This window comes from Shinella sp. SUS2 (assembly GCF_001262505.1).
Taxonomy (GTDB): domain Bacteria; phylum Pseudomonadota; class Alphaproteobacteria; order Rhizobiales; family Rhizobiaceae; genus Shinella.
Map to the genome: position 1 here is coordinate 478,260 of NZ_KQ410732.1, position 56,065 is coordinate 534,324.

The 56,065-nt window shown below is 64.0% G+C and carries 53 protein-coding genes and 1 riboswitch (2 of these 54 only partly in view); of the genes, 37 read left to right on the forward strand and 16 right to left on the reverse strand.

What is annotated here, in order from left to right; translation table 11 throughout:
* The 4 genes in view from AKG11_RS18345 to AKG11_RS18360 are tightly spaced (at most 11 nt apart) and all read right to left on the reverse strand, a layout consistent with a single transcriptional unit that may run on beyond the window.
* A protein-coding gene (locus tag AKG11_RS18345; protein ID WP_050744917.1) for a DmpA family aminopeptidase crosses the window boundary here: on the reverse strand, positions 1-798 show its 5' portion. Its footprint begins 339 nt before the window's first position; 798 of the gene's 1,137 nt are visible here — the first part of the coding sequence; the start codon lies at positions 796-798; its stop codon lies beyond the left edge, outside the window.
* Between the two features lies 1 nt (position 799).
* Entirely contained in the window at positions 800-1,630 is an 831-nt protein-coding gene (locus AKG11_RS18350) for an ABC transporter permease (protein WP_050744918.1), read from the reverse strand.
* An 11-nt stretch (positions 1,631-1,641) separates the two neighbouring features.
* Positions 1,642-2,544 carry an ABC transporter permease gene (locus tag AKG11_RS18355; RefSeq protein ID WP_050744919.1) on the reverse strand — a complete coding sequence of 301 codons (903 nt, stop codon included), beginning with the start codon at positions 2,542-2,544 and terminating at the stop codon, positions 1,642-1,644.
* A gap of 1 nt (position 2,545) precedes the next feature.
* Positions 2,546-3,628 (reverse strand): ABC transporter ATP-binding protein, encoded by a 1,083-nt coding sequence (locus AKG11_RS18360; RefSeq protein ID WP_050744920.1) that lies wholly within the window; start codon positions 3,626-3,628, stop codon positions 2,546-2,548.
* A 164-nt stretch (positions 3,629-3,792) separates the two neighbouring features.
* Between AKG11_RS18360 and AKG11_RS18365 the strand changes: the two genes are divergently transcribed.
* The 7 genes from AKG11_RS18365 to AKG11_RS18395 all read left to right on the forward strand — a co-directional run bounded on the left by AKG11_RS18365 (position 3,793) and on the right by AKG11_RS18395 (position 10,280).
* The gene (locus tag AKG11_RS18365; RefSeq protein ID WP_050744921.1) at positions 3,793-4,863 is read left to right on the forward strand and encodes a polyamine ABC transporter substrate-binding protein; all 1,071 of its coding nucleotides are present in this window, start codon (positions 3,793-3,795) and stop codon (positions 4,861-4,863) included.
* Positions 4,864-4,919: 56 nt separating this feature from the next.
* A complete protein-coding gene (locus AKG11_RS18370; protein WP_050744922.1) occupies positions 4,920-5,774 on the forward strand; it encodes a MurR/RpiR family transcriptional regulator in 855 nt (284 codons plus the stop codon).
* A 26-nt stretch (positions 5,775-5,800) separates the two neighbouring features.
* Positions 5,801-6,034, forward strand: a riboswitch (cobalamin riboswitch).
* 155 nt (positions 6,035-6,189) lie between these two features.
* Positions 6,190-7,233 (forward strand): ABC transporter substrate-binding protein, encoded by a 1,044-nt coding sequence (locus tag AKG11_RS18375; protein WP_023516424.1) that lies wholly within the window; start codon positions 6,190-6,192, stop codon positions 7,231-7,233.
* Positions 7,230-8,258: a FecCD family ABC transporter permease gene (locus tag AKG11_RS18380; protein WP_050744923.1), complete on the forward strand. Its 1,029-nt coding sequence runs from the start codon at positions 7,230-7,232 to the stop codon at positions 8,256-8,258. The genes AKG11_RS18375 and AKG11_RS18380 overlap by 4 nt, the downstream gene beginning before the upstream one ends.
* Positions 8,255-9,058, forward strand: coding sequence for an ABC transporter ATP-binding protein (locus AKG11_RS18385; RefSeq protein WP_023516426.1), 804 nt, complete (start codon positions 8,255-8,257; stop codon positions 9,056-9,058). The genes AKG11_RS18380 and AKG11_RS18385 overlap by 4 nt, the downstream gene beginning before the upstream one ends.
* Positions 9,055-9,504, forward strand: coding sequence for a pseudoazurin (locus AKG11_RS18390; protein WP_050744924.1), 450 nt, complete (start codon positions 9,055-9,057; stop codon positions 9,502-9,504). The genes AKG11_RS18385 and AKG11_RS18390 overlap by 4 nt, the downstream gene beginning before the upstream one ends.
* Positions 9,504-10,280 (forward strand): class I SAM-dependent methyltransferase, encoded by a 777-nt coding sequence (locus AKG11_RS18395; RefSeq protein ID WP_050744925.1) that lies wholly within the window; start codon positions 9,504-9,506, stop codon positions 10,278-10,280. Before AKG11_RS18390 ends, AKG11_RS18395 begins: the two co-directional genes overlap by 1 nt.
* Here AKG11_RS18395 and phnF read toward each other — a convergent pair.
* Entirely contained in the window at positions 10,258-11,013 is a 756-nt protein-coding gene (gene phnF / locus AKG11_RS18400; RefSeq protein ID WP_050744926.1) for a phosphonate metabolism transcriptional regulator PhnF, read from the reverse strand. The two genes, AKG11_RS18395 and phnF, sit on opposite strands and share 23 nt — an antisense overlap.
* A 105-nt stretch (positions 11,014-11,118) precedes the next feature.
* On the opposite strand from phnF, the gene phnG reads away from it, so the two are divergent.
* The 14 genes from phnG (at position 11,119) to phnN (ending at position 23,523) form a co-directional block, all read left to right on the forward strand.
* The gene (gene phnG, locus AKG11_RS18405; protein WP_024271637.1) at positions 11,119-11,586 is read left to right on the forward strand and encodes a phosphonate C-P lyase system protein PhnG; all 468 of its coding nucleotides are present in this window, start codon (positions 11,119-11,121) and stop codon (positions 11,584-11,586) included.
* A complete protein-coding gene (phnH, locus tag AKG11_RS18410) occupies positions 11,586-12,194 on the forward strand; it encodes a phosphonate C-P lyase system protein PhnH (RefSeq protein WP_023514469.1) in 609 nt (202 codons plus the stop codon). The genes phnG and phnH overlap by 1 nt, the downstream gene beginning before the upstream one ends.
* Positions 12,195-12,197: 3 nt before the next feature.
* The gene (locus AKG11_RS18415) at positions 12,198-13,298 is read left to right on the forward strand and encodes a carbon-phosphorus lyase complex subunit (protein WP_023514468.1); all 1,101 of its coding nucleotides are present in this window, start codon (positions 12,198-12,200) and stop codon (positions 13,296-13,298) included.
* Positions 13,295-14,179, forward strand: a complete 885-nt coding sequence (locus AKG11_RS18420) for an alpha-D-ribose 1-methylphosphonate 5-phosphate C-P-lyase PhnJ (RefSeq protein ID WP_023514467.1) — start codon at positions 13,295-13,297, stop codon at positions 14,177-14,179. Before AKG11_RS18415 ends, AKG11_RS18420 begins: the two co-directional genes overlap by 4 nt.
* Positions 14,176-14,952 (forward strand): phosphonate C-P lyase system protein PhnK, encoded by a 777-nt coding sequence (phnK, locus tag AKG11_RS18425; protein WP_023514466.1) that lies wholly within the window; start codon positions 14,176-14,178, stop codon positions 14,950-14,952. The genes AKG11_RS18420 and phnK overlap by 4 nt, the downstream gene beginning before the upstream one ends.
* Positions 14,953-14,954: 2 nt before the next feature.
* Positions 14,955-15,662 (forward strand): phosphonate C-P lyase system protein PhnL, encoded by a 708-nt coding sequence (gene phnL, locus AKG11_RS18430; RefSeq protein ID WP_050744927.1) that lies wholly within the window; start codon positions 14,955-14,957, stop codon positions 15,660-15,662.
* On the forward strand, positions 15,659-16,273 hold the full coding sequence (locus AKG11_RS18435) for a DapH/DapD/GlmU-related protein (RefSeq protein ID WP_023514464.1): 615 nt from the start codon (positions 15,659-15,661) through the stop codon (positions 16,271-16,273). Before phnL ends, AKG11_RS18435 begins: the two co-directional genes overlap by 4 nt.
* A 164-nt stretch (positions 16,274-16,437) precedes the next feature.
* Positions 16,438-17,286, forward strand: coding sequence for a phosphonate ABC transporter ATP-binding protein (gene phnC, locus AKG11_RS18440; RefSeq protein ID WP_023514463.1), 849 nt, complete (start codon positions 16,438-16,440; stop codon positions 17,284-17,286).
* 82 nt (positions 17,287-17,368) lie between these two features.
* Positions 17,369-18,274, forward strand: coding sequence for a phosphonate ABC transporter substrate-binding protein (gene phnD, locus AKG11_RS18445; RefSeq protein ID WP_023514462.1), 906 nt, complete (start codon positions 17,369-17,371; stop codon positions 18,272-18,274).
* A gap of 225 nt (positions 18,275-18,499) precedes the next feature.
* Positions 18,500-19,456, forward strand: coding sequence for a phosphonate ABC transporter, permease protein PhnE (gene phnE, locus AKG11_RS18450; protein ID WP_371260112.1), 957 nt, complete (start codon positions 18,500-18,502; stop codon positions 19,454-19,456).
* Positions 19,457-19,465: 9 nt separating this feature from the next.
* Entirely contained in the window at positions 19,466-20,968 is a 1,503-nt protein-coding gene (gene phnE / locus AKG11_RS18455; protein WP_050744929.1) for a phosphonate ABC transporter, permease protein PhnE, read from the forward strand.
* A 104-nt stretch (positions 20,969-21,072) separates the two neighbouring features.
* The gene (locus AKG11_RS18460; RefSeq protein WP_050744930.1) at positions 21,073-21,780 is read left to right on the forward strand and encodes a DUF1045 domain-containing protein; all 708 of its coding nucleotides are present in this window, start codon (positions 21,073-21,075) and stop codon (positions 21,778-21,780) included.
* A gap of 1 nt (position 21,781) precedes the next feature.
* The gene (locus tag AKG11_RS18465) at positions 21,782-22,921 is read left to right on the forward strand and encodes an alpha-D-ribose 1-methylphosphonate 5-triphosphate diphosphatase (RefSeq protein ID WP_050744931.1); all 1,140 of its coding nucleotides are present in this window, start codon (positions 21,782-21,784) and stop codon (positions 22,919-22,921) included.
* Between the two features lie 2 nt (positions 22,922-22,923).
* A complete protein-coding gene (gene phnN, locus AKG11_RS18470; protein ID WP_023514457.1) occupies positions 22,924-23,523 on the forward strand; it encodes a phosphonate metabolism protein/1,5-bisphosphokinase (PRPP-forming) PhnN in 600 nt (199 codons plus the stop codon).
* 65 nt (positions 23,524-23,588) lie between these two features.
* Here phnN and AKG11_RS18475 read toward each other — a convergent pair whose 3' ends face one another.
* From AKG11_RS18475 to AKG11_RS35850, 3 genes are all read right to left on the reverse strand, one after another.
* A complete protein-coding gene (locus AKG11_RS18475; protein ID WP_050744932.1) occupies positions 23,589-25,028 on the reverse strand; it encodes a cryptochrome/photolyase family protein in 1,440 nt (479 codons plus the stop codon).
* A gap of 7 nt (positions 25,029-25,035) precedes the next feature.
* Positions 25,036-25,401 (reverse strand): YbaN family protein, encoded by a 366-nt coding sequence (locus AKG11_RS18480; protein WP_023514455.1) that lies wholly within the window; start codon positions 25,399-25,401, stop codon positions 25,036-25,038.
* A 261-nt stretch (positions 25,402-25,662) separates the two neighbouring features.
* A complete protein-coding gene (locus tag AKG11_RS35850) occupies positions 25,663-26,310 on the reverse strand; it encodes a DUF2934 domain-containing protein (RefSeq protein WP_371260113.1) in 648 nt (215 codons plus the stop codon).
* A 571-nt stretch (positions 26,311-26,881) separates the two neighbouring features.
* Between AKG11_RS35850 and AKG11_RS18495 the strand changes: the two genes are divergently transcribed.
* From AKG11_RS18495 to AKG11_RS18565, 15 genes are all read left to right on the forward strand, one after another.
* On the forward strand, positions 26,882-29,800 hold the full coding sequence (locus AKG11_RS18495) for a monovalent cation/H+ antiporter subunit A (protein ID WP_050744934.1): 2,919 nt from the start codon (positions 26,882-26,884) through the stop codon (positions 29,798-29,800).
* The gene (locus tag AKG11_RS18500) at positions 29,800-30,138 is read left to right on the forward strand and encodes a Na+/H+ antiporter subunit C (RefSeq protein WP_023514451.1); all 339 of its coding nucleotides are present in this window, start codon (positions 29,800-29,802) and stop codon (positions 30,136-30,138) included. Before AKG11_RS18495 ends, AKG11_RS18500 begins: the two co-directional genes overlap by 1 nt.
* Positions 30,135-31,772 carry a monovalent cation/H+ antiporter subunit D gene (locus AKG11_RS18505; RefSeq protein ID WP_023514450.1) on the forward strand — a complete coding sequence of 546 codons (1,638 nt, stop codon included), beginning with the start codon at positions 30,135-30,137 and terminating at the stop codon, positions 31,770-31,772. The genes AKG11_RS18500 and AKG11_RS18505 overlap by 4 nt, the downstream gene beginning before the upstream one ends.
* Position 31,773: 1 nt before the next feature.
* On the forward strand, positions 31,774-32,250 hold the full coding sequence (locus tag AKG11_RS18510) for a Na+/H+ antiporter subunit E (RefSeq protein ID WP_023514449.1): 477 nt from the start codon (positions 31,774-31,776) through the stop codon (positions 32,248-32,250).
* Positions 32,247-32,528: a K+/H+ antiporter subunit F gene (locus AKG11_RS18515; RefSeq protein WP_050744935.1), complete on the forward strand. Its 282-nt coding sequence runs from the start codon at positions 32,247-32,249 to the stop codon at positions 32,526-32,528. The genes AKG11_RS18510 and AKG11_RS18515 overlap by 4 nt, the downstream gene beginning before the upstream one ends.
* The gene (gene mnhG, locus AKG11_RS18520) at positions 32,525-32,920 is read left to right on the forward strand and encodes a monovalent cation/H(+) antiporter subunit G (RefSeq protein ID WP_023514447.1); all 396 of its coding nucleotides are present in this window, start codon (positions 32,525-32,527) and stop codon (positions 32,918-32,920) included. The genes AKG11_RS18515 and mnhG overlap by 4 nt, the downstream gene beginning before the upstream one ends.
* Before the next feature lie 180 nt (positions 32,921-33,100).
* Positions 33,101-33,823, forward strand: coding sequence for a FadR/GntR family transcriptional regulator (locus AKG11_RS18525; protein WP_050744936.1), 723 nt, complete (start codon positions 33,101-33,103; stop codon positions 33,821-33,823).
* A complete protein-coding gene (locus tag AKG11_RS18530) occupies positions 33,820-34,992 on the forward strand; it encodes a PLP-dependent transferase (RefSeq protein WP_050744937.1) in 1,173 nt (390 codons plus the stop codon). Before AKG11_RS18525 ends, AKG11_RS18530 begins: the two co-directional genes overlap by 4 nt.
* Before the next feature lie 40 nt (positions 34,993-35,032).
* Entirely contained in the window at positions 35,033-36,292 is a 1,260-nt protein-coding gene (locus AKG11_RS18535; RefSeq protein WP_023514444.1) for an ABC transporter substrate-binding protein, read from the forward strand.
* Between the two features lie 86 nt (positions 36,293-36,378).
* A complete protein-coding gene (locus tag AKG11_RS18540; protein ID WP_050744938.1) occupies positions 36,379-37,302 on the forward strand; it encodes a carbohydrate ABC transporter permease in 924 nt (307 codons plus the stop codon).
* Positions 37,303-37,306: 4 nt separating this feature from the next.
* On the forward strand, positions 37,307-38,137 hold the full coding sequence (locus AKG11_RS18545) for a carbohydrate ABC transporter permease (RefSeq protein ID WP_050744939.1): 831 nt from the start codon (positions 37,307-37,309) through the stop codon (positions 38,135-38,137).
* A gap of 11 nt (positions 38,138-38,148) precedes the next feature.
* The gene (locus tag AKG11_RS18550) at positions 38,149-39,216 is read left to right on the forward strand and encodes an ABC transporter ATP-binding protein (RefSeq protein ID WP_050744940.1); all 1,068 of its coding nucleotides are present in this window, start codon (positions 38,149-38,151) and stop codon (positions 39,214-39,216) included.
* A 107-nt stretch (positions 39,217-39,323) separates the two neighbouring features.
* Entirely contained in the window at positions 39,324-42,053 is a 2,730-nt protein-coding gene (locus tag AKG11_RS18555; protein ID WP_082342500.1) for a DNA translocase FtsK, read from the forward strand.
* Between the two features lie 245 nt (positions 42,054-42,298).
* On the forward strand, positions 42,299-43,342 hold the full coding sequence (fba, locus tag AKG11_RS18560) for a class II fructose-bisphosphate aldolase (protein WP_050744941.1): 1,044 nt from the start codon (positions 42,299-42,301) through the stop codon (positions 43,340-43,342).
* Positions 43,343-43,570: 228 nt separating this feature from the next.
* Positions 43,571-44,719 (forward strand): alpha-hydroxy acid oxidase, encoded by a 1,149-nt coding sequence (locus AKG11_RS18565; protein WP_023514806.1) that lies wholly within the window; start codon positions 43,571-43,573, stop codon positions 44,717-44,719.
* Positions 44,720-44,726: 7 nt separating this feature from the next.
* On the opposite strand, the gene AKG11_RS18570 is transcribed toward AKG11_RS18565, so the two are convergent.
* From AKG11_RS18570 to AKG11_RS18585, 4 genes are all read right to left on the reverse strand, one after another.
* Positions 44,727-45,761, reverse strand: coding sequence for a histone deacetylase family protein (locus tag AKG11_RS18570; RefSeq protein ID WP_050744942.1), 1,035 nt, complete (start codon positions 45,759-45,761; stop codon positions 44,727-44,729).
* 2 nt (positions 45,762-45,763) lie between these two features.
* Complete coding sequence (locus tag AKG11_RS18575) at positions 45,764-47,152, reverse strand: glutamine synthetase family protein (protein ID WP_050744943.1); 1,389 nt, start codon at positions 47,150-47,152, stop codon at positions 45,764-45,766.
* Positions 47,149-48,522 carry a transaminase gene (locus tag AKG11_RS18580; protein ID WP_050744944.1) on the reverse strand — a complete coding sequence of 458 codons (1,374 nt, stop codon included), beginning with the start codon at positions 48,520-48,522 and terminating at the stop codon, positions 47,149-47,151. Before AKG11_RS18580 ends, AKG11_RS18575 begins: the two co-directional genes overlap by 4 nt.
* Before the next feature lie 139 nt (positions 48,523-48,661).
* Positions 48,662-49,711 carry a helix-turn-helix domain-containing protein gene (locus AKG11_RS18585; protein WP_050744945.1) on the reverse strand — a complete coding sequence of 350 codons (1,050 nt, stop codon included), beginning with the start codon at positions 49,709-49,711 and terminating at the stop codon, positions 48,662-48,664.
* A 275-nt stretch (positions 49,712-49,986) separates the two neighbouring features.
* Between AKG11_RS18585 and AKG11_RS18590 the strand changes: the two genes are divergently transcribed.
* Positions 49,987-50,901, forward strand: coding sequence for a hypothetical protein (locus tag AKG11_RS18590; protein WP_050744946.1), 915 nt, complete (start codon positions 49,987-49,989; stop codon positions 50,899-50,901).
* Positions 50,902-51,001: 100 nt separating this feature from the next.
* Here AKG11_RS18590 and AKG11_RS18595 read toward each other — a convergent pair whose 3' ends face one another.
* The 4 genes from AKG11_RS18595 to AKG11_RS18610 form a co-directional block, all read right to left on the reverse strand.
* Positions 51,002-52,951 (reverse strand): heparinase II/III family protein, encoded by a 1,950-nt coding sequence (locus AKG11_RS18595; RefSeq protein WP_050744947.1) that lies wholly within the window; start codon positions 52,949-52,951, stop codon positions 51,002-51,004.
* Positions 52,952-53,068: 117 nt separating this feature from the next.
* Entirely contained in the window at positions 53,069-54,319 is a 1,251-nt protein-coding gene (locus tag AKG11_RS18600; RefSeq protein WP_050744948.1) for a glycosyltransferase family 4 protein, read from the reverse strand.
* 11 nt (positions 54,320-54,330) lie between these two features.
* Entirely contained in the window at positions 54,331-55,599 is a 1,269-nt protein-coding gene (locus AKG11_RS18605) for a nucleotide sugar dehydrogenase (RefSeq protein ID WP_023512484.1), read from the reverse strand.
* A 275-nt stretch (positions 55,600-55,874) separates the two neighbouring features.
* Positions 55,875-56,065 carry the end of a DUF3307 domain-containing protein gene (locus tag AKG11_RS18610; RefSeq protein WP_050744949.1) on the reverse strand. 217 nt of this gene lie beyond the right edge of the window, so only the last 191 of its 408 coding nucleotides appear in the window; the start codon falls outside the window, past its right edge; its stop codon occupies positions 55,875-55,877.

A 56,065-nucleotide genomic window follows, 5' to 3' on the forward strand; every position in this document is an offset into this window, starting at 1 on the left:
AAGGCGTTTGAGCTGGTGCGGGGCCAGCGGCAGGTCGGTAGCGATGACGACGATGATCGAGCCGCGCTCCTGGAGCTGGCTTTGCGGCGTGTTGTCTTGGAGATGTTTTCCGACTGGCACGCCGCAGACCGTCAGCCAGTCGCGCTGGCCGTGGTTCGCCTGTACCAGCGTGCCGATGGTGTAATCCCTGTCTCCGAAGGAGACGATACGCGACGCCGTGCCGGTGCCGCCCTTGAAACCGTAGGCGATCATGCCCGTGCCGCCGCCGCAATTTCCTTCCGCGACGGGGCCGAAGGAGAGATTGTCCAGCGCCGCGCGGGCATCGGCTTCCGCCACCGGCATCGCATTGATGTCGCTCAGCACACCGTCATAGGTCTCGGCGACGACGGGCATCAGCCAGAGGAAATCGCCGATCTCGTAGGTCGAGGCGTAGCGCTCCAGCATCCAGCGGATTGTCGCATGATGGGTGATGCCGACGGCGTGGGTGTTGGTGATCATCACCGGACCCAGAAACGTGCCGCCGTCCTCGATCCAATGGGTGCCGGTCATCTCGCCATTGCCGTTGAAGCGGTGAATGCCGGCATAGACCGGGACGGGCGTTTCGCTCTCGGCATGCGGCAGGATGGCGGTAACGCCGGTGCGTACCGGCAGTTTGCGGCCGGGTCGCGGGGTCTCTTCGACAATGGTCTGGAAGCCGACGGCGATGCCTTCGACGTCGGTGATGGCGTTGAAGGGCCCGGTGCGGCCGGTGAAGGGCAGGCCAAGGGCGCGGGCGCGGGGTTTTACGGTCTGGGTCATGTCATTTCTGCCGGGAACGAAGGTAGAGGCCGAGCGAGGCGACGACGAAGGAGAAGGTCAGCATCATCACGGCGATGGCGTTGATCTCCGGCTTGATGCCGCGCCGGAGCATGGCGAAGATGAACATCGGCAGGGTCGTCACATCGACGCCAGCGATGAAATAGGTGATGACGAGGTCATCCATCGAGATGATGAAGGCAAGCAGCGCGCCGCCGACGATGCCGGGCAGGAGCTGCGGGAACACCACCTTGCGGAAGGTCGTCCATTCGTTGGCGCCGAGATCGGCCGAGGCGTTTTCCAGCGTGCGATCCATGCCGGCGAGCCGGGCGGAGACGACGATGAAGACATAGGAGATCAGGAAGGTGCACTGGCCGATGATGATCGTCTTCATGCCGAGATTGACGCCGGCATTGACGAAGAAGATCAGGAGCGCGATGCCGAGCACGATATCCGGCATCAGCATCGGCATGAACATGACGGTGCGGTAGAAGCGCCGGCCGAAGAAATCGAAACGGTAGAGCGCGATCGCGATCGCTGTGCCGAGCACGGTGGCGATGGTCGTCGTCGAAGCGGCAATCATCAGGCTGTTCCAGACGGCCTGCACCAGCTGGTCAGTCGATTCGATGTAGAGCGCGTCTTCGGAGATCGTCGTCTTGAAGCCGAGGACCTGGGCGTACCATTCGGTGGTGAAGCCGGTCCAGGTCATCATGTTGATCGGGTTGGCGTTGAACGAATAGACGGCGATCAGCACCAGCGGGATATAGATGAAGGCGAAGAACAGCGCGGTGTAGGCGATCAGGCTGCCGCGGGCGAGGGAGGCGAAAATCTTCATCGAAAACCTCCTCAGCGGCCGGTAGCAGTGTCGAGGCCGCGGCGGCCGGACACGATGACATAGGCGAAGAGCAGCACGAGCATGACGCACATCACCATCATGGCGAGCGCCGAGCCGAAGGGCCAATTGCGCGCGGCAAGGAACTGCTGCTCGATGAGGTTGCCGAGCATCATTACCTTCGCCCCGCCCAGAATGGCCGGCACGACAAAGTTGCCGAGCGCCGGAATGAAGACGATGACCGCTCCGCCGGCGATGCCGGGCGCCGTCAGCGGCAGGATGATGCGCAGGAAGGTGCGGATCGGCCCGGCGCCGAGATCGAGCGAGGCGCGCACCAGCGTCCAGTCGAGCTTTTCGACGCTGGCATAGACGGGCATGAACATGAAGGGGATGAAGACATAGACCATACCGAGCACGATCGCCCCGTCCGTATAGATCAGCTCCAGCGGGCGGGCGACGACGCCGGTGCTCAGCAGTACGGAATTGACGAGGCCGGTCTGGCGGAGAATCAGCACCCAGATGAACAGCCGCACGATGAGGCTGGTGAAGAAGGGCAGGGTGATGAGGAAGAGGCAAAAGTTCTTCCAGCGCTCGGAAAGCCGGCTGATGCAGAAGGCGGCCGGGTAGCAGACGAGGAGCGTGGCGACCACCGTCAGCGCCGCGATCTTCAGCGAGCGCAGGAAGATGGCGATATAGACCGGATCGAAATCCTCGAACATCGGATCGGCAAAGCCGAGGATGCGGCCGTAATTGTGCGGATACCAGGTCCATTCCACCCCGCCGTAGAGGCCGGGCGCGAGAAAACTCGTCACGATCATGATGGCGAGCGGGCCGAGGAAGAAGACGGCGAGGAACAGCGAGACCGGCCCGAGCAGCAGGCCGAGCTGGGCGCGACGGCGAAAGGCGATCGACGACATGTCAGGCGGCCTCCGCCGGGATGAGGTGCACCGCCGCGGGATCGTAGGCAAGACGGGCGCGGCGCGATTGCTCGATTTCGCCGACGAGGCTGCGGCGTGCCGCCGGGATTTCTGCGATGACGCGCCGGCCGGTCGCCGTGCGGCCGAATAGCTCGAAGGTGGAGCCGACGAAGACGATCTGTTCGAGGTCGACGTCGAGGGCGGGGGCGGCGTCCCCTTGCTGTGCGAGGAAAAACTGTTCGGGGCGGATGAGGGCGGTTGCCGTGCCCGTGGTTTGTGCCGTGGCGTGCGTGATGGAGAGGCCGTCCGTCGTCAGCAATTGCCCGCCGATCGCCTCGCCTTCGAAAAGGTTGCTGGCGCCGACGAAGGTGGCGACAAAGCTGTTCTTCGGCTGGTCGTAGATGGCGCGCGGTGTATCGAGCTGCTGGATGCGCCCGCCCGAGAGCACCGCGACGCGATCCGACATGGTCAGCGCCTCCTGCTGGTCGTGCGTGACGAAGATGAAGGAGATGCCGAGCTCGTGCTGGAGTGTCTTCAACTCGATCTGCATGGCCTGTCGAAGGTTCTTGTCGAGGGCGGAGAGCGGCTCGTCGAGCAGCAGCAGTTTCGGACGCGCGATGATGGCGCGGGCGAGCGCCACGCGCTGCTGCTGGCCGCCGGAGAGCTGGCGCGGCTTGCGGCCCTCCATGCCCTCAAGGCCGACCATGCGGAGCGCCTCGGCGACGCGCTTTGCCCGCTCCGGCCGCGCGACACCGGCCACTTCCAGCGCGTAGCCGGTGTTCTCGCCGACGGTCATATGCGGAAAGAGCGCGTAGTTCTGGAACACCGTGTTGACCGGCCGGCGATAGGGCGGGCGGTCCGTCATGTCCTCGCCGTCGATCAGGATGCGGCCGGAATCGAGTTCCACGAAGCCGCTGATCGCCTGGAGCAGGGTGGTCTTGCCACAGCCGGACGGGCCGAGCAGCGTCAGGAATTCGTTGCGGCGCACATCAAGGTCGATCGCGTCGAGCGCCGTCACCGTCTGTCCCTCGGGCGTGCCGAAGGCTTTCGCCGCCTTCTCCAGGCGGACTATCGAATCTCGCATCGTCGTTCCCCAAAATGTTATTAAAATAACGCTTGTGCGATTTCGATAGTTGGATACCATTTATCCATTCAAGTCAACGGCCGAAAGAAGCCGGGACAGGAACATCCGGCGCAAAGGAAAACGCCGGGGCCGTGACGGGCCAAACCATCAGAGGAGATCATTCGATGACGAAATTTTACCGCGGCGGCCCATTCGGCCTTGGCAAATGGACGCGCCGCACCGCCTTTTCGCTCGCCGCCCTCGCGGCGACGGCCGGTATGGCGAGCGCCGCCGAACTCAACATCTACAACTGGGGCGAATACATCAATCCGGAGGTTTTGAAGAAGTTCGAGGAGGAGACCCAGATCAAGGTCAACCTCTCGACCTATTCCTCCAACGAGGAGATGCTGGCGAAAATCCAGGGCGGCGCGACGGGCTACGACATCGTCTTCCCCTCCGTGCACATGCACGACATCATGGCCAAGCTGGAGCTTCTGGAAAAGACCGACATCAACACCTTCGAGGGCTTCAAGAACATCGATCCGGCCTTCCTGAGGGCGAAAAGCGACCCGAAGGGCGAATATTGCCTGCCCTATGCCTGGGGCTCGGTCGGCATCTTCTATAACCGCACGATCCTCGGCAAGGACGTCACCGGCTGGAAGGACCTGATCGAGACGGTGAAGGCCAAGGGGCTGAAAATCACCCTGCTCGACGACATGCGCGAGGTGCTGGCGGTCGGCCTGATGCTGAACGGCCACAAGATCAACTCCACCGATCCGGCGGAACTACAGCAGGCGGCCGAGACGATCATTGCCATGAAGCCCTATGTCGCGGCCTTCACCTATGACACGCGGCCGATGGTGCAATCCGGCGACGTCGCGGCCGGCCATTTCTTCGTCGGTGCGATGGTCGATGTCTTCGGCGACGAGAAGGACCTTGGCTATGTGATCCCCGAGGAGGGGGCGACGATGTACCAGGAGGATGCCTGCGTCCTGAAGAGCGCGCCGAACAAGGAGAACGCGATCAAATTCCTGCAATTCTACACCCGCCCGGAAATTGCCGCGCTCAACGTCTCGCAGCAGACCAACGGCACGGCCAACGTGCCGGCGCGGCAATTGACCCTGGAAAAGATCAAGAATAGCAAGGAGATCAATCCGCCGGCCGAGACCATGGCGCGGCTCCAGATCTTTGAGGACCTGGGCCCGGCGCTTCGCCAGCTCGACCGTGTCTGGACGCGGGTGAAGACGGCGCAGTGACCATGCGCGATCCCCGTCCGTCTTTTCGGCGGGCGGGATTTTTGGGAGAGGGCGACGTGTCGAAACGCATTCTGAAGCTCGTTCAGTCCGACGACCTCAGGCGGTCCAAATCCGACAAGCTGATCGCCCACTATATCGAGCGCAACATCGCCGAACTCCCCTTCGAGACGGCGCGCTCCATCGCCCAGCGGCTTCAGGTCTCGCCGATGACCATCGGCCGGTATCTGCGCCGCATGGGTTTCGACGGGCTCGACGAGTTGAAGAGCGAGCTGCGCCGCGGCGGTTCCAATCCGGCGTGGGAAGTCAAGGCACAGGTCGCTTCGCTGGAACAGGACCGCAAGGAGGGAAAGCTCCTCGCCGGCCTCATCCAGCAGCAGATCGACAATCTCGGCCAGATCTATGCGATCACCAGCGCACCGGAATGGCAGCAGACGATCGACGCGTTGATCGGCGCAAGCGAGGTCTATGTCGCCGCCTATCAGAATGTACGCGGCATCGCGCAATATTTCGCCAGCCAGCTTTCCTATACGCGCCCGCGCGTTCAGTTCGTCGATGGTCTCAACGGCACCTATGCGGAATTGCTCGATGGTTCCGTCGAGGGAAGGGTGCTGTTCCTGCACGATGTGCGCCGCTTTGCCGCCAAGGCCCGGCCGCTGGCGCTGGAGGCTCGGCGGGCCGGCGTCAAGGTCGTGCTGCTGACCGACGAATTCTGCCCCTGGGGGCCGGATGTTTCCGATATCTGCCTCGTCGTGCCGGGCTCGCACGGGCCGCTCTGGGATGGCGCAGCCACCATGACCGCCGTCATGGACCTCATGCTCAGCAATATCATTGTGGTCATGGGCGAAGCCGTGAGCGAGCGCGTCGATACGCTTACCCGCCTCCAGGACACCTTCGGAGATTTCGAGAGCTGAGCGCCTTGACGCTGCCGAGCGCGGCGGATTAAGGATGGATCGACGGTTTCCCGAGGGATGACTCCCAGGGGATTAATAGGGAACACGGTGCGGACGACCCAACAGGGACCCATTCCGTGGCTGCCCCCGCAACTGTAGGCGGATTGCCGCCTGTCCTCGGACGCGTTTTCGCGTCATGCCACTGCGGTTTTTCCGCGGGAAGGCAGACAGGCAGCAGATATCCGTGAGCCAGGAGACCTGCCGTCGTCGAGAAAAATCCAAGTCACGGGCGGGGATGCCCGGAACAGGAGACCCTATGACGACCCTGGCTGCCGGCAACGGCGGAATTCCAATCGTTTTCTCCCGACCGCAATCGGCGCGCGCCTGTCGGCGCGTCGGCTGAGCCCGCACGCTTTCATTCATTCGGGAGAAACCCATGACCATTCTGCCTGCGGCCGTGCGCGCCGCATCCCTCGTTTCCGCGCTGGCCGGTGCCGCCGTGTTTGCCCTGTCAGCGGGCGCCGCCCAGGCGGCCGCGACGCAGTATCCGCTGACGCTGGAAAATTGCGGCCGCAAGGTCACCTTCGAGAAGGCGCCGGAACGGGCTGTCTCGCTCGGCCAGAGCTCGACCGAAATCCTGTATCTCCTCGGCGTTGGCGAGCGCATGGTCGGCACGGCGGTCTGGATCGGCCCGGTGCTGTCGGGTTACGAGGATGCCAACGCCAAGGTCGAGCGCCTTGCCGACAACGATCCGAGCTTCGAGAGCGTCGTCGCCAAGAAGCCCGACCTCGTGACGGCGCAGTTCCAGTGGCATGTCGGTCCGGAGGGCATCGTCGCGACGCCAGAGCAGTTCGATGAACTGAAGATCCCGGTCTACACCTCGCCGGCCGATTGCATCGGCAAGGACAATTCCGGTGGCGGCGACGGGGTGCGCAAGACGGTCTTCACGATGGAGCTGATCTACAAGGAAATCAGCGAACTGGCGCAGATCTTTGATGTGCAAGATCAGGGCGAGAAAGTCATCGCCGACCTCAAGGCGCGCGAAGACGCGGCGCGCAAGAAGATCGCTTCGGCGGATGGCAAGCTTTCCGCCGTCTTCTGGTTCTCCAGCGCCGAACTCGACATCGACCCCTATGTCGCCGGGCGCAACGGCGCGCCGGGCTACATCATGTCGGCGCTCGGCATCCGCAATGTCATTGAGAGCGACGAGGAATGGCCGACGGTCGGCTGGGAAACCGTTGCCAAGGCCGATCCGAGCATCATCGTCGCCGGCAAGATGGAGCGCCGCCGCTTCCCTGCCGATGACGTCGCGGTCAAGCACACGTTCCTCAAGGAAGATCCCGTCGCCAGCCTGATGCCGGCCGTGAAGAACGGCCATGTCGTCGATATGGACGCCCAGGCGATGAACCCGACGATCCGCACGATCGAGGGCATCGAGGTGCTTGCCGACGCCATCGAGAAGGCTGGCCTCGCGAAGTGACGGCTGATCGCCCCATCCTGCTGCGCACGGGTGTCGCTCTTGCGGCGCTCGTGCTGCTTATCGCCGCGCTCGGGGTGGGCGCGGCGGTGGGCGAGACCGCTATTCCGCTCGACGTCGTGGCAAAGACCGTGGCGAACCGCCTCTGGCAGGCGGGGCACGCCATCGAGCCGATAGACGAGGGCATCGTCTGGAACTACCGGCTGAGCCGCGCCGTGGTTGCGGCCTGCTGCGGGTCGGCGCTCGCGATCTGCGGGGTGATCCTGCAGTCGCTGCTGCGCAACGCGCTGGCAGATCCCTACATTCTCGGCATTTCCGCCGGTGCCTCCACGGGCGCTGTCGCGGTGGCGATCCTCGGCATCGGCGCCGGTATCCTGACGCTGCCGATCGGTGCCTTTATCGGGGCGCTCGTCGCCTTCGGTCTCGTCAGCGCGCTGGCGGTTCGCGCAGGCCGCGGTACGGGGGCGATCATCCTTGCAGGGGTCGCCGGTTCGCAGCTCTTCAATGCGCTAACCTCCTTCATCGTCACCAAGGCGGCCAATGCGGAACAGGCACGCGGCATCATGTTCTGGCTGCTCGGCAATCTCTCGGGCGTGCGCTGGCCGGATGTCTGGCTGGCGCTGCCGGTTGCGCTTCTCGGGCTTGTCGTGTGCCTCTGGCATGCGCGCGCGCTCGATGCCTTCACCTTCGGCACGGAATCGGCGGCCTCGCTCGGCATTCCGGTGCGCCGGGTCTATGTCGTGCTGATTGCCGTCTCGGCACTGATGACCGCCGTCATGGTCTCCATCGTCGGGTCGATCGGTTTCGTCGGCCTCGTCATTCCCCATGCCGCGCGCATGGTCGTCGGTGTCCGCCACGGTTTGCTGCTGCCGGCCTCGGCGCTGATCGGCGCGATCTTCATGATTGCCGCGGACGTGCTGTCGCGGATCATCATTCCCGGCCAGGTGCTGCCCATCGGTGTCATCACTGCGCTGTTCGGCGCGCCGGCCTTCGCGCTCATCCTCAGCCAAAGGAGATCGGCCCTGTGACCCTTTCGGCAAAAGGTCTTTGCTGGTCGGCCGGCGGCGCGACCATCCTGACCGACGTCTCGCTCGACGTGCGTCCCGGCGAATTTCTCGGCATCATCGGACCCAATGGTTCGGGCAAGACCAGCCTGATGGCGTTGATGGCGGGCATCCGCAAGCCGCAGGCGGGTCTGGTAACGCTTGAGGGCTCGCCGCTTTCGGCCCACGGCCGGCAAGCCATAGCCCGCCGCATCGCCTTCGTCGAGCAGCAGGCGGAGACGACCGAGCGTATCACTGCGCGCCAGGCGGTTGAACTCGGCCGCACGCCGCATCTCGGCGCGCTGACGCCCTGGTCGCGGGCGGATGATGCCATCGTCGACAGGGCGCTGGAGGAGGTCGACATGGCGCACTTTGCCGGCCGGCTGTGGCACACGCTTTCCGGCGGCGAGCGGCAGCGGCTGCACATCGCCCGCGCGCTCGCCCAGCAGGCGCCGATCCTCCTGCTCGACGAGCCGACCAACCATCTCGACATCGGCCACCAGATCGGCCTGCTCCAGCTGGTGCGCGAACAGGATCTGACCGTCGTTGCCGCATTGCACGACCTCAATCACGCGGCCATGTTCTGCGACCGCATCGCCGTCATGCAGGGCGGCCGCATCGTCGCGCTCGGTACACCTGCAAAGGTGCTGGAGCCGCAGCGCCTGCACGATGTCTTCGGCGTCACCGTGGATGTCGAGCGCGACAGCGCCGGCGGCTGCTTCATTCGCTATCGCCGGCCAGAGCCCCGGCCTGCCAAACTCAAGCTCGTTGCAGAGGCAAGATGAAAACCCGTTTCCTCCTGGCTGCGGCCATCGCCGTACTTCTCCACGCCGCCCCCGTCGCCGCTGAAACCTTCCGGGTCGAGATGCGCAATCGCGGCGAAAAGGGCTCCATGGTTTTCGAACCGGATTTCCTGGCAATCAAGCCGGGGGACAGCGCCAAGTTCATCGCCACCCACAAGAGCCACAACGCCGCCAGCATCGACGGCATGGTTCCGCAGGGATATGCCGGCTTCAAGGGCAAGATCAACGAGGAGATCGAGGTCACCTTTGATGCCCCCGGTTTCTACGGCATCAAATGCTCGCCGCATTTCGGCATGGGCATGGTCATGCTGGTGAAGGTCGGTGAGGCGGAACTGACGGAGGCGATCCGCACGGTCGAGGTGCCGGCCCGCGCCCGGCCGCGCTTCGACGACATCTTTGCCCGTATCGATGCGGGCGAGGGGCAGTGATGCACGGCACACGCGGCAACAGTCATCTCAAGGAAGACATTCGCGACTACTGGTCGCGCCGCTCCGAGACCTTCGATCTCGCCTTTGGCCACCGCATTCCCGAAGGACCGGAGTTCGAGGCCTGGGCGGCGGCGATCCGCGAAAATCTCGGTCCGGAGCCACGCCGCGTGCTGGAGCTTGCTTGCGGTACAGGTGAGGTGACACGTCTGCTGCTTTCCCTCGGCCATGAGGTGACGGCGCTCGACTTTTCCGAGGCGATGCTGAAGGTCGCACGGAAGAAACACGCCGGTGCCAAGGGCGTGCGTTTCCTGCTCGCGGATGCGGAAAACCCGATGGAGCCGGACGAGAGCTATGACGCGATCGTCTGCCGCCATCTGGTCTGGACGCTGACGACGCCGGTCGAGGCTTTTTCCGAATGGCACCGCATGTTGAAGCCGGGCGGCATCCTTCTGTTCTTCGACGGCGACTGGGCAGCGCCGACCCGGCTCGGCAGGCTGGCGGGCCGGGCCATCGCCCTGCTCGACAAGGTCATCGGCACCGATCCGCACTATGACGGCGCGATGAGCGCGCGCCATGCCGATATCATGGGCCGGCTGCCCTTTGGCGACGGGCTTACCGTTGAACGCGTCCAGCCGCTTCTGGCGGCGGTGGGGTTCCGCGATATCAAGATCGGCTCACATGGCCCGATCGCGAGGGCGCAGCGGCGCACGGCGGACCTGCGCAACAGGCTGCGCACACTGCTTTACCGCCGTTTCATTCTCTGCTGCCGGAAGTAACTCCGTCGGTTTCCGGCTCCACGGTCAGCTTGACGCGGTCGGCGGCAAAACGCGTGCGGGAGAACTGGACCGGAACGCCGTCAAGATCTGTGTTGACGGCCGTCGCCACAAGAATGATCGCCCCCGGTGAGAGCTTCAGGTGGCGGATGTCGTCGCCTTCGGCATGGAGGGCGGATATTTCAGTCGAGCGGCGCACATAGTCGGACACGCCGAGCTCCTGGAACGCAGCGGTGATGGAGCGTGTCCTTTCGTAGACGGTGTCGATCCCGCTGAATCGGTCCGCGGGGAAATAATGCGTGCCGCAGGAGATGGGCCGCCTGTCGGCGCTGTTCACGGTTTCGAGCCGCACGCAGGGCGCGCCGGCTGCAAGGCCGAGCGCCACGGCAACGGCGGCGGTCGCTGGCTCCGTCGCCGCCGCCAGCAACTGGCCTTCCAGATTGCGCGTCTGATTTCCGAGACCCTGCGAAAATCGGGTACGGCGGGAGATCGGGAAGCGCAGCCGGTCGCGCCGCTCGATGCGCGTGCCGATGCCCTGGATGGGGCGCACGATGCCTTCCTCTGCTAGTGCCGCCATGGCGCTGCGCACCGTATGCCGGTTCACGCCGAAGCGGGCGGCGAGCGTGATTTCCGGCGGCATCATGCCGGTTTCGTCGAAATCGCCATTGTTGATCGCAAGACGCATGCGGTCGGCGATTTGCCGCCAGAGCGCCACGCCCGATTGTCGTTCCACCATTTTCGCCCCCGCGAAACCCTCTGTCACACCCTTGTCATCCCGGCCCTTTAAGACGAGACTTAGATGTTCGGTTGTCTAGATTAATAGACATTTGGAGAGAAGGCAATGACATCAGTTCAGAAATCTGCCGCAAGCGCGGGGGACGGCCGGCAGAGGGCCATGGGTCTCTTGGCGAAGGCGAGCCGGGTCGAGTTGCAGGCGGCTTTTGACGCGCTGGCGGAACAGCCCGCCGTTCAACCGGTGCGCGGGCCGGAAACGGGCCTCGTCATGATCCGTGGCCGCATCGGCGGCGGCGGTGCGCCGTTCAATCTCGGCGAGGCGACGGTGAGCCGCGCCAGCATCCGCCTTCAGGACGGCACGGTCGGCCACGGCCAGGCGCTCGGCACGGACGGCGCCAAGGCGCGGCTTGCGGCGATCTTCGATGCGCTCTTCCAGCAGCCGGCCCACCAGGCTGAGGTGGCGGCGCTGCTCGAAACCATCGCCGCGCGCATTGCCGGCGAGGACGCCGAAAAGGCCCGCCAGACGGCCGCCACGCGCGTCGATTTCTTCACCATGGTTCGCGGAGAGGACTGATGACATTGGATACGCTCGCTTTTGCCGGCGGTTTTGAGGAGCCGGTGTTCGAGGCCCAGGCCGTTTTCCGCACGCTGATGGACTGCATGGCTCGCCCGGGCACGATCGGCGATGTCGCGGCCTCGGTCCTGCCGCCCGCGCCGCTGAATGCGACGGCCGGCGCGGTCGCGCTGACGCTGTGCGACCATGACACCGCTGTCTGGCTGACCCCGGCACTCGCCAATTCCGCGCTGCCCGGCTGGCTCGCCTTCAATGCCGGCGCAGCCGTCACCGACGCGCGGCAGGATGCCCGGTTTGCCTTCATCGAAAAGGGCGCCATGCTGCCGAACCTCTGCCTCTTCGCGCAGGGCACGCAGGAATATCCTGATCGTTCGACGACGCTCGTCGTCGAGATCGAGGCCTTCGACGGTGGCCGTCCGCTGACGCTGAAGGGACCGGGCATTCGCACGGAAGAAGAGATCGCGCCCGTCGGCTTGCCGGACATGTTCCCGCATTTCTGGTCCGAGAACCGCCAAAAATTTTCGCGCGGCGTCGATCTGATCCTCGTTGCTGGCTCAAGCATCCTCTGCCTGCCGCGCACCACCGTCGTCAGCGTGAAGGAGGCATAGACCATGTATGTTGCCGTCAAGGGTGGCGAAGCCGCCATCTCCAACGCCCACCGCCTTCTTGCCGATCGCCGCCGCGGCGACCGTTCGCTGCCGGCCATCGGTATCGAGCAGATCGTCGCCCAGCTTGGCCTTGCCGTCGACCGCGTGATGGCAGAAGCCTCGCTCTACGACCGCGCGCTTGCCGCGCTTGCCGTCCGGCAGGCCCGCGGCGACATGATCGAGGCGATTTTTATCCTGCGCGCCTACCGCACGACTTTGCCGCGCTTCGGCTATTCGAAGCCTGTCGAGACGGGCGACATGTGCGTCGAGCGCCGCGTCTCGGCGACCTACAAGGACCTGCCGGGCGGCCAGCTTCTCGGGCCGACCTTCGACTATACGCACCGCCTGCTCGACCCGTCGCTGCTGAACGACGAAGCGGTGGATGTGCCGCTGGAGCGCGAGGAGGCCGGCGAGCCGGTCATGCGCGTTTCCGACATTCTCGCCGGCGAGGGCCTTGTCGAGGATGACGGCAGCCTGCCGGACGGTCATGTCGCTGGCGACCTGACGCGCGAGCCGCTGGAATTCCCGATGGCGCGGGACCTGCGATTGCAGGCGCTCGCCCGCGGCGACGAGGGCTTTTTGCTGGCGCTCGGCTATTCCACGCAGCGCGGCTATGCCCGCACCCATCCCTTTGTCGGCGAGGTGCGCATCGGCGAGGTCGAGGTGGAGCTGGACATGCCTGAACTCGGCTTTGCCGTCTCGCTCGGCCGCATCCAGGTGACGGAGTGCCAGATGATCGCCCAGTTCAAGGGATCGGCGAAGAACCCGCCGCAGTTCACCCGCGGCTATGGCCTCGTCTTCGGCCAGAGCGAGCGCAAGGCTATGGCCATGTCGCTGGTCGACCGGGCGCTGCGCGCGGAGGAATTCGGCGAGGACATCGTCGCGCCGGCGCAGGACGAGGAATTCGTCATCTCCCATTCCGACAACGTGCAGGCGACCGGCTTCGTCGAGCACCTGAAACTCCCGCATTACGTGGATTTCCAGGCCGAACTCGATCTCGTTCGCCGCATGCGGCGCGAATACGAGGCCGCGCAAAACATCGATCTTCCGGAGGCCGCAGAATGAGCACGGCAGACCTCGCAACCTACAATTTCGCCTATCTCGACGAACAGACCAAACGCATGATCCGCCGCGCGATCCTGAAGGCGATCGCCATTCCCGGCTACCAGGTGCCCTTCGCCTCGCGCGAAATGCCGATGCCCTACGGCTGGGGCACCGGCGGCGTGCAGGTGACGGCGGCGATCCTCGGGCCGAAGGACGTGCTGAAAGTCATCGACCAGGGAGCGGATGACACCACCAACGCCGTCTCCATCCGCGCCTTCTTCCAGAAGGTCGCCAATGTGGCGGTCACGACCAAGACGCGCGAAGCGACGATCATCCAGACGCGCCATCGCATTCCCGAGGAGAAGCTGACGGCCGGCCAGACGCTGGTCTACCAGGTGCCGATCCCGGAGCCCCTGCGTTTCCTCGAGCCGCGCGAGACCGAGACGCGGAAAATGCATGCGCTGGAAGAATACGGCCTGATGCATGTCAAACTCTACGAGGACATCGCCCGCAACGGCCATATCGCCACGACCTATGCCTATCCGGTCAAGGTCGAGGGCCGCTACGTGATGGATCCGTCGCCGACCCCGAAATTCGACAATCCGAAGATGCACATGTCGGAGGCGCTCCAGCTTTTTGGCGCGGGCCGCGAAAAGCGCATCTACGCCGTGCCGCCCTATACTGAGGTCGTCAGCCTCGATTTCGAGGACCATCCCTTCGAGATCCAGACCTTCGACAAGCCCTGCGCGCTGTGCGGCGCGGAAAATGTCTATCTCGACGAGGTGGTGCTCGACGACAGGGGCGGGCGGATGTTCGTCTGCTCGGACACCGACCATTGCGAAGAACGCTGCGCAGGCGGCCATCGCGGCCATCTGGCTTACAACAAGGAGGCTGCCGAATGACCGACACGCCGCTTCTCAAAGTCCGCGACATCTCGAAATTCTACGGCGCGCGCATCGGCTGCCAGAATGTCTCCTTCGATCTCTGGCCGGGCGAAGTCCTGGCGATCGTCGGCGAATCCGGCTCCGGCAAGACGACGTTGCTCAACTGCCTCGCCACCCGCCTGATGCCGACATCGGGCGCCGTCGAATACCGCATGCGTGACGGCCAGATGCGCGACCTCTCCCGCATGAGCGAGGCGGAACGCCGCTTCCTGATGCGCACGGACTGGGGTTTCGTGCACCAGAACCCGGCCGATGGCCTGCGCATGGCTGTGTCGGCCGGCGCCAATGTCGGCGAGCGGCTGATGGCCGTCGGCGAACGGCACTACGGCAATATCCGCGAGACGGCGGGCACCTGGCTCGGCCGCGTCGAGATCAGCGTCGACCGTATCGACGACCAGCCGCGCGCCTTCTCCGGCGGCATGCGCCAGCGCTTGCAGATCGCCCGCAACCTCGTCACCTCGCCGCGCCTCATCTTCATGGACGAACCGACCGGCGGTCTCGACGTCTCGGTGCAGGCGCGCCTGCTCGATCTCCTGCGCGGCCTCGTGCAGGACCTCGGCCTCTCGGCGATTATCGTCACGCACGACCTCGCCGTCGCGCGCCTCCTCTCGCACCGCATGATGGTGATGAAGGATGGCGTCGTCATCGAACAGGGGCTGACCGACCGCGTGCTCGACGATCCGCGCGAAGCCTATACGCAGCTCCTCGTCTCCTCGATCCTTCAGGTGTAACCATGGCCACACCCCTCGTTGTTTCCGAAGTCGCGAAGAGCTTTACCATGCATCTTCGCGACGGCATTCGTCTGCCCGTGATGTCGAACGTCGCCTTCTCGGTGAAGGCGGGCGAATGCGTCGTATTGGGCGGCCCGTCCGGCATCGGCAAGAGTTCGCTCCTGAAGATGGTCTACGGCAACTATGCCGTCGACAGCGGCCAGATCCTGATCGAGCACGGCGGCCGCCTGCTCGACCTGGCGATCGCCGATCCGCGCACCATTCTTTCGGTGCGCCGCGCCACGCTCGGCTATGTCAGCCAGTTTCTGCGCACCGTGCCGCGCGTTGCGACCGTCGATGTCGTCGCCGAGCCGCTCACCGCTCGCGGCGTCAATGCCGCCGAGGCGAAGGCGACGGCCGAAGCCATGCTGGCGCGGCTCAACCTGCCGCGCGAACTCTGGCAACTGCCGCCCGCCACCTTTTCCGGCGGCGAACAGCAGCGCGTCAACATCGCGCGCGGCTTCATTACCGATCACCGCATCCTGCTGCTCGACGAGCCGACCGCATCGCTCGATGCGAAGAACCGCGCCGTGGTCGTCGAGATGATCGCTGAGAAGAAGGCGGCCGGTGTCGCGCTCCTCGGTATCTTCCACGACGAAGACGTGCGCGAAAAGGTCGCCGACCGCATCGTCGACGTCTCCGCCTTCTCGCCACGAAAGGCCGCCGCATGACCCGCCTGTCCGAAACGCCGCTGATCCATCCGACTGCAGTCGTGTCCGACACGGTGCTCGGCCGCTACACGGAGATCGACGAGAACTGCCGCGTCAGCGAAGTCGAGATCGGCGATTATTCCTACATCATGAACGGCGGCTCCGTCTGGTGTGCGACGATCGGCAAGTTCGCCAACATCGCCGCCTCAGTGCGCATCAACGCGACGAACCACCCGATGTGGCGGGCGACGCTGCATCATTTCACCTACCGCGCCAACGATTACTGGCCGGATGCCGACCACGAAGCCGACTTCTTCGAATGGCGGCGCGGGCACCGCGTCGTCATCGGCCACGACGTCTGGATCGGTCATGGATCGACCATCCTGCCGGGTGTCACAGTCGGCAACGGTGCTGTCATAGGCTCCGGCGCGGTCGTCACAAAAGACGTCGAACCCTATACGGTCGTCGGCGGCGTCGCGGCGAAAGTCATCCGCGAACGTTTCCCCCGAAGCATTGCCGAACGCATGGAAAAACTCGCCTGGTGGGACTGGGATCATGCCCGGCTGCGCACCGCTCTCGACGACTTTCGTAAACTTGACGCAGAAGCCTTTCTTGCCCGTCACGACGGGTGAGAAAGCGCTTGCCGATGCCGGAAATTCAGGCCTGTGGACTGTTATTTTTCCGACATGAAACTGACATTGCCCCTTCATCAACAGCGTTTAGAGCCAGTCCCGAAAGCGACAGGCCCGGCCTTTGGCCCAGCCTTGATCCGACACAGGACAAAAAGGGATCCACCATGTTTCGACTGAAGAATGTCACCCGCCGCTTTGGCGTGCGCGTAGCGGTCGACGATGTGACCTTCGATATTCCGCAGGGCCAGATGGTCGGCGTCATCGGCCGCTCCGGCGCCGGCAAGTCGACCATGCTGCGCATGATCAACCGCCTTGCCGATCCGAGCGAGGGCACGATCCATTTCAACGATGTGGAAGTCTCCGCGCTGCGCGGCGCGAGCTTGCGCAACTGGCAACGCGACTGCGCGATGATTTTTCAGCAGTTCAATCTCGTGCCGCGTCTCGACGTGCTCACCAACGTGCTGCTCGGTCGCCTCAACCACCGCCCGACGGTCATGAGCGTCCTCAATCTCTTCACCCGTGAGGAGCGCATCATGGCGATCGCAGCGCTCGAGCGCCTCGGCATCGAACAGACGGCGCTTCAGCCGGCCGGCACGCTCTCGGGCGGCCAGCAGCAGCGTGTGGCGATCGCAAGGGCGCTGATGCAGAACCCCAAGATGCTGCTTGCGGACGAACCGATCGCCTCGCTCGATCCGCTGAACGCAAAAATCGTCATGGATGCACTGCGCGACATCAACGAGCGCGAAGGCATCACCGTCATCACCAACCTGCACACGCTGGATACGGCGCGCGCCTATTGCGAACGCATCATCGGCATGTCCGGCGGCCGCGTCGTCTTCGATGGCCCGGCACGCGAGCTTGATGCCGATGCGGTGCGCACGATCTACGGCACCGGCGCCGACGGCGCGGAAATCGACGAAAGCATGACCTCGACGGCGATCCGCAATCCGGCCCGCCAGGACAATGCAAAGGAATCCGCCAGCCCGACACCGCTGGCACTGGCCGGCCTTTAAGCCGGTTGGGATCGAAGGGCCCGCGTGAAGGGCCATCATTTTTAAAGAGCCCCGGCGAAGCCGGTCAAACAGGAGAAAGACCATGCTGAAGAAAGCTCTTCTCGGCGCCGTCGCGCTCATCGCGCTCGCCGGCCACGTACAGGCTGAAGACCTCAAGGAATTCCGCGTCGGCATCATCGGCGGCGAGAACGAAGCCGACCGCCTGCGCAACTACCAGTGCCTCGGCGACCAGCTGAAGGCCGAACTCGGCTTCGAGAAGGTCTCGTTCTTCCCGGCTGCCGACTATGACGGTGTCATCCAGGGCCTGCTCGGCGGCACGCTCGACTATGCCGAACTCGGCGCTTCCGGCTTTGCCAAGATCTACCTTGCCAAGGCCGACGCCGTCGAGCCGATCCTGACGACCGTCCAGACCGACGGCTCGACCGGCTACCACTCGATCATGGTTGCCCGTAAGGACAGCGGCATCACCAAGCTCGAAGACCTGAAGGGCAAGAAGCTCGGCTTCGCCGATCCGGACTCGACCTCCGGCTACCTCGTGCCGCTCGTCACGCTGCCGGAAGCCATCGGCGGCCCGGTCAAGGAGTTTTTTGGTGAGACCGGCTTCGGCGGTGGTCACGAAAACCTCGTCCTCGAAGTCGTGAAGGGCACCTTCGACGCCGGTACGACCTTCGGTTCGGGCGTTGGCGAGTGGAAGGACGGCTACACGTCCGGCAACCTGCACAAGATGGTCGAGAAGGGCATTCTCGACATGAACGACCTCGTCGAACTCTGGAAATCGCCGCTGATCCCGAACGGCCCGATCGTCGTTCGCTCTTCCATGGACGGCGACATGAAGGCGAAGTTCAAGCAATTCATGCTCGACCTGCCGAAGAAGGACGCGGCCTGCTTCGCCGCCGTCATGGGCGGTGACTTCACCTCCTTCACGGAAGTCAATGTCGACTTCTACAAGCCGATCATCGACGCCCGCAAGGCGACGATCGGCGGTTGATAGCCTCGATGTTTCCGGCGCCGGCTGGACAACCGGCCGGCGCTTTTTTGCTGATGCCATTACCCCACTCTCGACGCCATCCTCGGGCTTGACCCGAGGATCCATGCGGCACCTGCGGCCGTGGATGCCCGGGTCAAGCCCGAGGATGACGGAGGGGAGGTTTGCGGCACGTCATCAGCAGCCGGAATTGTGCACAGGGAACCGCAAGGCGGACTGACCATGGCCATGAACACGCTTCACGACGGCTTCAGCGAAAAGGGTGCGCTCATCGAGCGGCACTGGCAGGAGCTGAACGCCCGCCGCCGGCTCTATACCTGGCTCGGCCTTGCCATCCTCGTCACGGCGCTCACCGGCTCGCTCTGGTTCGCCAACGAGACGAATGCCGGAAAATTCTTCGATAGGCTGCCGTATTTCTTTGACTTCGTCGGCGATATGGTGCCGCGCGATGGCCTCGAGGTCTTTCGCGCGCTGTTCGACCTGCCGTCGCCCTACGATGACGGCAGTTTCAAGTACAACTATCCCGAAGGGCGGCTCTACATCACCGAGAGCCTCTATGTGCCGGAATATTTCCACAAGATGCTGGAGACGCTGAACATCGCGATCTTCTCCACCGTGATCGGCATGACCTTCGGCTTCCTGCTCTGCTTTCTGGCGGCAAAGAACCTTGTCGCCAACCGCCTGCTGCGCGGCTTCGTGCGCCGCTTCATGGAAATCCTGCGCGCCTTTCCGGAGGTCGTTCTCGCCGGCTTCTTCCTCGCCATCCTCTCGCTCGGCCCGCTGCCTGCCGTCATTGCCGTGTCGATCCACACGGTCGGGGCGCTTGGAAAACTCTTCTTTGAAGTGGTCGAGAATGCGGACATGAAGGCGGAGGAGGGGCTTCGCGCGGTCGGCGCAAGCTGGGTGGAGCGCGTCTGGTTCGGCATCGTGCCGCAGGTGCTTCCGAATTTCATGAGCTATTTCCTGCTGCGTTTGGAGATCAATGTGCGCGCCTCCACCATCATCGGTGCCGTCGGCGGCGGCGGCATCGGCGAATTGCTGCGCCTGTCCATCGGTCAGGGACATCAGGCCAAGACACTTGCCATCGTGCTGCTGCTGCTCATCACAATCATTGCCGTCGATCAGTTCTCCGCCTGGCTGCGCCGCAAGCTCGTCGGCGACCAGGCCTTCCGGCTGGCTCAATAGGAGAGTGCCATGACGACCCTCAATCCCGCACAGATGGATGAGATCGCGGCACGTCATCCCGCCGTCTTCCACCGCTCGTTCTGGCAGCGTTTTCGCGTCGCCATCATCGCCGGCGGCTTCGTGCTCTATGCGCTTTATTGCTGGTGGTTCTTTGCCATCGGCCATGTGCTCGGCACCGCCAACTGGAACATCGCCGGCACTTATCTCGCAGACTGGGTCTCCTACGAGGTGCGCCCTGAAGTGACCATCGACGCCGATGGCGCGATGAAGCTCACCTATCCACGTTTCTCGCCGCTCGGCCCGAATGCCGAGCCCGACTGGGTCGAGATCGAACGCGGCACGATGATCCGCACCACGCCCGCCGCAGGCGGCGCGACGACGACGGAAAAGAACCCCGCCTCGATGGGCTTCATGGGAAGCGGCGGCGCTGTCGGTGGTTCTGCTGCGGCCGCGGAAGCTCTGGCGACCGCGACGACCCGCGAAGAGGAGGTCGTCAAGCGCGCGAAAATCATGCTGAATTCCTCGACGAGCGTCGAAGTTGTTCCTGATCGCGTGACCGTACAGCATTCCGGCGAGACGATGGTCGTCGATCTCTCGGGTGAGGGCGCCAAGGTCGAAGGTGGGCTGCCGGCCTGGGCGACCCAGAAGGCGCCGGGCGAAAAGATCACGCTCGCCTTCGGTGTTGCCGGCTGGGGCGAGATCGAGGCTGATGATATCTCGATCCGCAAGCGCTTCTTCGGCTGGGCCAATTTCCTGTTCGACACCAACTCGCCGTTCCACGGCAGATCGACCTCCGAGGTCGTCTCGCTGCTGACGTCAGGCGATCGCATCGACCCGAAGCAGTCGAACCTCTCGCTCGCCTGGAACAACATTCTCTACAATGCGGAATGGCAGCACCTCGATGTCTGGACGAAGCTGCTCCAGACCATCGTCATGGCCTTTGTCGGCACGCTTTTCGCCATGCTGCTCGCCTTTCCGCTCGCTTTCCTAGCCGCACGCAACATCACGCGCAGCTGGATTTCCAACCAGGTGACGAAACGCCTCTTCGACTTCCTGCGTTCGGTCGACATGCTTATCTGGGCGCTGTTCTTCACCCGTGCCTTCGGTCCGGGACCGCTTGCCGGCATGTCGGCGATCTTCTTCACGGATACGGGCACGCTGGGCAAACTCTACTCCGAGGCGCTGGAGAACATCGACGACAAGCAGCGCGAGGGCGTCAAATCCGTCGGTGCGGCGCCGGTCGCCGTGCAACGCTATGGCGTGCTGCCGCAGGTCATGCCGCTCTTTGCATCACAGGCGCTTTACTTCTGGGAATCCAACACCCGTTCTGCCACGATCATCGGCGCCGTCGGCGCTGGCGGTATCGGCCTCAAGCTCTGGGAAGCGATGCGCACGAATTCCGATTGGGAGAACGTCGCCTATATGGTGCTGCTGATCCTGATCGTCGTCTTCGTCTTTGACGGCATTTCGAATGCGCTGCGGTCGCGCCTGATGGGCAAGCCGGCGCATTGAGCGTGAAAGAGCCGGTGTGACGGCATGATGCTGCCACACGAATCCCTTCAAGTTCCGACGCCGCCGGACCGGCGGCGTTGAATGACTGAAACAGGAATGAGCCATTGCGTTACGCCCTCTATTTCACCCCGTCCGCAAGCGACCCGCTGACCCTCGCCGCCCAGCGCTGGCTGGGGCGCAATGCGTTTACGGGTACCGCGCTGGAGCAGCCGGTCGTGAACGGCCTCGACGCGGCTGCGCAGGCCGGCCTGACCGCCGATCCGCGCCGTTATGGTTTCCATGCCACCTTGAAGGCACCGTTCGTGCTTGCCGAAGGTCGCAGCGAGGCGGAGCTTCTGGCTGAAATCGGCCGTTTTGCTGCGGAGGTGGAGCCTTTCGAGATTCCGCAGGCCATCGTGGGTCGTCTCGGTTCCTTCTTCGCGCTGGTGCCTGGCGATCATTGCGAACCGCTTCAGGCCTTTGCCGGCGAGGTGGTGCGCCGCTTCGAACGGTTTCGTGCGCCGCTCACCTCCGCCGACATCGCCCGCCGAAAGCCGGACGAACTTACCGCCGAAGAGCGCCAGAACCTCGTACAATGGGGCTATCCCTATGTCTTCGAAACGTTCCGCTTTCACATGACGCTGACGGGGCGTGTTCCCGTGGAGCGCCGCGCTGCCGTCGAGGCTGCGCTGCTGACGCATTTCTCCGATTTCCATGAACGCCCGCTGGCGATCGAGGGCCTTGCGCTCTTCCGGGAGCCTTCGCGCGGCGCCGATTTCACCGTTCATTCGCTCTTCCCGCTTGCCGCGGGAGCCAACAGAAAGACCGCCTGACATGACCCGCGAAACCGTTCTTTCCAATGCCCGTATCGTGCTTGAGGACCGGATCCTCGATGGCACGCTGGTGCTCCGCGATGGCCTGATCGCGGACATTTCCGAAGGTGCCTCCACCGTCGGGGAGGACATGGAAGGCGACTTCCTGCTGCCCGGTCTCGTCGAGCTGCACACCGACCATCTCGAAGCTCATTATTCGCCGCGCCCCGGCGTGCGCTGGGGCCTGACGGCGGCGATCCAGGCGCATGACGCCCAGGTCGTCACCTCGGGCATCACCACCGTCTTCGACTGCCTGCGCATGGGTTCGGACGAGGACGGCGGCTTCGAAAAGGGCGAGATGCGTTCCATGGCGAATGCCATCGCCGAGGCGCAGGACGAGGATCGCCTGCGCGCCCAGCACCTCATCCACCTGCGCTGCGAAGTCTCGACCGACAACGTGCTCGACCACTATGAGGAGTTCGAGGACGATCCGCTCGTCCGCCTTGTCTCGCTGATGGACCACGCGCCCGGCCAGCGCCAGTTCCAGACGATGGAACAGTACATCCTCTACTACAAGAAGAAGCGCGGCCTGACGGACGCCGAGTTCGACGCATTCTGCAAGCGCCAGCAGGACCTGTCCGCCCGCTATGCCAAACCGCACCGCGACGCCATCGCCGCGTCCTGCGCCGCCCGTGACATCTCCGTCGCCAGCCACGACGACGCGACCCTCGAACATGTCGAGGAGGCGGTCGGCTATGGTATTCGCCTTGCCGAATTCCCGACGAGCTTCGATGCCGCCAAGGCCTCGCACGGCGCTGGTATGAGCGTTCTGATGGGTGCCCCGAACATCGTCCGCGGCAAGTCGCATTCCGGCAATATCGCCGCCCGGGACCTTGCCACGATGGGCGTGCTCGACGTGCTCTCCTCCGACTACGTGCCCTTCAGCCTGATGCATGCGCCTTTCATTCTGGCTGACGAGGTCGAGGGCATCGACTTGCCGAGGGCGATCGCCATGGTCTCCACCACGCCGGCCCGCACCGTCGGCCTCGATGATCGCGGCGCTATCGCAAGGGGCCTGCGTGCCGACCTCGTGCGCGTGCGCCGGCCCTCCGGTGTTCCGGTCGTGCGCTCGGTCTGGCGGCAGGGCAGGCGGGTCGCTTGACTATGGAGGCCGAAATCGTCTCGGCCCGGCCGCTGCCCGTTGCGGCCGGCACGATGGTCGTCGTTGTCGGCCCCAGCGGCGCGGGCAAGGACAGTGTCATGTCCTATGCCGCGCGGCATTTTGCTGGTGAACCGCGTCTCGGCTTTGTGCGCCGCGTCATCACACGCCCGCAGGATGCCGGCGGGGAGGCGCATGAGGCGGTCGATGCGGTGGGTTTTGCGGCCCGGGATGCGGCCGGAGATTTTGCGGTCTCCTGGGATGCGCACGGCCTTTCCTATGGCATTCCGCGGGAAACCTTTGGCCAGCTTGCGAGCGGCATGACGCTGATTGCCAATGGCAGTCGTTCGGCACTGCCTGCATTCGCTGAAGTCTACGGGCGACTGAAGGTCGTGCTGATTACCGCGCGTGCGGATGTTCTTGCCGCGCGCCTCGCCACCCGCGGCCGGGAAAGCGCTGAGGCCATCGCCCGGCGGCTCGACCGCGTGGTGCCCGAGATCGTCGTTGCCGCCGATACGGTAATCATCGACAACAGTGGTGCCTTGGAGGACGCGGGGGATACCCTCGTGCGGCTGCTCACCTCCGCCCTGGCGCGAAGTGATTAGAGTTTGCCAGGGAAAAGTGGAATCCGGCTTTCCCGAAAAGACAAACGAAAACAAAGAACGCTGGATCAGTCCGCCTTCAGTGATTTGTAGGCGGCAAGCGTCCGTTCGCGGGCGCGGCCATGATCGACGATGGGCTTCGGATAGGTCTCGCCGAGATCGATGCCGGCCGCTTTCAGCGCGGCCTCGGGCGCGGCAAAGGGCTTGTGGATCCAGGCCGCGTCCAGGGTCTCCAGTTCCGGCACGAAACGGCGCACGTATGTGCCGTCAGGATCGAACTTTTCGCCCTGCAGGATGGGGTTGAAGATGCGGAAGAAGGGCGAAGCATCGGCGCCCGAGCCGGCCACCCATTGCCAGTTCGCCGCATTCGACGCCGCGTCGGCATCGACAAGCGTATCGCGGAACCATTTTTCGCCGCGTCGCCAGTCGATCATCAGGTGCTTGATCAGGAAGGAGGCTGTGATCATGCGCACGCGATTGTGCATCCAGCCGTGCCGCCAGAGTTGGCGCATGCCGGCATCGACGATCGGATAACCCGTGAGGCCGCGTGTCCAGAGCATGAAGGCCTCTTCGCGTTCCTGCCAGGGGAAGGCGTCGAACTTATCGTTCCAGTTCTTTTCCGGGAGTGCGGGGAAGTGGAAGTGCAGGTGGTAGCAGAACTCCCGCCAGGCCAGTTCCTTGCGGAAGTGGACGAGATCGCCCGTCGGTGCGTCGAGGCCGCGGGTTGCGTGCCAGATGCGGGCCGGGGAGATCTCGCCGAGCGCCAGATAGGGCGAGAGCATGGAGGTGGCGTCGAGCGCAGGGCGGTCGCGGTCGGCGCCATAGCCATCGATCGCACCGTCCACGAAAGTTTCGAGGTGCGCGCGCGCGGCTGCTTCGCCGGGTGTCCAGATTTCCCGGAACGGTGTGGCCCAATCGGGTTTTTCCGGTGTGAGATGCCAATCGTCCAGACGCTCTGATGCGACGGCTTCGGGAAGAGCGATCAAGCCGGCCGGAGGCTCGATCGGTTCATGCGGTTCGCCGGACCTCTCGAGAGCCTTCCAGAAGGGTGTGTAGACCCGGAAAGGCTTCTTTTCTCCGGTCAGGAGGCGGGTCGGATCGTGCAGAAGCTGGCCGGCGAAACTCGTGGCCGTAAGGCCGCGCGCCTTCAACGCGGCCTTAATCGCGCGGTCGATCGTCATGCCCGGCGGATCGTGTCGGCGATTCCATTGGATCGTGTCGGCGCCGGTCTCGGCAATCAGCGTATCGAGGACCACGTCGGCCGGTCCGCTGCGCAGGGTGAGCGGCGCACCAAGATCGGCCAGCCTGCCGGCAAGTGCGGCGAGGGAATGGTGCAGCCACCAGCGTTGGGCGGCGCCCAGCGGACCGGTTCCGACCTCGGCGGGCTCCAGGATATAGAGCGGCAGGATGGGGCGTCCGGTTTGCGCCGCGGCGGAAAGTGCCGCATTGTCGTCGATGCGCAGATCCTTGCGGAACCAGACGATGACCGGGGCTTGCTTCGTTGCCATCGGAGCCTCACGTCTTTTTTGGCAGGGGGCGTGTCAGGATGAAAAGGGCGCTTGCCGACAGCACGAGGCCCATGATGGCGGCGAGGAGAAGCGACGGCGCGGTGCGGTAGTAGAAAAAGCCGTAGCTTGCGATGATGAGACAGATGGCAATCGTCTTGGCGCGCGCCGAGATCGCTCCCTCGCGCCGCCAGTTCGCCAGCGGCGGCCCGAGGGTGCGGTGATTCAGCAGCCACTGCTCGAGACGCGGCGAGGAGCGGGAAAAACACCAGACCGCGACAAGCAGGAACGGCGTCGTCGGCAAAAGTGGCAGGAAGACGCCGACGATGCCGATCGCCGTCATCAGCATACCTGCCGCCATGTAGATCGATCGCACCGGGTATCCTCGCTTCAGTCCGCGTCGCCCGTTCACATAGAGCGTCGCGACCGCGTCTCCAAGGGCATTGATGCCGCACGAGGATGAAACGGCCGAAAGGCAGGGTATGCGAAGAAAACGCAGTGTCCTGCGGACCGGGCATAGCTTTGTTATGCCCCCTGCCGGATCAGAAGGAAGAATGGGCCGACGCGGCGAACGGAGAAAGAGCGCCGGCACGTCGCCGGCATTCCCTCAATCCGCCGCCGGATCTTGTCGCGATGATCAGGCTTCCGTCCCGTTCGCCGCGGCCTTGACGGATTTTGCTTTTGCGACGGCCTTGGCAGCAATCGGCTTTTCCGCCGCGGCTTCCGCCTTCTTGCGTGGCTTGGCGGCCTCGGACTTCTTCCCTTGCGCCTTCTTGGATATCTCGATCAGCGGCTTCCGTGTGCCGTCCGGCCTGGCTTCAGGGGCAAGCGCCACGCGTTCGAATTCGTCACGCTCCTGTACCGCCTGTTCCCAATGGTCGCCATCATGGCCATGCGGCCGCCCCGCTTCTTCCCAGAGCGTATAGGCCCGCTTGCTGATCCATTCCCTTCGCGCATCCGTCATCGCTAATCCCCGTTCGAGAGTGAACTGACGCCGCACCGCCGATATGTTGCCGAAAAAGGCTGACAGGATCGGGACACGGAACTCGCTGGATGACCGGAACGACATCGTCCGGCGGGTCCAGGTACCAGGTGCACCATGCGCTCCGGGCATCGTCGCCCCACGGGAGCAGGTCTGCTTCATGCGATTCGCCCAAAAAGAATGCGCCCAAAGCGGCAGGGCATCAAGCGGACAAGGGTGCGGCAGGATGACCGTTTTCCGACGCGAAAAGGAAAAACATGCTGCCGGTTGCGGCAAATCAGCGTAATTTTGGAAAAGTTTCATGCTGGCGGGTGGACAGCGTCAATCCAGCCAACGTATTGTCCGGATGAGAGAATATTCAACGCGGGCGACGGAATCGAGAGGCAGGACGTTTGGCAGCATCAGGGCACCAGCATCGACCTTTTCGTCGGGCTTTTTGCCTCTTCTGCACTGCGCTTACCTGTCTTTTGTTGTTGATATCCACGCTCACAACGCCTTCCGCCGTCAGTGCCAGCTCGAAGATGCTTCGTTATGGCACGCAGAAGACTGCGGGTTACCCTTCGGCGCTTCCCGACATCGAATGCCGAAAGCGTGCCGTCGCCGGAAAGGTGACGTCGCTCGACAGCGCAGGGACCGATTTTACCTGCCTGCCGATCCGGGAAGCTTTCCGCCTGGAGGGCCTGGCCGCGGCGCTTGTCGTGGTCCTCAGGCCCGGTGCCGGCGTAGGGCGTACGGAAATGCGCGGGGCCCGTGCCCCTCCGTTGAATTTCGCCTGACGGCTGCCCGATCGTCCCTTCGGTCGCGTGCGGTCTTCCCGATATCGCCGGCGTTCCGGCGGGAGAAGCTCTGACGTTCGAAAGCGATCGATCAAACGATGACAGGTGAAATGATTCTGGTGCTGCTGCTTTGCCTTCCCTTCGCGGGAAGCCTTGCCGCGACCATTCTGCTGCGGACCGATTCAAGGGTGCTTGCCGCGCGCATGTCCGGCGCGGTGGCCTTTGTCGCCCTGGTGCTGACGGCCGCGCTTTATCCCGCGGTGCGCGATGGCGGCAAGGTCCGGCTCGATCTCGAATGGCTGCCGCAGCTTGGGCTCAACGTCACGCTGCGCATGGACGGCTTTGCCTGGCTCTTTGCGATGCTCATCACCGGCATCGGCTGTCTCGTCGTGCTCTATGCGCGTTACTACATGTCGGAAGAAGACCCGGTTCCGCGCTTCTTCTCCTTCCTGCTCGCCTTCATGGGCTCGATGCTCGGCATCGTGCTGTCGGGCAACATCATCCTGCTCTCGGTGTTCTGGGAGCTGACGAGCATCTTCTCCTTCCTGCTCATCAGCTACTGGCATCACAATGCCGCCGCCCGCGACGGCGCGCGCATGGCGCTGACGATAACGGGCATCGGCGGCTTCTGCCTGCTTGCCGGCCTGCTCGTGCTCGGCCATATCGTCGGCAGCTACGATCTCGACGTGGTGCTGTCGGCGGGCGACAAGATCAAGGCTCACCCGCTCTACCTGACGGCGCTGGTGCTCATCCTCATCGGCGCGCTGACGAAGAGCGCGCAGGTGCCGTTCCATTTCTGGCTGCCCAATGCCATGGCGGCGCCGACACCGGTCTCGGCCTATCTGCATTCCGCCACCATGGTGAAAGCCGGCGTCTTCCTGCTCGTGCGCCTGTGGCCTGCGCTGTCGGGCACCTATGAATGGTTCATGCTGGTCGGTATCGCCGGTATTAGCACGCTGCTCCTCGGCGCCTATTTCGCGATGTTCCAGCAGGACCTGAAGGGCCTGCTCGCCTATTCGACGATCAGCCATCTCGGGCTCATCACCACGCTGCTCAGCCTCGGCAGCCCGCTCGCCGCCGTGGCCGCGATCTTCCACATGATGAACCACGCCACCTTCAAGGCCTCGCTCTTCATGGCCGCCGGCATCATCGACCACGAGACCGGTACGCGTGACATGCGACGATTGAGCGGGCTCTTCAAATACCTGCCGATAACAGGCACGCTTGCCATGGTGGCAAGCGCAGCCATGGCCGGCGTACCCTTGCTCAACGGCTTCATCTCCAAGGAAATGTTCTTCGCCGAGGCGGTGGAGACGCACGCCGATTCCGTACTCGACCGCATCCTGCCCTATGTCGCGACGCTCGCCGGCGCCTTCTCGGTCGCCTATTCGATCCGCTTCATCCACATGGTCTTCTTCGGTCCCGAGCCGACGGACCTGCCCAAGTCCAAGCCGCACGAGCCGCCGCACTGGATGCGCTTCCCCATCGAGTTCCTGGTGCTCGCCTGCCTCGTCGTCGGCATCATCCCATCGCTTTCGATCGGCCCGTTCCTGCATTCGGCCGTCGTCTCTGTGCTGGGTACGCGCACGCCGGAATACAGCCTTGCCGTCTGGCACGGCATCAACACGCCGCTCATCATGAGCATGATCGCGCTCGTCGGCGGTGCCGCACTCTATGCGGTGCTGAAGGACTATCTCGCGCGGTGCGACGACGGCCCGCCGCTCTTCCGTCATCTCGGCGGCCAGCGCATCTTCGAGCGCGTGCTCGTCACCGTGTCGTGGAAATGGGCGCGCTGGCTCGAAAGCCACCTCGGCACCCGCAATCTCCAGCCGCAACTGCGCCTCATCGCGGCGGCAGGCTTGCTGGCGGGCGTCGTCCCGCTCTATATGGCGGGTTTCGCGCCGACGCCGCTGGTCTTCGGCGACATCGATCCCATCTTCGCCGCCATCTGGAGTATCGGCGCCTTCTGCGCATTGGGGGCGGCCTATCAGGCGAAGTACCATCGTCTGGCCGCGCTCGTCCTGCTCGGTGGCGCGGGCATCACGACCTGCATCACCTTCGTCTGGCTTTCCGCGCCGGATCTCGCCATCACGCAGCTCGTCGTGGAAATCGTCACGACCGTCCTCCTGCTGCTTGGCCTGCGCTGGCTGCCCAAGCGTTCGGAGAAGGTCGACAATTCCGTCACGCTCTCCGCTCGCAGCCGCCGCTTCCGCGACTTCCTGCTCGCGATCTCCTGCGGCTTCGGCATGTTCGTCTTCTCCTATGCGATCATGAAGCAGCCGGTGCCGGACGCCATTGCCAGCTACTTCCTCGAAAAGGCCTATACGGAAGGGGGCGGGCGCAATGTCGTCAACGTCATCCTCGTCGATTTCCGCGGCTTCGACACGATGGGCGAGATCGTGGTCCTGGCCATCGTGGCGCTCACGGTCTTCGCGCTGCTGCGCCGTTTCCGCCCGGCGGCCGACAGCATCGAGAAGCCGGAACAGCAGCGCATCCAGAACGCCTATGACGATGAGCGCCCAGAGCGTTCGGCCGGCGATACGGTGCGCGACTATCTGCTGGTGCCATCGGTCATCATGCAGTGGATGTTCCCGGTCATCATCACCTTCTCGATCTATCTCCTCTTGCGCGGGCACGACCTGCCGGGCGGGGGCTTTGCCGGCGGCATCACCATGGCGATCGCCTTCCTGCTGCAATATCTCGGCGGTGGCGTGCGCTGGTCGGAGGATCGGCTGCGTATCCTGCCGCTGCGCTGGATGGGCGTCGGCCTGTTGCTGGCCGCATTGACGGGTATGGGCGCCTGGGTGCTCGGTTATCCGTTCCTCACGAGCCATTCGCAGTATGTCGAGATACCCTTCATCGGCAAGGTGCCGGCGGCAACGGCGCTGTTCTTCGATCTCGGGGTCTTCTCGCTCGTCGTCGGCGCGACGGTGCTGATCCTCATCGCGCTTGCGCACCAGTCCATACGCATGCATCGGGTTCGCAGTCTCGACGCTCCCAAGGCGGAGGAAGCTTGATGGAACTCGTTCTTTCGATCGGTATCGGCATCATGACGGGCTCGGGCGTCTGGCTCATCCTGCGTCCACGCACCTATCAGGTCATCATCGGCCTCTCGCTGCTGTCCTATGCGGTGAATCTCTTCATCTTCGCGGTCGGTGGGGTGAAATCCAACGCCGCGCCGCTGCTGGTTGAGGGCGTTGACATCGGTGCTGTGACCGATCCGGTGCCGCATGCCCTGGTGCTCACCGCCATCGTCATCGGCTTTGCCACGACGGCGCTCTTCCTCGTGGTGCTGCTCGCGGCCCGTGGCCTGACCGGCACGGACCATGTCGACGGCAGGGAGCAGCCGAAATGAGCGGCTGGCAGCAACACCTCATCATCGCGCCCATCGTCATCCCGCTTGTCGCAGGCGCGCTTCTCCTGTTCTTCGACGAGCGTGAGCGCGTCGTAAAGGCGATGATCAGCGTGATGTCGTGCCTGGCACTGGCTGCCGTCGCCATCAGCCTGTTCCGTCTTGCGAGCAATGGCTCGGACGGTTTCGAGGGTGTCTATCTGCTCGGCAACTGGCCGGCGCCGTTCGGCATCGTGCTGGTCGTCGACCGGCTCTCGGCGCTGATGCTCGTCCTTGCCTCGATCCTCGCGATCCCGACGCTGGTCTTCGCGCTTGCCCGCTGGCACACCGCCGGCGCGCATTTCCACTCGCTGTTCCAGTTCCTGCTGATGGGCCTCAACGGGGCCTTCCTGACGGGTGACCTCTTCAATCTCTTCGTCTTCTTCGAGGTGATGCTCGCCGCCTCCTACGGTCTCCTGATGCACGGCTCCGGCTCGATGCGTGTCAAGGCGGGCCTCCATTACATCGCTGTCAACCTTGCCGCCGCGCTCTGCTTCCTGATCGGGGTCAGCGCCATCTACGGCTCGGCAGGCACGCTCAACATGGCGGACCTCGCCGTGCGCATCGGCGAGATCGAGGGTGAGCGGCGCATGCTGCTGGAGGCGGGTGCGGGCATTCTCGGCATCGTCTTCCTCATCAAGGCCGGCATGTGGCCGCTGAACTTCTGGCTGCCGGGTGCCTACAGCGCCGCGACGGCGCCGGTCGCCGGCATCTTCGCCATCATGAGCAAGGTGGGCATTTACGTCATCCTGCGCCTCTCGCTGCTCGTCTTCGGGCAGGGCGATTCGGCGGGGCTCGGCCTCAACGTGTTGCTCTACGGCGGCATGGCGACCATCGCCTTCGGCACGATCGGGGTTCTCGCCTCGCAGGCGCTTGGACGGCTTGCGAGCTATTCCGTGCTCGTATCCTCCGGCACCCTGCTCGCCGTACTCGGTTTGAACAACGGCACGGTGACGTCGGGCGCGCTGTTCTACATGGTCAGTTCCACGCTGACGATCGCCGCCTTCTTCATGCTGATCGAACTCGTCGAACGCGGGCAGGATGCGGGCGCTTCGGTTCTCGCCGTCACCATGGAGGCCTATGGCGATGCGGACGAGGAGGATGAGGAGGTCGAGGTCGGCGTCACCATGCCCGGCACGATCGCCGTGCTCGGCATCTGCTTTGCCGCCTGCGGCATCCTCTTGTCAGGCCTGCCGCCGCTCTCCGGCTTCGTCGCGAAATTCGCCATGCTGTCGGGCATGATCGGCACGAGCGCCAATGGCGCGGCGCCCATCGCGGCCTCCGTCTGGTGGATCGTCGGCCTGCTCATCTTGTCGGGACTGGCGGCGCTGATCTCGATGACCCGCGCCGGCATCCGCACCTTCTGGGCCTCGATGGAGGGCACCGTGCCGCGGGTGCTCGTCATGGAAATGGCCCCGGTCATGCTTCTGATCGCGCTGACGCTGGCGCTCACCATCAAGGCCGGGCCGGCGATGGGCTACATGGAAGAGACGATCCGCAACCTTCAGCAGCCGGCCTCCTACATCGACGCCGTGATCAACGCGCGCCGCGCCGGGGTCGCCGAGCCAAGCGGGCCGGATGGCGGGGGAGGGATCTGAAATGCTGCCCTATCCGCTGCTCAGCGCCTCGCTCGTCATCATGTGGCTTGCCCTCAACGGCTTCACGCTCGGCCATCTCATCCTTGGCTGCATCGTGTCGGTCTTCGCCTCCTGGGGCATGGCGGCCCTGCGCCCGGTGAAGCCACGCCTGCCGAAATGGTATCTGCTGCCCAAGCTCGTCGGCATCGTACTCTACGACATCCTGCGCTCGAACCTTGCCGTTGCCTCCATCCTTCTCACCGGTGGCCGGCGCAAGCACAAGGCCGGCTTCATCACCGTGCCCGTCGCGCTGGAAAACCCGACGGCGCTCGCCGTGCTGGCTGTCGTCATCACGAGCACGCCGGGCACGGCCTGGCTCGAGTACAATTCGCTCAGCAAGACGGTGCTGATCCATGTCCTTGACCTCGTCGACGAGGCGGAGTGGCAGGCGCTGATCAAGAACCGCTACGAGGCGCTGCTGATGGAGATCTTCGAATGAGCCACACGATTCTCATCTGGTCCGTCACCATCGCGCAGGTGTTCCTCGCCATCGCCATGGCGCTTGCGGCCTTCCGCATGTTCCGCGGCCCCCGCGCGCAGGACCGTGTCCTGGCGCTCGACACGCTCTACCTCAACTCCATGCTGCTCCTGATGGTCTTCGGCATCCGTACCGGCAAGGATATCTATTTCGAGGCTTCGCTCGTCATCGGCATGCTCGGTTTCGTCGCGACGGTTGCGCTCGCCAAGTTCCTCATGCGCGGGGAGGTGATCGAATGACGGACATCGAGTTCGCAGGCGACCTGCCGGCCTGGGCGGCGCTTGCCGTTTCCTTCTTCCTGGTGGTCGGCGCCGGCCTGACGCTGATCGGCACGATCGGCTTCGTCCGCCTGCCGACCTTCTACGAGCGCATCCATGCGCCGACGCTCGGTTCGAGCTGGGGTACTGGCGGCATCGTCATGGCCTCGATGATCTTTTTCACCGTGCTCGCCACCCGTCCTGTCGTGCATGAGATCCTGATCGGTATCTTCATCACTGTGACGACGCCCGTCACGCTCATGCTGCTTGCCCGCGCCACGTTGCACCGCGATCGGGCGGAGGGCAATCCGGATGTGCCAGCCGAAGCCCCGGTCGAGCGGGAGCCCGAGGGCCAGCCCATCGCGGGCGAATAGCCGCCCGTCGCACGCTACATTATCGACAGTCCCATGCGGGCCGATCTCTTGATCGGCCCGTTTTTTATTGGCGATGGATCTGCTCACGGATGATTGGCGCTTGACAGTCGAAGCCCGGCGCATAATGCTAAGATGTCAGACCAATTTGAGAAGCTGACACGAAACAGGGGACATGGCGTCATGCCAGGCGAATTGAGCGACAGGCCGCAGATCGCGCCGTTGCCGCCCATTGACCGGGCGCGGCAGGTGACGGAGGCGCTGGCCTCCTATATCGACCGCGCCAATCTTGCAGCGGGTGACCGGCTGCCGGCCGAGCGCGAGCTGATGGCGGCGCTCGTGGTGGGGCGCTCGACGATCCGCGAGGCGATCCGTCATTTCCAGGCGCTCGGCGTCATCGAAAGCCGCAAGGGCAGCGGCACCTATCTCCTGAAGCCGATAACGACGGCGACGGTGCATATGCCGCTCTCCTTCGATGCGGTGCACCTGCGCGACGTGCTGCTTCAGACGCTGGAAGTGCGCCGCGGCATCGAATGCGAGGCCGGCATGGTGGCAGCCCGGCGGCGCACGGAAGAGGATGTCGCGACCATCGAAGCGAGGCTCGACGAGATGGAGCGGGTGCACCTCTCCAAGGGCACGTCCGGACCGGAAGACCTCGCCTTCCACCTTGCCATCTACGATGCCACGCACAATCCCCTGTTCAAACAGCTTCTGGAGCAGATGCGCGGCGCCTTCGAGCGCTTCTGGGAAAAGCCGTTCAACCGGCCGGACTTCGCCCGCCGCTCCTTTCCGTTCCACCGCACGCTCTTCAACGCCATCGCTGCACGGGATCCCGAGGCGGCGCGGGGGGAAACGTTAAAAATCCTCGCCGTCGTCGAGGAAGACATCAAGGACATGTCCCGATGATCAACGGAGCCGATCCGTTCGACTTTGCCGCTCTCACCGTCGCCCATGACGAAGCGAACGCCTTCGATGCGGTCGTGCCGCCCATCGTGCAGACCTCGCTCTTCACCTTCGGCAGCTATGACGAGATGGTGGCCGCCTATCGTGGTGAGATCGTGCGGCCGATCTATACGCGCGGCCTCAACCCGACGGTGCGCGCTTTCGAGGAGATGCTGGCCAAGCTCGAAGGCGGCGAGGATGCCCTCGGCTTTGCCAGCGGCATGGCGGCGATCTCCTCCACCGTGCTCTCCTTCGTCGAGCCGGGCGACCGTATCGTCGCTGTGCGTCACTGCTATCCGGATGCCTTCCGCCTGTTCGGCACGCATCTGAAGCGCATGAAGATCGAGGTGACCTATGTCGACGGACGCGACGAGGAGGCGGTGGCGAAAGCTCTGCCCGGCGCGAAGCTGCTCTATCTCGAAAGCCCGACGAGCTGGGTGATGGAAGCGCACGATGTCGGCGCACTCGCCGCGCTCGCAAAGAAGCACGGCATTGTCAGCGTCATCGACAACAGCTGGGCGAGCCCGGTCTTCCAGCGCCCGCTGACGCTGGGTGTCGATCTCGTGCTGCACTCGGCCTCGAAATATCTCGGTGGGCACAGCGATGTCGTCGCCGGTGTCGTCGCCGGCTCGAAGGAGCTGATCGGCCGTATCCGGTCGGAAGCCTATCCCTATCTCGGCGGAAAGCTTTCGCCCTTCGATGCCTGGCTGCTGGTGCGCGGGCTGCGCACCCTGCCCATCCGCATGAAGGCGCATGAGGCCTCGGCGCTCGAAATCGCAAAGCGCCTGCAAGCGCTCGACATCGTCGACAAGGTCTTTCATCCCGCGCTCGCCAACCGCCTGCCGCCGGGACTGACCGGCACGTCGGGTCTCTTCTCCTTCACCTTCCGTGAAGGCATCGACATCCGCGCCTTCGCCGACCAGCTGAAGCTCTTCAAGCTCGGCGTCTCCTGGGGCGGGCACGAGAGCCTGATCGTGCCCGGGGAAGTTGTCCTTCAGCAGAAGGCTCAGCCGAATTCCGCGCATGCCTTCGGCATCGATGCGCGGTCCGTGCGTCTCCATATCGGCCTGGAGGGAACCGAGGTCCTGTGGAGTGACCTGGATGCGGCGATAGCGGCCGCAACCCAAACCTGACGTCAAACTTCTAAGCAAAACCACAAAAGAGGGAACGACCATGAAGAGACTTTTGACTGCAGCATTCATCACCACCCTGATGGCATCGAGCGCCTTGGCGGATACGACGCTGAAGCTTGTCGAGGTCATCACCAGCCCTGAGCGCACGGAGACGCTGAAATCCATCGTCGGGAAGTTCGAGGCGGCGAACCCCGGCACCAAGGTGGAGATCATCTCGCTTCCCTGGGGCGAGGCCTTCCAGAAATTCGCCACCATGGTCTCGGCCGGTGAAGTGCCTGACGTCATGGAAATGCCCGATACCTGGCTGTCGCTCTATGCCAACAACGGCATGCTGGAGAGCCTGGAACCGTATCTTGCGAAGTGGGAGCACACGCCCGGCCTTACGGCTCGTGCCCTTGAGCTTGGCCGCGACATCAACGACACGGCCTACATGCTGCCCTATGGCTTCTATCTGCGCGCCATGTTCTACAACAAGAAGCTGCTCGCGGAGGCCGGCGTATCCGAGCCGCCGAAGACGCTGGACGAATTCGCCGAAGCCTCCAAGAAGGTCTCGGCATTGCCCGGCAAATACGGCTATTGCCTGCGCGGCGGCCCGGGCGGCCTCAACGGATGGGTGATGTTCGGCGCTTCCATGGCGGGCGACAACAAATTCTTCAACGAGGACGGCACCTCCACCTTCAACAGCGAAGGCTGGGTCAAGGGTCTGACCTTCGTCATCGATCTCTACAAGAACGGCTATGCCCCGAAGGACAGCGTCAACTGGGGTTTTAACGAGATCGTCGCGGGCTTCTATTCGGGCACCTGCGCCTTCCTCGACCAGGACCCGGACGCGCTGATCGCCATCGCCGAACGCATGAAGGCGGAAGACTACGGCATCATGACCATGCCGAAGGGGCCCGCCGGAAAGACCTTCCCGACGATCGGTTTTGCAGGCTGGTCGATGTTCGCCTCCAGCGCCAACAAGGACTTGTCCTGGAAGCTGATCGAGACGCTCGAAGGGCCGGAAGGCAATATCGAGTGGAACAAGCGCACCGGTGCGCTGCCGGTGCACACTTCGGCGGAAAAGGACCCGTTCTACGCCAGCGAGCAGTTCAAGGGCTGGTTTGCCGAGCTCGAGGACAAGGATGCCGTGCCGACCGTCATGCCGACGCATCTTGAGGAGTTCGCCTTCTTCAAGGATTCGCTCGTCATCAAGACCTCGCAGGAAGCCCTTCTTGGCGATATCACGCCAGAAGATCTCGCCAACCAGTGGGCGGACTACCTGACCAAGGCACAGCAGAAGTTCCTCGCCAAGAAGTAGGCTGAGGACCCTGCGGGCGGAGACACGAGGCTCCGCCCGCAGACATTCTCCCAGAACGCCCCGCCACCTTGAACGGAAGCGAGACGATGACCCTTGCCGTCCATCCGCAAGCCGTGCGGCCGCTCAGGAAGCGGATCGCCGACGCATCGGAACCCTATCTCTACAGCGCACCGGCGCTGATCCTCATCATATCGGTCATGCTGGTGCCGCTGGTGCTCGGCATTTCCTATGCGTTCCGCGATATCCAGCTTCTGAACCTGCTTTCCGGCGGTTTCATCGGGCTCGATCATTTTCGCGCGCTGTCGGAGGATCAGGCCTTCTTCCGGGCGTTGCGCAACACGCTGTGGTGGACGGGCGCCTCCGTCTTCCTGCAATTCATCTTCGGTCTTATCCTCGCGCTGCTGCTCGACAAACCCTTCGCCGGCCGCGGCCTCGCGCAGGCGCTGGTCTTCCTGCCCTGGGCCGTGCCGAGTTTTCTCGCCGGCCTTAACTGGGCCTGGCTGTTCAATCCGGTGATCGGCCCGCTGCCGCACTGGATGTATGCGCTCGGCATGCTGGACGCGCCGAACAACATCCTCTCCGATCCGCAGCTCGCCATGTGGGGGCCGATCGCCGCCAATGTCTGGTGGGGCATTCCCTTTTTCGCGATCACTCTGCTCGCTGCGCTTCAGGCGATCCCGCGCGATCTCTACGAGGCCGCCAGCATCGACGGGGCAGGGCCGGTGCAGCGTTTCCTCTCTATCACGCTGCCGTTCCTGGCGCCGACCATCGCCATCACCATTCTCCTGCGCACCGTCTGGATCTCCAATTTCGCCGACCTTATCGTCGTCATGACCAATGGCGGGCCGGCCGACCGCACGCAGATCGTCGCCAGCTACATCTTCACCCAGGCGTTCAAGCGGCTCGATTTCGGCTACGCCTCGGCCATCGCTCTCGTGCTGCTGATCCTGCTGCTCGTCTACTCCATGCTGATCGTGCTGCTTCGCCAGACGCTGCTGAACAAGGGCTGAGACCATGCGAAGCAAGCCAATCCTCACCGTCCTGCACCGGCTCGCGATCCTCGCCTATATCGTCGTCGCGCTCTTCCCGCTGTTCTGGCTGCTGAAGGTCTCGGTCACGCCGAACGACCTGCTCTACAGCGAGGGCGTGCGCCTGTGGCCCTCGCGTGCCACCCTGGAGCACTACACCTTCGTGATCGCCCACAGCGCCTTCCCGACCTTCTTCAAGAACAGCCTGATCGTCGCCGGCTCGACGGCCGTCGCGGTCACCATCCTTGCCTCGCTTGCGGGCTACGCCCTCTCTCGCTTCCGCTTCCGGGCAAAATACTGGATCGTCGCACTGATGCTGATCACGCAGATGTTCCCGCTCGTCATGCTGGTCGCGCCGATCTTCAAGATGCTCTCGCCGCTGGGGCTGACCAACAGCCTCACCGGCCTCGTCTTCGTCTACACCGCCTTCAACGTGCCCTTCGCCACCTTCCTCATGCAGTCCTTCTTCGACGGCATTCCGAAGGACCTGGAGGAGGCGGCGATGATCGACGGGGCGACACAGTTCGTCGCCTTCCGCCAGATCATCCTGCCGCTGACGCTGCCCGGCATCGCCGCGACGCTCGGCTTCGTCTTCACCGCGGCCTGGAGCGAACTGCTCTTCGCGCTGATGCTGATCTCGGGCAATGACGCTGCAACCTTCCCGGTCGGCCTGCTCACCTTCGTTTCGAAGTTCTCGGTCGATTTCGGGCAGATGATGGCGGCGGGCATTCTCGCGCTTATCCCGGCATGCCTCTTCTTCCTCCTCATCCAGCGCTATCTCGTGCAGGGCCTGACGGCCGGCGCGGTCAAAGGCTGAAAGGGTTTTTCATGGCCTCCATCGATATCCAGGACATCCGCAAGAGCTTCGGCGCCTTCTCCGTGCTGCACGGTGTCGATCTCACCATCCGCGACGGCGAGTTCATCGTGCTGGTCGGGCCCTCCGGCTGCGGGAAATCCACGCTGCTGCGCATGATCGCCGGGCTGGAGGACGTGACGTCCGGTGACATTCGCATCGACGGCAAACGGGTCAACGACCTTGCCCCGAAGGATCGCGACATCGCCATGGTGTTTCAGTCCTATGCGCTCTATCCGCATATGAGCGTTGCCGACAACATGAGTTACAGCCTGAAACTCCGCCGCACCGCGAAGGAAAAGATCGCCAGCGCCGTCGGCAATGCCGCCTCGAAGCTTGGCCTCGATCCGCTGCTGGAGCGCCGGCCACGCGCGCTATCGGGCGGCCAGCGTCAGCGCGTAGCCATGGGCCGCGCCATCGTGCGCCAACCGAAAGCCTTTCTCTTCGACGAGCCGCTGTCCAATCTCGACGCGCGGCTGCGCGAGCAGATGCGCGCCGAAATCAAGAAGTTGCACGGCGATCTTCATGCTACATCCATATACGTCACCCACGATCAGATCGAGGCCATGACGCTGGCGGACCGGATCGTCGCCATGCATGCCGGGGTGGTCCAGCAGGTCGGCACGCCGCTCGATCTTTATGACCGGCCGGCCAATCTCTTCGTTGCGGGCTTCATCGGTTCGCCGGGCATGAATTTCTTCGAGGGGCGCTATCTCGTGTCCGGCGACCAGGCGGACCTGCGGCTGGCAAACGGCGCGACGTTGTCTGCTCCTCGAAGACGCGGCATCGAATCAGGCGCGGCAGCGACGCTCGGTATCCGTCCCGAGCATGTGGTGCTGAACGCGCGCGGCGCGCTGGAGGCGAAAGTCGATCTCATCGAGCCGACGGGTTTCGGCATCATCATGCATGTGACCATTCACGACGTTCCGATGAAAATTTTCACGCTCGACCGGACCATGCTGGATCCAGGCCCGACGGTCCGCGTCGACCTGCCACAGGAGCGGCTTCACCTCTTCGGAACGGAGGGCCGGCGGATGGATTGAAACGGGATCGTGAACACGATTTCGGCCCCATCCAAAGACAATGTTAACCTTCATTTCCTAACCATCTACGCATCCCTATCGGCAATGATCGTCGAGTTTGCAGGTTCATGCGTATTTCCAGAACAAACTTCTACCCTGTCCTTGAAACCGAAGAGGGAGTCGGCGAACAAGCGCCGTATTATTCCCACGAAAACAACGCCTTGCCGGAAGTCGTTCCGGAAGTCGAGGATTGGCACGCGGCCGATGAGCCGGTTGCCAATGACGAGGACTATCGCCCGCGCTTCCGCTCGCCGGCGCTGAGGAGCTACGATCCGGGCCAATATGCCGACGGAAGCTGGGAAAGCCATTTCTACATGGCGCCGAACGTCCGCTTCACCCGCACCCCCGACAAGGTCGCTTCCAAGATCGAGGAGGCGGTTGCGGAAGAGGTGCGCCAGGTCGAGCCGGTGGTCGAGCAGGTTGCCCAGCCGGCGGCTCAGCCTACCGAGATGCTGCAGCTTTCCCAGGCGGAGCTGCTGCAGCGCCTTCGCGAGGCGCTGGAAGACCGTCGCCGCCGGTCCGAGGCGCAGCAGGCCGAAGCGGCCGCGGCGACTATCGTTGCCGAACCGGTGCCGCCGCTGGTTCAGGCCGTGGTCGCTGCCGGCACGACGGGAACGCCCGCTGATGCCGCTGTCGTGTTCAAGCCGGCCGTTCCGCTGCTCGCACCTCTTGCCGCAAGGGCGGTCGCGCCCGCCATGCCGGTCGCTTCCATTGCCAGACCGGCCACCTCCATTCCAAAAACTGCCGAGAAGACCGACGTGCGTACTGCAATCAGCCGCTTTGCCAACCTGTCCGACCATGCCTTCTGGGAAACGCTTGTACCGGACGAAGATGCGGTCGAGCGGCCGGCAAGGCCCGCCGTCACCGTCGTGCGCATGCCGTTGCCCGTTCCTGCACCGGCCGCCTTGACCGTGCCGCAACCTGTTGCGGTTCCCGAGATGCGTCAGGAAGTGCCTTCCATTACCTCGCTTTTCCGCGTCGTCGAATGCCGCCCGCCCGTTGCCCGGACAACGGTTGCCGACGCTGTGCCCGTTGCCGAAGTGAAGGCCGAGCCCGTCGCGGTCGTTGCCCCTCCGGTCATCGAAGCGGTGGCCGAGATCGTGCCGGCTGTCGTCGAGGTCCAGCCTGTTCCGGTTGCCGTCACGCCGGTTGCTGTTGTCGAGCCTGTGCGCGAAACCCCGTCCTCGGTGCTCTCGCGCTCCCGGCCGTTCCAGGTCATGATGGCGACACCGGCGGGCGATGCCTACGAATACCCGCCGCGCGAACTCCTGCAGGAGCCTCCGGGCACAGTCGGCTACGTGCTCACCCAGGAACAGCTGGAGCAGAATGCCGGCCTCCTCGAAAGCGTGCTGGAAGATTTTGGCGTGCGCGGGGAGATCATCCACGTTCGTCCCGGCCCTGTCGTCACGCTCTATGAGTTCGAGCCGGCGCCCGGCGTCAAATCCTCCCGCGTCATCGGCCTTGCCGACGATATCGCCCGCTCCATGTCGGCGCTGTCGGCCCGTGTCGCGGTCGTGCCCGGCCGCAACGTCATCGGCATCGAACTGCCGAACGCCACGCGCGAGACGGTCTATTTCCGCGAGATGATCGAGAGCCAGGACTTCGCAAAGACCGGCTTCAAGCTGCCGATCTGCCTCGGCAAGACGATCGGCGGCGAGCCCGTCATCGCGGAACTCGCCAAGATGCCGCACCTGCTCGTCGCCGGCACCACCGGCTCGGGCAAGTCCGTCGCCATCAACACGATGATCCTCTCGCTGCTCTATCGCTTCCGTCCGGAAGAGTGCCGCCTGATCATGGTCGATCCGAAGATGCTGGAACTGTCGATCTATGACGGTATCCCGCACCTCCTGACCCCCGTCGTCACCGATCCCAAGAAGGCCGTCATGGCGCTGAAATGGGCGGTGCGCGAGATGGAGGACCGCTACAAGAAGATGTCGCGTCTCGGCGTGCGCAACATCGACGGCTACAACAACCGTGTGGCCGCCGCACGCGACAAGGGCGAGACCATCTCGATCAGCGTCCAGACCGGCTTCGACAAGGGCACCGGCGAGGCGATCCACGAGGAGCAGGAACTCGCCCTCGATCCGATGCCCTACATCGTTGTCATCGTCGACGAGATGGCTGACCTGATGATGGTCGCCGGCAAGGAAATCGAAGGCGCGATCCAGCGGCTCGCCCAGATGGCCCGCGCTGCCGGCATTCACCTGATCATGGCGACGCAGCGCCCCTCGGTCGATGTCATTACCGGCACGATCAAGGCGAACTTCCCGACGCGCATCTCCTTCCAGGTGACGTCGAAGATCGACAGCCGTACCATCCTCGGCGAGCAAGGCGCCGAACAGCTGCTTGGCCAGGGCGACATGCTGCATATGGCCGGCGGCGGGCGCATTTCCCGTGTGCATGGTCCTTTCGTCTCCGACGAGGAAGTCGAAAAGGTCGTGCTGCACCTGAAGGCTCAGGGTCGCCCGGAATATCTGGAGACCGTGACCGCCGAGGAAGAGGAAGAAGAGGACGAGAAGCCGGCGGCCGGCGGCGCAGTGTTCGACAAGGGCGATATTGCGGCCGAAGACGGCGACGACCTCTATGAGAAGGCCGTCAAGGTCGTCATGCGCGACCGCAAGTGCTCGACCTCCTACATCCAGCGCCGCCTTGCCGTCGGCTACAACCGCGCCGCGTCCCTCGTCGAGCGCATGGAGAAGGAAGGCCTCGTCGGCCCTGCCAACCATGTCGGCAAGCGCGAGATCATCTCCGGCGAGCGCGGCAGCTTCCAGGCTCCGGAAGCCGACGAGGCGGAATAGGTCTTTCGCCCGGCCGTTGAGACACGGCCGGGCATTTGTCCTATTTATTTGAACTGGAATGGATTTTTGGCATCCGGTCCGCTCGCGCGGGCCGGATTTTTACCGTGTCCACCGGAAATTTATTTCCGCCGCACCATTTAATCGATTTGGCTTTGACCGGGGTCTTTGAGGGCTGTTGCATATGGCGGAGCGATCTGTGAATAGTGCCGCCAACCCGATGAAACTGCATCCGAAGGAGGACAGGAATGGCATTGATCACCATGCGGCAATTGCTCGATCACGCAGCGGAGAATAACTACGCACTGCCCGCATTCAACGTCAACAACCTGGAATATATCCAGGCGGTCATGCGCGCGGCAGATGCGACGGATTCTCCGGTGATCCTGCAGGCAAGCCGCGGTGCGCGCGCCTATGCGGGCGATGCTTTCTTGCGCCATCTCATCCTCGGCGCGGCGGAAGAATATCCGCATATTCCGGTCTGCCTTCACCTTGACCATGGCGACCAGCCTTCCACCTGCATCTCGGCCATCACCAACGGTTTCACCTCCGTCATGATGGATGGCTCGCTGCTCGCCGACGGCAAGACCGTCGCCAGCTACGAATACAATGTCGATGTCACCGCGGAAGTGGTGAAGATCGCGCATGCGGCCGGTGTGTCGGTCGAAGGTGAGCTTGGCTGTCTCGGTAACCTGGAAACGGGCGCCGGCGACAAGGAAGATGGCCATGGCTTCGAGGGCAAGCTTTCCCGCGAGGAGCTGCTGACCGACCCGGACCAGGCGCTCGATTTCGTCTCCAAAACCGGCGTCGATGCGCTTGCCGTCGCCATCGGCACCAGCCACGGCGCCTACAAGTTCACCCGTGCGCCAGACGGCGACATCCTGTCGATCGACACGATCGCCAGTATCAACAAGAAGTTGCCGAACACGCATCTCGTCATGCACGGCTCTTCCTCGGTCCCGCAGGAGCTGCAGGACCTTTTCACCACCTATGGCGGCGAGATGAAGCAGACCTGGGGTGTGCCGGTCGCAGAAATCCAGAAGGCGATCCCGCTCGGCGTGCGCAAGGTCAACATCGACACGGACCTTCGCCTTGCCATGACCGGCACGATCCGCAAGAACTTCAAGGAAAAGCCGGACAATTTCGACCCGCGCACCTACCTGAAGCCGGCGACCGCGCTGATGACGGAAGTCTGCAAGGAGCGTTTCGAGGCCTTCCGCACCGCGGGTAAGGCGTCCAGCATTCGCGTGAAGCGCTTGCCCGACATGGCGAAGTTCTACGCCACCAAGTAAGGCTTTCGCCCTCCCGGTTCGCCGGGAGGGCGGCTTTCTCGCGGCAGCGGCGGTCGGCCGTCAAATGTACATTGACAGCGTCGCGCCATCATTCTTTATTCGTGAATATCTCATTCATGTGGGGGCGCATGTTTCCCGCCGAAACCGGCAGGAAGGCGTTGCAGGCCTGCGCGCGCCTTCGTAAAAGAGTGCGATCCCGAAAAGCCGGATGATGCGAGGACAGACAGCATGAGCGTAGACCAGGCCCTGACGATCGCGGACCTCAAGGACCGGGCGCGCCGCCGCGTGCCGAAGATGTTCTTCGAATATGCGGATTCCGGTGCCTGGACCGAGGGGACCTACCGGGCCAACGAGGACGACTTCCACAAGATCAAGCTGCGCCAGCGCGTGCTCGTCGACATGACGAACCGGTCGCTGGAAAGCGAGATGATCGGCGAGAAGGTGTCGATGCCTGTCGCGCTCGCGCCGACCGGCTTTACCGGCATGCAGCATGCCGATGGCGAAATGCTCGCCGCACAGGCGGCTGAGGAGTTCGGTGTGCCGTTCACGCTGTCGACGATGAGCATCTGCTCGATCGAAGACGTGCGCTCCGTGACGTCGAAGCCCTTCTGGTTCCAGCTCTACGTGATGCAGGACAAGGAGTTCGTCCACAACCTCATCGACCGCGCCAAGGCCGCCGGCTGCTCGGCGCTTGTGCTGACGCTCGACCTGCAGATCCTGGGCCAGCGCCACAAGGACCTGCGCAACGGCCTTTCCGCCCCGCCGCGCTTCACGCCGAAACATCTCTGGCAGATGGCGACGCGGCCCTTCTGGTGCCTCGATATGCTCGGCACCAAACGCCGCACCTTCGGCAATATCGTCGGCCACGCCAAGGGGGTGGAGGATCTTTCCTCGCTCTCCTCCTGGACCTCGGAACAGTTCGATCCGCAGCTCTCCTGGAAGGATATCGAGTGGATCCGCGATCGCTGGGGCGGCAAGCTCATCCTCAAGGGCATTCTCGACGAGGAAGATGCGCGCATGTCGCTTGATAGCGGCGCCGATGCCATCATCGTCTCCAACCACGGCGGCCGCCAGCTTGACGGCGCCGCGTCCTCTATCAGCATGCTGCCGCGCATCGTCGATGCCGTCGGCGACAAGATGGAGGTCCATATCGACGGCGGTATCCGCTCCGGCCAGGACGTGCTGAAATCCCTCTGCTACGGTGCCAAGGGCACCTATATCGGCCGCCCCTTCCTCTACGGCCTCGGCGCTGGCGGCAAGCCGGGCGTTCGCCGCGCCCTCGAGATCATCCGCAAGGAGCTCGACATCACCATGGCGCTCTGCGGTGAGCGGGACGTTAAGAACCTGTCACGCAAGAACCTGCACCAGGATCTTTAAGCGAGCGTCAGGCGCCCTGGAATCCCTGCAGGACGTTCACGGCGTTGACGCCGAGGGCGTCCACTGCGTAGCCGCCTTCCATGACGAAGAGGGTGGGGAGAGCGAAGTCGGCGATGCGGCGGCCGATGGTGAGGAAATGCTCGCTTTCCAGCTTGAACTGCGAGATCGGGTCTTCCTTGAACGTATCGACGCCGAGCGAGATGACGAGAGCGGTCGGGGCGTAGGCGGCGATCTTTGCATGTGCATCCTCGAAGGCGGCCTGCCATTCCGGCCAATCGGTGCCCGCGGGTAGCGGATAGTTGAGGTTGTGGCCCTCGCCGCTGCCTGCACCACGTTCGCGGGCATAACCGAGATGGAAGGGGAACTCGAAATCCGGGTCGCCGTGCAGGCTTGCGAGCAGCACGTCGTCACGATCGTAGAAGATCTCCTGCGTGCCATTGCCGTGGTGGTAGTCGATGTCGAAGATCGCAACGCGGGCGTGACCGTTGTCGAGGAAACGCTGGGCGGCGATGGCGGCATTGTTGAGATAGCAGTAGCCGCCGAAGAAGTCGCGGCCGGCATGATGGCCCGGCGGGCGGCAGAGCGCGAAGGCGGCGCGCTCGCCGGACAGCACCGCATCGGCGCCGGCGAGCGCCGTATCGGCGGCGCGTTTGGCGGCCTGCCAGGTCGTCTCGGTGATCGAGCCGGCCATATCGAAGGAATAGTAGGAGAGGCGGGCATCGAGGCCGGCGGGCGGGGCGTCGAGCATCGGCATGGAGCGATGGCGCCAGCTATAGGGCCAGACCTCGCCGTCGCGGCCGGCGGCGCGCCATTCGGCAAAGACGTTTTGCAGGAAGTCGAGATAGGCGGGCGTATGGATACGCTCGATGGCCGCCCGATCATAGAAGGCAGGTTCGATCACCGGCCCGAGGCCGACGTCCTTGACGCGTCTAAGGACGATTTCGGCCCGCTCCGGCATCTCGAAGGTCTCGACGATGCGCCCGAAGGAAAGCTCCATGCCGCTGTGATGCAGGTGATGGTCGGCGGTGTAGAAGGTTTTCATGATCAGACGACTTCACCATAAAGCGTGCGTTCGAGCGCGGTGACTTCCGCAGCAAAGCGGCGGTATTCCGCGTGCTTGAGGGCGAGAAGGACGTGGTGCAACCGCTCGCCGAGGGCTTCTTTCAGGAAGGTGGAGCGGGCGGCCGTCTCGATGGCGCTGCGCCAGTCCGGCGGCAATTCGTCGCCGGCATTGTCGGCGTAGGCGGTGGTCTCGGGGCCGGGATCGGCCTGATCGAGCATGCCCTTGCGCATGCCGGCAAGCACGGTCGCGCCGACGAGATAGGGGTTGGAGTCGATGCCGGCGGCGCGTTGCTCCAGATGGCGGCCGGTGGGTGAACCGGCCGGGATACGGACCGCCACGCTGCGGTTGTTGGTACCCCAGGTCGGTGTCGTCGGCGCATAGCTCTGGGCGGAGAAGCGCCGCCAGGAATTGGAGTGCGGTGCGAAGACGAGCATGGATTCATGCATCGTTTCGAGCAGGCCGGCGACTGCGTGTTTCAGGAGGGGCGAAAGGGCGTCGCCCGCGTCGGCGAAGCGGTTTTTCCCCTCAGAGTCGGCGAGGCTCGCATGCACATGCATGCCGGAGCCGGCACGCCCGGCGAAGGGTTTTGCCATGAAGCAGGCCATCATGCCGTGCCTTACCGCAAGGCCGCGTAGCAGACGCTTCAGCATGGTTAGATCGTCGGCGGCCCGCAGAGCGGCACCATGGCGCAGCGTCAGCTCGAACTGGCCCTGGGCGTATTCCGAGATCATCGTCTCGACGGGCAGGCCTTGCGCCTCCGCGCCGCGATAGACGGCATCGATGAAGGGCTCCAGCCGGTCCAGTTCGGTGACGCCATAGACCTGGATACCATCGGGCCGTTCGCCGGAAAGCGGCAGGCGGAGTGGTTGGAAGTTCCCATCGGCCGTGCGTTCGCGATCGAGCAGATAGAATTCAAGCTCATAGGCAAGCACCGGGTGGAAGCCGTCGGCCTCAAGAAGCTTCACTTGCCGCGCCAGCGCATGGCGCGGGTCGGCCGCCATCGGTGTGCCGTCGAGCTCGAAAAGCGCAAGACGCAGCTCACCGCGCGGCGGCGAGGTCCAGGGCAGGGGAACCAGCGAGCCGGCGATGGGCCAGGCGCGGCGGTCGGCATCGCCATCCGACCAGACAAGCCCGGTTTCCTCCACATCCTCGCCTGTCACGTCGAGGCCGAGGATCGAGCCGGGCAGGTGCCGGCCGGAGCGGAAGATCGGCAACAGCTCGTGCCGCCGGATGATCTTTCCGCGGGCGATACCGTTGAGGTCGATCAGAACGAGGTCGAAGGCGATGGTCTCGGGATGGGCGGCGAGAAAGGCCTCGGCCTCCGCGATATCTGCGGCTTCCGGCGGGCGGCTGGAAAGGTCGCGGCTCACGCGGCGGCCCTCCGTTCGGCAAGGCGGCCGGTGACGGTCGCGAATGCTTCCACGAGGCCGCCGGCCTGCTGTTCGGAAAGGGCGGGGCTGACGAGCACCATATTGTGGAAGGGCGTCAGGAGATAACCGAGGTTGAGCATGGAAAGGTGCAAGGCTGCCTCGATGGTGTCGGATGCGGCCGCCCGCGCCTCCGCGGCGTTGCGCACGGCGACGGGCGAGAAGACGACTTCAAGTCGTGCGCCGACGCGCGAGACCGTCCAGTCGAGACCGGCGGTGGCGATGGCCGCCTTGAAGCCGGCTTCGATCCGGTCGGCGCGCGCCTGCATGATGCGATAGGCCTCTTCGGTCATGACATGTTCGAGGCAGGCGCGCAGGCAGGCAAGCTGCAGGGCGCTGCCCGAAAGGGTCGTGCCGATGCCGGAATGCCCGTGGCCGCTCTGCTCGCGGCGGATGACGTGCAGCTTGTCGGAAATCGCCTGGGTCATGCCCCAGACGCTGACCGGCACTCCGCCGCCGATCGGCTTGCCCATCACCATGAGGTCGGGCTCGAGGCCGTGTACCTTGCTGTAGCCGCCGAGGCCGGTGGAGATGGTGTGCGTCTCGTCGATGAGCAGCAGCGTGCCGGCGTCGCGTGTCAGGCGCCGCAGTGCGGCATGGAAGCCGGGAGCTGGCGGGATCATGCCGCAGTTCGTCATTACGGGCTCTGCGAGCACGCAGGCGATGTCGTTTCCTGCGAGTGCCCGTTCCAGCGCCGCCTCGTCGTTGAAGGGGATGGAAACAGTGAGTTCGCCGAGATCGCGCACCTGCCCGAGCAGGTTGCGGCGGGAGATGGTCTTGCCGTCGACAAGGTCCACCAGCGTGTCGTCCACCGCGCCATGGTAGCAGCCGTCGAAGACGAGGAGCTTTGCCCGGCCGGTGACGGCGCGGGCGACGCGGATGGCGAAGCGGTTGGCATCGCTGGCTGTGGCGCCGAGCTGCCAGCGCGGCAGGCCGAAACGCTCCACCAGCAGGCGGCCGACCGCAGCGGCATCGGACGAGGGCAGCATGGTGGTGAGACCGCGCGTGCCGGCGTTCTTCAGGGCTTCGAGAACGGGGGCGGGGCCATGGCCGAACATGGCGCCGGTATCGCCGAGGCAGACGTCGACGATGCGGTTGCCATCGAGATCGACGAGTTCGGCGCCGCTGGCCTCATCGACGACGAGGGGAAAGGGCGTCGGCCAGTCGAGCATCCAGTGTTGCGGCACACCGTCGAAGAAGCCCGAGGTCGCCTCGTCATGCGCCGCCGCCGACCGGGGCCGCCGCGCGCGAAAAACCTCTGCTTCTGCCTCGATGAGCGCGCGGGCGCGCGCCTCCAGGTTCGCCCTCTCCATCCCGTTCTCCAGCAAGTCCTCAAAAAATGTGATCACATATTGGTTGATGTGATTTCAAGTGTCAAACGGCAAGATGACGGAGATCGGAAGGTTCCACGTATTTGGGGTGCCGGACCGCTGCGCATCTTCAACAAACCGGTCAGAGGGCGCTGACGATGCGCAGCCAGTCATGTACCGAGGCAGTGGCCTGCTTTTCGGCGGAACCGAGGGCGAGCGGCCCGCGATCGCCCATCTCGCGCACCTCGCTGGGGCTCATGCCGAACTGGTGGCGGAAGGCGCGCGAAAAGGCGGACATGTCGGAAAAGCCGCAGGCATAGGCGATCTCGCCGACCGTGCGCTTGCGTTCGTCCGCCAGCATGTCGAAGGCCGCGCGCAGGCGGCGGGTGCGGATATGATCGGTAACGCCGCCGATCGGCTCGAACAGCCGGTAGAGCGATGCGCGCGACAGGCCGAACATCTTGCACAGATGTTCCGGCCCGAGATCCGGCAGGGCGAGGTGGTGCTCGATATACCGCCGGATTTCCATGATGACGGCGCCACGCACCGTGGGGGAGGGCAGGCTCCGCTCGGCAATCTGTGGCCCGACGAGAGTGGTGACGAGATTGGCCGTGGCGGTGACGATGGCTGGCGCCTCGGTCGGCGTGATATCCGTGAGGTCGGCGAACAGGGCGCGCAGGTGGCTGCCGATCAGCCGTGCGGTGCTGGTCGAGCGCTTCAGGAGGAGGCCATGCAGGGCCTCGTTCTGTCCCTCCTTGCCGAAAAGCAGGTGACGCGGCAGCGCGAGAGTGAGGTTCCGGCAGTGCTGGGTCTCGGACTGCATGGGGCGCGACAGGTCGAAAAGCGATATGTCGCCCGCCTCCACCAGCATCGTTTCGCCATTGACCGTGCGCAGGTCGCTGCCGTCGAGCGTCACCTGCACGAAGATGAGGTCGAGCCCGCTGCGGGCGATGCGGCTGGGGTCGCGCGAGAAACGATAGGTCGTGCCGAGCATTTCGGCCGCAAAGAACAGGGCAGGCCCCATGAAATAGGTGGCAAGGCTGGCGCGGAAATCACCAAGCTGCTCCGGCGTCGCCATGGTCGTGCGGAAGATGGGATCGAGCGTTTCGGCAAAGAGCTGGCTTTCCCGGCGGCAATCCGCGCCGGCTTCGGCAAGGACGGAGTTGGAAGGCAGCTTTGCGGCGGGACTCATTCTCTCTCACGACGGTTCGATGATGGGTGGTCTTGCCTATCAAGAGGCAGGGACGGGCGAAGGTTCCCGGAAATTCGCCGTCGTACCGGTTTCGTCGGCTTGGCACGGTGTCTCATTCTTTTGGCCCCCCGTCTCATAATGCCGATTGGGCTTAGTAATACAATTGACAGTTTCACCGGGCTGCAACCCCATGGAAAATAAAGGGTCCATTTCGGGCCCGCGATGTCGCGACAATCAGAACAAAAGGGCGCATCGCTCCGGATTGGGGTATAGGTATGGATCAGGTTTCCTTTGCCGACAGTGCGCTGGTTTTCCAGGTGCCGCCGTTCGAATTCTTGAATGCGCCCGGTTTTGCCGCTGCACGGGACCGGCTCGTTGCCGGCAAGCTCGCGCTCTATGAGGGCAATCATCTCTTCAACCGGCTCATCCTGGAAGAGGGGCGCTTTCTTTGTTACCTCGCCGCGCTCTCGCTGCATGCAGGACAGGACATGACGCAATCGTCCACCTGGCTGACGCTCGGGCGGCTCCAGCGTGAGGTCACGGAGCTTGGTGTGGCGAGCCGCAACCGGGTCGAGGCCCAGGTTTCCTGTCTGCGCAAATACGGTTTTCTCGCGCAGCAGCCCCACGCATCGGACCGACGCGTGCGCCTGCTTGTGCCGAGCGCGGCGCTGCTCGCCCGCGATGCCGGCATTCTCGGGCTGCTTGTCTCCGGCCTGTCGGATCTCGGGCTCTCGCCGACGGAGGGGCGCAACGGGCCGCTTTCGCCGGAACTGCACCGCGCCATGCGCCGGGCGACCCTGCCGCATCTGCCGGGCCTCAGCCGGATCATCCGCCGCCACCTGCCGCTTGCCCCCTTCTTTGCCCATGATTGCGGCTACATGATCCTGCTGCTTCTGCTGCGGGACGGGCGCGACGGCGGCGACGGCCTCGTTACCTCCGGCTACCAGAGGCTCGCCACGCAGACGGGCGTATCGCGCACCCATGTCCGCCGGATCGTCGAGGCGGCGCGTGACGCCGGCCTCCTGACCACCACCGCGCGCGGCGGCCACGACATCCGCCTGACGCCGGCCATGTGGCATGCGGCAGATCGCTGGTTCGCGGACAAGTTCGCCCTCACGGATCTTCTGCTGCGCGAGGCGGTGCAGGGGCGGGCCGGGAAAAGCGACAGCCAGGACACCGCCTCGCCGTAACGCAGACAATCGGAACGGCCGTCCGTACACGTTGCCGCGGTTTTCCGCTTCGCCCACCTATGCCGGCTGGCAGCCGCTTGCGGCTCCCTGCCCGTGTGCATCACTCACGGCCGTTCACAACGAGATCGACCTTCGTCACAAGGCCTTCCGGCGGGAGCTTTCCTTTCCAGGCGATTCTTGGGGCAGGCAGCTTGATTCCGAAACGGGGCGAGTACCAGCCGCCATCGCCGGGGGCACCCCCGCTGGCGCATTCCACTTGCCCGGCCTGCGAAAAGGACAGTGTCGCGAGCCGCTGCGCCTCATGAAAGATGCGGATCGCGCCGGCCTCGATCTCTGCGCGGCAGTCGGGTGCCAGCTGGAAAACGACCTCCGCCGACTGATCGGGGTTGCCGACCAGCGTGTCGTGGATCGAAAAGCCGGAAGGATCGGAAGACACCGTTCTGCGGTGGATGCACCCGAAGCGCTTCTCGTATCCGTCATGGGAGGCGACGATGCGCCAGTCTTTCCCGTCCGCTACGCTGTCGAGCCGGCTTGAGGCCTTGTGCGACCAGTTGAACGCGCCCGACATGATGCTCTGGTCGGTATCGCCAAGCGTCAGCGTGTTGTGGGCGCGCGTGCTGCGGAACCAGTCGCGCCAGGGGCCGCCGGAGTGATAGAGATAGGTGCCGGCATCGACGAACAGGGGGATGCCGTCAATGGTGGCGATCACGGAAAGTGCATCCGCATGGCCATGGGCCGCGATGGAGAGATAGCCGAGGGGCGCATGATCCATGACGATATGCACGTCGCGGTCGTTTTGCCGCTTTCTGACGATCGTGTGGCCGCCGTCCGCAAAGGTCATCAGGCCGGAGGGTGGCGGCGTACCGGTGGCGGGCGACCGCAGCAGGGCGTCGCGCAGTTCGTTTTCCTTCGGCCGCGGCCCCGCGGACGGCGTGCCGAGATAACCGGCAATAGCGGCGGAGACCGAGGCCGCATAGGCCGCTTCATGCCGGGACAAAGTGAGGACGCGCCCCTCGTCATCGTCGCAGATGCCGGGAACCTTGCCCTCGGCATCGGAAAGCCAGGCGATGAAGGTCGAAAAGACGCGAAGCCGTGCGTCGACCCCGGCCGAGAGGGGACGGCCCGCCGCGCGCGCGGCAAAGCAGCAGAGAAGCAGGAACTCGGCGGTGAAGGCGCCGTAGGTCGGCGACTGTTCGGCCCCCACGCCGTCGGCGAGGATCTGCTTGTTCGCCTCTTGCGCAAGGACCTTCCGCCCCTTGGCTTCGAGCCGGGCTGACAGGGGAAGGTCCGGCATGGCGAGCGAAATCAGGAACTCGCCGGCCACCTCGGCGACGAGGTGATTGTTGGCCGAGGAGAAACGTGACGGATAGCGGGCCATCCAGACCTGATGCGCGTGGAGGATGGTCCGGATCTTTTCGATCGTTCCGGCCGAGAGCCGGTCGCCGCAGAGGCTGGTGACGACGAGCAGGCTGATGGCGCGAAGCCCGAGCTCGATGCCGCTGTTCCAGCACAGACCGCGAAATGGCGGATTGGCCGCATACCAGCTTTCAAGCGCCGCTTCGATGGTCGCGATCGCTGCGGGATTGCCGGTCAGTGCCGCGTTGGCAGCCAACGGCTGCAGAAACTGCAGCCTGTTGTATTCCCAAACATATTTGATGTCGCCCAGCGTGCGCTCGTGGCGATAGGGAATGTCGAAGCAATAGGCCTCGCTCCCTGGCCAGAGGCCACCGGTGACGGGGTCGAGCCGCCAGGCCTCCGCCGGAAACGGGTTTTGCGGGTCGCGCAGCGGCCAGTCGGCTCCGAGTGCGCTGTAGTGCCCGGAAAGCACGGTGCTGCTTGCAGCCAGTATCTCCGCCTTCATGTCTTCGGATGCGGCAGCGAGATTGGCCGCCAGTCCCGGCAACACCGGTGGAGGACCGGGGGTGCGATAACGCTCCCAGCCCTCGATGCGGCCGCGCGCGGCCAGCTTCTTGCCCTTCTCGACAAAACGATGGGCGATTTCGGCGGGCCCCATGGCGCGCAGCCGATTCATGTACCAGGTGAGGGACATCGCTAGCTCCCGCAGGTGCCGGTGGCCGAAGCCAGTTCAAAGAGGAATGAGAGTGCAGGAGGCAGGCCCGTCTCCGACGAGGTTACCCGGAGCCCCGTCGTCGGTGCGGTACGGCCGCTATGGCCGCACATTCTTGTAGGCTGCGATCAGCTTCGGGATCTCGTAGCTCCAGGCCATCTGCGTTTCGACACGGTGGCGGCCGAAGGCACCCATCTCCGCGCGAAGCGCAGGATCGGCCAGAAGTTCGGCGAGCTTGTCGGCGAAATCGATCGGGTCGTTGGGCTTGGCATAGAGCGAGGCTTCACGGGCGCTGAAGCGGCCTTCCGTGACGTCGAACTGGACGATCGGCTTGCCGACGGCCATGTATTCGAGGATCTTGTTCATCGTCGACTTGTCGTTCATCGGGTTCACCCGATCAGGATTGACGCAGACATCCGCGGTCGACAGCACTTCGAAGAGGGTCTGGTCGGGCGCCCGCCCGGTAAAGGTGACGTAGTCCTTCAGCCCCATCTTTTCCGAGAGCGCCTGCAGGGCCGCGAGGCTGGGGCCGCCGCCGACGAGCGTGAACTGGATGTCCTGTCGGCCGCGTTCGAAAACCAGGTGGCGGGCAGCCTCGAGCAGGAGGTCGATGCCCTCCTGATCCCCCATGACGCCGACATAACCGATGAGGAAATCGCGGCCATTCTTCAGGTCCAGGTTGGGGGCGACGGCCTTCACGCGGCTGAGATCCGGCCCGCTGCGGACGACGAAGATGTCCTCGGGCTTCTTTCCGCCGCGCTCCAGCGCGATCTTCTTGTAGCTTTCGTTCGTGGAGATCACGGTATCGGCCGTCTTGAAGGTCAGCCATTCGAAAGCGCACATCAGACGCCAGAAGAAACCACGCTTGTTGAACTTGGCTTCATAGAGTTCCGGGTTGATGTCGTGATGATCGAAGATGTAGCGCTTGCCCAGCAGCTTGAACTGCCAGGCGATGAGAAAGATGAGGTCCGGCGGGTTGCAGCCGTGCAGTGTGTCGAAGCCGTGACGGAACAGGATCTTCCACGACAGCAACGTCTCCCAGGTGAGCGCCGCGCCATATTCCAGCAGATAACCGAGCGCTCCGCCGGCATCGAGCGGCAGGGGATGACGGTAGATGTGGATGCCGTCGAGCTGCTCGTAGCGCGCTGTATAGCCTTTTCCCGTCGGGCAGATGATCGCCACCTGCGCACCCGCGGCATGGAGGGTGCGCGCCTCCTGCCAGACACGCCGGTCGAAGGGGACGGGCAGGTTCTCGACGATGATGAGGATCTTGCGACCCTTCAGGGCGCCGGCGATCTCGGTATTGCCCGAGATGCTGGCCGTTTCGCTCGCTGAGAGAGTTGTGTCCATCGCGGCGGGCCTCACGAAAGCGCGTTCAGATTGATGATGTCGTCATATTTGCCGATGTCGAGCTTGCGATAGGTGTCGTTGGCAATGATGACGCGGTCATAGGCCGTGCCTTCCGCGACCTCCTTCGACACAAGCAGCTGTGCGAGTGTCGGGATCTGGGTATAGGCGTAGCCGAGGTTGGCGCCGACGAGCTTGTTCGCATCGATCGCCGGATCGAAGACGGAAAGTTTGTAGCCTTCGCGCAGAAGACCGCGGGCGAGATCGATGTTCGGGCTCTCGCGCAGGTCGTCGGTGTGCGCCTTGAAGGCGAGGCCAACGAGGAGGATGGCGGCACCCGGCTTGAGGCCACGGGTCGAATGCTCGAAAAGGCGGTATTTGTGCGCTTCGTTCGAGCGCAGCAGGGAATCGACCAGGTGTGTATGCGCGCCGCAATCGGCAGCGATGAACTGCATGGCACGCACGTCCTTGGGCAGGCACGAGCCGCCGAAGGCGCCGCCCGGGCGCATGTAGTAGGGGGAGATGTTGAGCTTGGTGTCGGAGACGAAAATCTCGTGTACTTTCTTGGCGCTGAGCCCCAGCTGCATGCAGATGCGGCCGACCTCGTTGGCATAGGCCACTTTCAGGGCATGCCACGTATTGTCGACGAATTTGGTGATTTCGGATTCGCCCAGGTGAACATAGAAGGTCGGCGCCTTCAGGTTCTTGTTCAGGAGATCCATGCGGGCGCTCGGCTTTCCGTCGACGGTGCCGATGACGATTTTCGGGGGGTCGAAATAGTCCTGCACGGCGGAGGATTCACGCAGGAATTCCGGATTGTAGACGAGTTCGACGCTGCGCTCGAAGGCGCTGCCGAGTTCCGAGGCAAGGATCGGCGCGATCAGGCCTTCGACGGTGCCTGGACGTATGGTCGAGCGATAGACGACGGTCAGCGGTGAGGTCCGGTTCTTTCCGATTGCGGCCGCGATCTGGCGGGTCACCTCGGCGATATAGGTCATGTTGTGCGCGCCGTCGGGTGCGCTCGGCGTGCCGACGCAGACGATGGCGATGTCGCAGTCCTCGAGATGGTGCTTGATCTCCGTGTGCGCGGAGATACGGCCGGCCTTCAAGCCCTCCGTCAAAAGTTCGTCGACGCCCGGTTCCGTGATCGGCGAGACGCCGCGGTTGATCTGGTTGACCTTCTTTTCGCTGATATCGAAGCCGATGACCTCATGGCCCTCTTTTGCAATGCAGCACATGGCAGTGAAACCCACATAGCCGAGGCCGAAAATCGCGACTTTCATTCAACAGTCCCCAATTCGTAGTCTAGAAAAACCGGCGCCGTTTCCGGCGTTGCAACATACCCTACGGCAACATCCTAACTATTTCCTGCGTACGCACGCCGCCGTTATCGCAGCCACCTGTAGCAGCCATTCGTTTCGTATTGGTTTGAGTTGCTCTCACAAATTGCTTTTACTGGCGCTTTTTTCTGCGCCTGCCCAAATCGGCACAATGCATCGTTTCGCCCGCTCGCGCGTGGGATACGGCAGGGCGAGCTGATCGTGCGGTTGCTGAAAGCCTAGCTGGTGGACGCTGCGGCGGCGAGAAGGATCGCCAGGACGATATGCGTCAGGTGGTGCAGTGTCTGGTCCATGCCGAAAAGCCACCAGAAACCGGTCTGCTGCGGCGTGAGCTTCGCGCGCCGGGCGGCATGGCTCTTCAGGCGGTCGATCGTGCCATGGACGAGGGCATCGACAAGGCCGAGCCAGA

What these genes read in the sequence shown, in the direction of transcription:
- AKG11_RS18600 (WP_050744948.1), bottom strand. Translation starts at nt 54,319, where the DNA reads ATGGACACAACTCTCTCAGCGAGCGAAACGGCCAGCATCTCGGGCAAT.
- AKG11_RS18530 (WP_050744937.1), top strand. Translation starts at nt 33,820, where the DNA reads ATGATCAACGGAGCCGATCCGTTCGACTTTGCCGCTCTCACCGTCGCC.
- phnG (WP_024271637.1), top strand. Translation starts at nt 11,119, where the DNA reads ATGACATCAGTTCAGAAATCTGCCGCAAGCGCGGGGGACGGCCGGCAG.
- fba (WP_050744941.1), top strand. Translation starts at nt 42,299, where the DNA reads ATGGCATTGATCACCATGCGGCAATTGCTCGATCACGCAGCGGAGAAT.
- AKG11_RS18360 (WP_050744920.1), bottom strand. Translation starts at nt 3,628, where the DNA reads ATGCGAGATTCGATAGTCCGCCTGGAGAAGGCGGCGAAAGCCTTCGGC.
- AKG11_RS18465 (WP_050744931.1), top strand. Translation starts at nt 21,782, where the DNA reads ATGACCCGCGAAACCGTTCTTTCCAATGCCCGTATCGTGCTTGAGGAC.
- AKG11_RS18540 (WP_050744938.1), top strand. Translation starts at nt 36,379, where the DNA reads ATGACCCTTGCCGTCCATCCGCAAGCCGTGCGGCCGCTCAGGAAGCGG.
- AKG11_RS18435 (WP_023514464.1), top strand. Translation starts at nt 15,659, where the DNA reads ATGACCCGCCTGTCCGAAACGCCGCTGATCCATCCGACTGCAGTCGTG.
- phnE (WP_050744929.1), top strand. Translation starts at nt 19,466, where the DNA reads ATGACGACCCTCAATCCCGCACAGATGGATGAGATCGCGGCACGTCAT.
- AKG11_RS18585 (WP_050744945.1), bottom strand. Translation starts at nt 49,711, where the DNA reads ATGAGTCCCGCCGCAAAGCTGCCTTCCAACTCCGTCCTTGCCGAAGCC.
- AKG11_RS18595 (WP_050744947.1), bottom strand. Translation starts at nt 52,951, where the DNA reads ATGTCCCTCACCTGGTACATGAATCGGCTGCGCGCCATGGGGCCCGCC.
- AKG11_RS18580 (WP_050744944.1), bottom strand. Translation starts at nt 48,522, where the DNA reads ATGGAGAGGGCGAACCTGGAGGCGCGCGCCCGCGCGCTCATCGAGGCA.
- AKG11_RS18350 (WP_050744918.1), bottom strand. Translation starts at nt 1,630, where the DNA reads ATGAAGATTTTCGCCTCCCTCGCCCGCGGCAGCCTGATCGCCTACACC.
- AKG11_RS18500 (WP_023514451.1), top strand. Translation starts at nt 29,800, where the DNA reads ATGGAACTCGTTCTTTCGATCGGTATCGGCATCATGACGGGCTCGGGC.
- phnH (WP_023514469.1), top strand. Translation starts at nt 11,586, where the DNA reads ATGACATTGGATACGCTCGCTTTTGCCGGCGGTTTTGAGGAGCCGGTG.
- AKG11_RS18550 (WP_050744940.1), top strand. Translation starts at nt 38,149, where the DNA reads ATGGCCTCCATCGATATCCAGGACATCCGCAAGAGCTTCGGCGCCTTC.
- phnL (WP_050744927.1), top strand. Translation starts at nt 14,955, where the DNA reads ATGGCCACACCCCTCGTTGTTTCCGAAGTCGCGAAGAGCTTTACCATG.
- AKG11_RS18420 (WP_023514467.1), top strand. Translation starts at nt 13,295, where the DNA reads ATGAGCACGGCAGACCTCGCAACCTACAATTTCGCCTATCTCGACGAA.
- AKG11_RS18495 (WP_050744934.1), top strand. Translation starts at nt 26,882, where the DNA reads ATGACAGGTGAAATGATTCTGGTGCTGCTGCTTTGCCTTCCCTTCGCG.
- phnE (WP_371260112.1), top strand. Translation starts at nt 18,500, where the DNA reads ATGAACACGCTTCACGACGGCTTCAGCGAAAAGGGTGCGCTCATCGAG.
- AKG11_RS18525 (WP_050744936.1), top strand. Translation starts at nt 33,101, where the DNA reads ATGCCAGGCGAATTGAGCGACAGGCCGCAGATCGCGCCGTTGCCGCCC.
- AKG11_RS18605 (WP_023512484.1), bottom strand. Translation starts at nt 55,599, where the DNA reads ATGAAAGTCGCGATTTTCGGCCTCGGCTATGTGGGTTTCACTGCCATG.
- AKG11_RS35850 (WP_371260113.1), bottom strand. Translation starts at nt 26,310, where the DNA reads ATGAAACTTTTCCAAAATTACGCTGATTTGCCGCAACCGGCAGCATGT.
- AKG11_RS18565 (WP_023514806.1), top strand. Translation starts at nt 43,571, where the DNA reads ATGAGCGTAGACCAGGCCCTGACGATCGCGGACCTCAAGGACCGGGCG.
- AKG11_RS18590 (WP_050744946.1), top strand. Translation starts at nt 49,987, where the DNA reads ATGGATCAGGTTTCCTTTGCCGACAGTGCGCTGGTTTTCCAGGTGCCG.
- AKG11_RS18545 (WP_050744939.1), top strand. Translation starts at nt 37,307, where the DNA reads ATGCGAAGCAAGCCAATCCTCACCGTCCTGCACCGGCTCGCGATCCTC.
- phnC (WP_023514463.1), top strand. Translation starts at nt 16,438, where the DNA reads ATGTTTCGACTGAAGAATGTCACCCGCCGCTTTGGCGTGCGCGTAGCG.
- AKG11_RS18355 (WP_050744919.1), bottom strand. Translation starts at nt 2,544, where the DNA reads ATGTCGTCGATCGCCTTTCGCCGTCGCGCCCAGCTCGGCCTGCTGCTC.
- AKG11_RS18555 (WP_082342500.1), top strand. Translation starts at nt 39,324, where the DNA reads ATGCGTATTTCCAGAACAAACTTCTACCCTGTCCTTGAAACCGAAGAG.
- phnK (WP_023514466.1), top strand. Translation starts at nt 14,176, where the DNA reads ATGACCGACACGCCGCTTCTCAAAGTCCGCGACATCTCGAAATTCTAC.
- AKG11_RS18505 (WP_023514450.1), top strand. Translation starts at nt 30,135, where the DNA reads ATGAGCGGCTGGCAGCAACACCTCATCATCGCGCCCATCGTCATCCCG.
- phnN (WP_023514457.1), top strand. Translation starts at nt 22,924, where the DNA reads ATGGAGGCCGAAATCGTCTCGGCCCGGCCGCTGCCCGTTGCGGCCGGC.
- AKG11_RS18570 (WP_050744942.1), bottom strand. Translation starts at nt 45,761, where the DNA reads ATGAAAACCTTCTACACCGCCGACCATCACCTGCATCACAGCGGCATG.
- AKG11_RS18510 (WP_023514449.1), top strand. Translation starts at nt 31,774, where the DNA reads ATGCTGCCCTATCCGCTGCTCAGCGCCTCGCTCGTCATCATGTGGCTT.
- AKG11_RS18415 (WP_023514468.1), top strand. Translation starts at nt 12,198, where the DNA reads ATGTATGTTGCCGTCAAGGGTGGCGAAGCCGCCATCTCCAACGCCCAC.
- AKG11_RS18515 (WP_050744935.1), top strand. Translation starts at nt 32,247, where the DNA reads ATGAGCCACACGATTCTCATCTGGTCCGTCACCATCGCGCAGGTGTTC.
- phnF (WP_050744926.1), bottom strand. Translation starts at nt 11,013, where the DNA reads ATGGTGGAACGACAATCGGGCGTGGCGCTCTGGCGGCAAATCGCCGAC.
- AKG11_RS18390 (WP_050744924.1), top strand. Translation starts at nt 9,055, where the DNA reads ATGAAAACCCGTTTCCTCCTGGCTGCGGCCATCGCCGTACTTCTCCAC.
- AKG11_RS18375 (WP_023516424.1), top strand. Translation starts at nt 6,190, where the DNA reads ATGACCATTCTGCCTGCGGCCGTGCGCGCCGCATCCCTCGTTTCCGCG.
- AKG11_RS18395 (WP_050744925.1), top strand. Translation starts at nt 9,504, where the DNA reads ATGCACGGCACACGCGGCAACAGTCATCTCAAGGAAGACATTCGCGAC.
- AKG11_RS18365 (WP_050744921.1), top strand. Translation starts at nt 3,793, where the DNA reads ATGACGAAATTTTACCGCGGCGGCCCATTCGGCCTTGGCAAATGGACG.
- mnhG (WP_023514447.1), top strand. Translation starts at nt 32,525, where the DNA reads ATGACGGACATCGAGTTCGCAGGCGACCTGCCGGCCTGGGCGGCGCTT.
- AKG11_RS18475 (WP_050744932.1), bottom strand. Translation starts at nt 25,028, where the DNA reads ATGGCAACGAAGCAAGCCCCGGTCATCGTCTGGTTCCGCAAGGATCTG.
- AKG11_RS18535 (WP_023514444.1), top strand. Translation starts at nt 35,033, where the DNA reads ATGAAGAGACTTTTGACTGCAGCATTCATCACCACCCTGATGGCATCG.
- phnD (WP_023514462.1), top strand. Translation starts at nt 17,369, where the DNA reads ATGCTGAAGAAAGCTCTTCTCGGCGCCGTCGCGCTCATCGCGCTCGCC.